62 protein-coding genes, 1 tRNA gene, 3 pseudogenes and 1 riboswitch (1 of these 67 only partly in view) are annotated in these 53,782 nt (G+C 71.9%); of the genes and pseudogenes, 53 read left to right on the top strand and 13 right to left on the bottom strand.

What is annotated here, in order from left to right; genetic code table 11:
* Positions 1-97: 97 nt before the first annotated feature.
* Both ABZZ79_RS28025 and ABZZ79_RS28020 read right to left on the bottom strand, forming a co-directional pair.
* The gene (locus ABZZ79_RS28025; protein WP_356693249.1) at positions 98-1,762 is read right to left on the bottom strand and encodes a SpoIIE family protein phosphatase; all 1,665 of its coding nucleotides are present in this window, start codon (positions 1,760-1,762) and stop codon (positions 98-100) included.
* A gap of 225 nt (positions 1,763-1,987) precedes the next feature.
* A complete protein-coding gene (locus ABZZ79_RS28020) occupies positions 1,988-3,349 on the bottom strand; it encodes an NAD(P)/FAD-dependent oxidoreductase (protein WP_356693247.1) in 1,362 nt (453 codons plus the stop codon).
* Between the two features lie 376 nt (positions 3,350-3,725).
* Here ABZZ79_RS28020 and ABZZ79_RS28015 point away from each other — a divergent pair, with 376 nt between their 5' ends.
* Both ABZZ79_RS28015 and ABZZ79_RS28010 read left to right on the top strand, forming a co-directional pair.
* Positions 3,726-4,457: a helix-turn-helix domain-containing protein gene (locus ABZZ79_RS28015; protein ID WP_356693245.1), complete on the top strand. Its 732-nt coding sequence runs from the start codon at positions 3,726-3,728 to the stop codon at positions 4,455-4,457.
* Between the two features lie 406 nt (positions 4,458-4,863).
* On the top strand, positions 4,864-6,876 hold the full coding sequence (locus ABZZ79_RS28010; protein ID WP_356693243.1) for a sigma-70 family RNA polymerase sigma factor: 2,013 nt from the start codon (positions 4,864-4,866) through the stop codon (positions 6,874-6,876).
* Between the two features lie 441 nt (positions 6,877-7,317).
* Here the strand turns inward: ABZZ79_RS28010 and ABZZ79_RS28005 are convergent, their stop codons facing one another.
* Positions 7,318-9,417, bottom strand: a complete 2,100-nt coding sequence (locus ABZZ79_RS28005) for an asparagine synthase-related protein (RefSeq protein ID WP_356693241.1) — start codon at positions 9,415-9,417, stop codon at positions 7,318-7,320.
* A 680-nt stretch (positions 9,418-10,097) separates the two neighbouring features.
* On the opposite strand from ABZZ79_RS28005, the gene ABZZ79_RS28000 reads away from it, so the two are divergent.
* From ABZZ79_RS28000 to ABZZ79_RS27985, 4 genes and pseudogenes are all read left to right on the top strand, one after another.
* Entirely contained in the window at positions 10,098-11,522 is a 1,425-nt protein-coding gene (locus ABZZ79_RS28000; RefSeq protein WP_356693239.1) for an MFS transporter, read from the top strand.
* A gap of 193 nt (positions 11,523-11,715) precedes the next feature.
* Positions 11,716-12,924 carry an L-2-hydroxyglutarate oxidase gene (gene lhgO / locus ABZZ79_RS27995; protein WP_356693237.1) on the top strand — a complete coding sequence of 403 codons (1,209 nt, stop codon included), beginning with the start codon at positions 11,716-11,718 and terminating at the stop codon, positions 12,922-12,924.
* 318 nt (positions 12,925-13,242) lie between these two features.
* Positions 13,243-14,016: pseudogene (trmB, locus tag ABZZ79_RS27990) on the top strand (tRNA (guanosine(46)-N7)-methyltransferase TrmB); the annotation flags it as partial.
* A gap of 230 nt (positions 14,017-14,246) precedes the next feature.
* Positions 14,247-15,572, top strand: a complete 1,326-nt coding sequence (locus ABZZ79_RS27985) for a PrsW family intramembrane metalloprotease (RefSeq protein ID WP_356693235.1) — start codon at positions 14,247-14,249, stop codon at positions 15,570-15,572.
* A gap of 109 nt (positions 15,573-15,681) precedes the next feature.
* Here the strand turns inward: ABZZ79_RS27985 and ABZZ79_RS27980 are convergent, their stop codons facing one another.
* The 3 genes from ABZZ79_RS27980 to ABZZ79_RS27970 all read right to left on the bottom strand — a co-directional run bounded on the left by ABZZ79_RS27980 (position 15,682) and on the right by ABZZ79_RS27970 (position 18,684).
* Entirely contained in the window at positions 15,682-16,728 is a 1,047-nt protein-coding gene (locus tag ABZZ79_RS27980; protein WP_356693233.1) for a M23 family metallopeptidase, read from the bottom strand.
* An 11-nt stretch (positions 16,729-16,739) separates the two neighbouring features.
* Positions 16,740-16,895: riboswitch (cyclic di-AMP (ydaO/yuaA leader) on the bottom strand.
* Positions 16,896-17,345: 450 nt separating this feature from the next.
* Positions 17,346-17,419 (bottom strand) — tRNA-Met (locus ABZZ79_RS27975).
* Positions 17,420-17,553: 134 nt separating this feature from the next.
* Complete coding sequence (locus tag ABZZ79_RS27970) at positions 17,554-18,684, bottom strand: dihydrofolate reductase family protein (RefSeq protein ID WP_356693231.1); 1,131 nt, start codon at positions 18,682-18,684, stop codon at positions 17,554-17,556.
* A gap of 63 nt (positions 18,685-18,747) precedes the next feature.
* Between ABZZ79_RS27970 and ABZZ79_RS27965 the strand changes: the two genes are divergently transcribed.
* From ABZZ79_RS27965 to ABZZ79_RS27955, 3 genes are all read left to right on the top strand, one after another.
* Positions 18,748-19,254, top strand: coding sequence for a MarR family transcriptional regulator (locus ABZZ79_RS27965; RefSeq protein WP_356693229.1), 507 nt, complete (start codon positions 18,748-18,750; stop codon positions 19,252-19,254).
* 449 nt (positions 19,255-19,703) lie between these two features.
* Positions 19,704-20,345, top strand: a complete 642-nt coding sequence (gene ribA / locus ABZZ79_RS27960; protein WP_356693227.1) for a GTP cyclohydrolase II — start codon at positions 19,704-19,706, stop codon at positions 20,343-20,345.
* A gap of 114 nt (positions 20,346-20,459) precedes the next feature.
* A complete protein-coding gene (locus ABZZ79_RS27955) occupies positions 20,460-21,116 on the top strand; it encodes a methyltransferase domain-containing protein (protein WP_356693225.1) in 657 nt (218 codons plus the stop codon).
* Positions 21,117-21,147: 31 nt separating this feature from the next.
* Here ABZZ79_RS27955 and ABZZ79_RS27950 read toward each other — a convergent pair whose 3' ends face one another.
* Positions 21,148-21,432, bottom strand: coding sequence for a hypothetical protein (locus tag ABZZ79_RS27950; protein ID WP_356693223.1), 285 nt, complete (start codon positions 21,430-21,432; stop codon positions 21,148-21,150).
* Between the two features lie 237 nt (positions 21,433-21,669).
* Here ABZZ79_RS27950 and ABZZ79_RS27945 point away from each other — a divergent pair, with 237 nt between their 5' ends.
* Positions 21,670-22,152, top strand: a complete 483-nt coding sequence (locus ABZZ79_RS27945) for a DUF5994 family protein (protein WP_356693221.1) — start codon at positions 21,670-21,672, stop codon at positions 22,150-22,152.
* Between the two features lie 81 nt (positions 22,153-22,233).
* Here the strand turns inward: ABZZ79_RS27945 and ABZZ79_RS27940 are convergent, their stop codons facing one another.
* The 3 genes from ABZZ79_RS27940 to ABZZ79_RS27930 form a co-directional block, all read right to left on the bottom strand.
* Positions 22,234-23,427 (bottom strand): PP2C family protein-serine/threonine phosphatase, encoded by a 1,194-nt coding sequence (locus tag ABZZ79_RS27940; protein ID WP_356693219.1) that lies wholly within the window; start codon positions 23,425-23,427, stop codon positions 22,234-22,236.
* A gap of 78 nt (positions 23,428-23,505) precedes the next feature.
* Positions 23,506-24,006 (bottom strand): DUF5994 family protein, encoded by a 501-nt coding sequence (locus tag ABZZ79_RS27935; RefSeq protein ID WP_356693217.1) that lies wholly within the window; start codon positions 24,004-24,006, stop codon positions 23,506-23,508.
* 105 nt (positions 24,007-24,111) lie between these two features.
* Entirely contained in the window at positions 24,112-25,119 is a 1,008-nt protein-coding gene (locus tag ABZZ79_RS27930) for an STAS domain-containing protein (RefSeq protein ID WP_356693215.1), read from the bottom strand.
* Between the two features lie 637 nt (positions 25,120-25,756).
* Between ABZZ79_RS27930 and ABZZ79_RS27925 the strand changes: the two genes are divergently transcribed.
* The 3 genes and pseudogenes from ABZZ79_RS27925 to ABZZ79_RS27915 all read left to right on the top strand — a co-directional run.
* Positions 25,757-25,972 carry a matrixin family metalloprotease gene (locus ABZZ79_RS27925; protein WP_356693213.1) on the top strand — a complete coding sequence of 72 codons (216 nt, stop codon included), beginning with the start codon at positions 25,757-25,759 and terminating at the stop codon, positions 25,970-25,972.
* A 9-nt stretch (positions 25,973-25,981) separates the two neighbouring features.
* Positions 25,982-26,383, top strand: coding sequence for a DUF6281 family protein (locus ABZZ79_RS27920; RefSeq protein WP_356693211.1), 402 nt, complete (start codon positions 25,982-25,984; stop codon positions 26,381-26,383).
* A 209-nt stretch (positions 26,384-26,592) separates the two neighbouring features.
* Positions 26,593-27,254: pseudogene (locus tag ABZZ79_RS27915) on the top strand (aminoacyl--tRNA ligase-related protein); the annotation flags it as partial.
* 494 nt (positions 27,255-27,748) lie between these two features.
* On the opposite strand, the gene ABZZ79_RS27910 reads toward ABZZ79_RS27915, so the two are convergent.
* The 3 genes from ABZZ79_RS27910 to ABZZ79_RS27900 all read right to left on the bottom strand — a co-directional run bounded on the left by ABZZ79_RS27910 (position 27,749) and on the right by ABZZ79_RS27900 (position 30,224).
* Positions 27,749-29,386: a tyrosine-type recombinase/integrase gene (locus ABZZ79_RS27910; protein WP_356693209.1), complete on the bottom strand. Its 1,638-nt coding sequence runs from the start codon at positions 29,384-29,386 to the stop codon at positions 27,749-27,751.
* A 6-nt stretch (positions 29,387-29,392) separates the two neighbouring features.
* The gene (locus ABZZ79_RS27905) at positions 29,393-29,626 is read right to left on the bottom strand and encodes a hypothetical protein (protein ID WP_356693207.1); all 234 of its coding nucleotides are present in this window, start codon (positions 29,624-29,626) and stop codon (positions 29,393-29,395) included.
* Positions 29,627-29,792: 166 nt separating this feature from the next.
* The gene (locus tag ABZZ79_RS27900) at positions 29,793-30,224 is read right to left on the bottom strand and encodes a helix-turn-helix transcriptional regulator (protein ID WP_356693205.1); all 432 of its coding nucleotides are present in this window, start codon (positions 30,222-30,224) and stop codon (positions 29,793-29,795) included.
* A gap of 278 nt (positions 30,225-30,502) precedes the next feature.
* Here ABZZ79_RS27900 and ABZZ79_RS27895 point away from each other — a divergent pair, with 278 nt between their 5' ends.
* The 40 genes and pseudogenes from ABZZ79_RS27895 to ABZZ79_RS27700 form a co-directional block, all read left to right on the top strand.
* On the top strand, positions 30,503-30,784 hold the full coding sequence (locus tag ABZZ79_RS27895) for a helix-turn-helix transcriptional regulator (RefSeq protein WP_356693203.1): 282 nt from the start codon (positions 30,503-30,505) through the stop codon (positions 30,782-30,784).
* Complete coding sequence (locus tag ABZZ79_RS27890) at positions 30,781-31,101, top strand: hypothetical protein (protein WP_356693201.1); 321 nt, start codon at positions 30,781-30,783, stop codon at positions 31,099-31,101. Before ABZZ79_RS27895 ends, ABZZ79_RS27890 begins: the two co-directional genes overlap by 4 nt.
* A gap of 16 nt (positions 31,102-31,117) precedes the next feature.
* Positions 31,118-31,591 carry a hypothetical protein gene (locus ABZZ79_RS27885; RefSeq protein ID WP_356693199.1) on the top strand — a complete coding sequence of 158 codons (474 nt, stop codon included), beginning with the start codon at positions 31,118-31,120 and terminating at the stop codon, positions 31,589-31,591.
* The gene (locus ABZZ79_RS27880; protein ID WP_356693197.1) at positions 31,588-31,818 is read left to right on the top strand and encodes a hypothetical protein; all 231 of its coding nucleotides are present in this window, start codon (positions 31,588-31,590) and stop codon (positions 31,816-31,818) included. The genes ABZZ79_RS27885 and ABZZ79_RS27880 overlap by 4 nt, the downstream gene beginning before the upstream one ends.
* Entirely contained in the window at positions 31,815-34,688 is a 2,874-nt protein-coding gene (locus ABZZ79_RS27875) for a DUF927 domain-containing protein (RefSeq protein WP_356693195.1), read from the top strand. Before ABZZ79_RS27880 ends, ABZZ79_RS27875 begins: the two co-directional genes overlap by 4 nt.
* A gap of 326 nt (positions 34,689-35,014) precedes the next feature.
* Complete coding sequence (locus ABZZ79_RS27870; RefSeq protein ID WP_356693193.1) at positions 35,015-36,622, top strand: DEAD/DEAH box helicase; 1,608 nt, start codon at positions 35,015-35,017, stop codon at positions 36,620-36,622.
* Between the two features lie 61 nt (positions 36,623-36,683).
* Positions 36,684-36,812: a hypothetical protein gene (locus ABZZ79_RS27865; RefSeq protein WP_356693265.1), complete on the top strand. Its 129-nt coding sequence runs from the start codon at positions 36,684-36,686 to the stop codon at positions 36,810-36,812.
* Between the two features lie 13 nt (positions 36,813-36,825).
* Positions 36,826-37,089, top strand: a complete 264-nt coding sequence (locus ABZZ79_RS27860; protein ID WP_356693191.1) for a hypothetical protein — start codon at positions 36,826-36,828, stop codon at positions 37,087-37,089.
* Positions 37,090-37,139: 50 nt separating this feature from the next.
* Positions 37,140-37,421, top strand: coding sequence for a hypothetical protein (locus tag ABZZ79_RS27855; protein ID WP_356693189.1), 282 nt, complete (start codon positions 37,140-37,142; stop codon positions 37,419-37,421).
* 9 nt (positions 37,422-37,430) lie between these two features.
* Positions 37,431-37,952, top strand: coding sequence for a hypothetical protein (locus tag ABZZ79_RS27850; protein ID WP_356693187.1), 522 nt, complete (start codon positions 37,431-37,433; stop codon positions 37,950-37,952).
* Between the two features lie 73 nt (positions 37,953-38,025).
* Positions 38,026-38,187, top strand: a complete 162-nt coding sequence (locus ABZZ79_RS27845; protein ID WP_356693185.1) for a hypothetical protein — start codon at positions 38,026-38,028, stop codon at positions 38,185-38,187.
* Positions 38,184-38,528: a hypothetical protein gene (locus ABZZ79_RS27840; RefSeq protein ID WP_356693183.1), complete on the top strand. Its 345-nt coding sequence runs from the start codon at positions 38,184-38,186 to the stop codon at positions 38,526-38,528. Before ABZZ79_RS27845 ends, ABZZ79_RS27840 begins: the two co-directional genes overlap by 4 nt.
* The gene (locus ABZZ79_RS27835) at positions 38,525-38,788 is read left to right on the top strand and encodes a hypothetical protein (protein ID WP_356693181.1); all 264 of its coding nucleotides are present in this window, start codon (positions 38,525-38,527) and stop codon (positions 38,786-38,788) included. Before ABZZ79_RS27840 ends, ABZZ79_RS27835 begins: the two co-directional genes overlap by 4 nt.
* Entirely contained in the window at positions 38,785-39,408 is a 624-nt protein-coding gene (locus ABZZ79_RS27830) for a hypothetical protein (protein ID WP_356693179.1), read from the top strand. The genes ABZZ79_RS27835 and ABZZ79_RS27830 overlap by 4 nt, the downstream gene beginning before the upstream one ends.
* A gap of 142 nt (positions 39,409-39,550) precedes the next feature.
* Positions 39,551-39,826, top strand: a complete 276-nt coding sequence (locus ABZZ79_RS27825) for a hypothetical protein (protein ID WP_356693177.1) — start codon at positions 39,551-39,553, stop codon at positions 39,824-39,826.
* On the top strand, positions 39,823-40,245 hold the full coding sequence (locus ABZZ79_RS27820) for a hypothetical protein (RefSeq protein ID WP_356693175.1): 423 nt from the start codon (positions 39,823-39,825) through the stop codon (positions 40,243-40,245). The genes ABZZ79_RS27825 and ABZZ79_RS27820 overlap by 4 nt, the downstream gene beginning before the upstream one ends.
* A complete protein-coding gene (locus tag ABZZ79_RS27815; protein ID WP_356693173.1) occupies positions 40,242-40,553 on the top strand; it encodes a hypothetical protein in 312 nt (103 codons plus the stop codon). The genes ABZZ79_RS27820 and ABZZ79_RS27815 overlap by 4 nt, the downstream gene beginning before the upstream one ends.
* Positions 40,550-41,365: pseudogene (locus ABZZ79_RS27810) on the top strand (hypothetical protein); the annotation flags it as partial. The gene ABZZ79_RS27815 and the pseudogene ABZZ79_RS27810, both read left to right, overlap by 4 nt.
* A gap of 207 nt (positions 41,366-41,572) precedes the next feature.
* Complete coding sequence (locus ABZZ79_RS27805; protein ID WP_356693261.1) at positions 41,573-41,731, top strand: helix-turn-helix domain-containing protein; 159 nt, start codon at positions 41,573-41,575, stop codon at positions 41,729-41,731.
* 91 nt (positions 41,732-41,822) lie between these two features.
* Positions 41,823-42,488 carry a hypothetical protein gene (locus ABZZ79_RS27800; protein ID WP_356693171.1) on the top strand — a complete coding sequence of 222 codons (666 nt, stop codon included), beginning with the start codon at positions 41,823-41,825 and terminating at the stop codon, positions 42,486-42,488.
* Positions 42,489-42,502: 14 nt separating this feature from the next.
* Complete coding sequence (locus tag ABZZ79_RS27795; RefSeq protein ID WP_356693169.1) at positions 42,503-43,009, top strand: hypothetical protein; 507 nt, start codon at positions 42,503-42,505, stop codon at positions 43,007-43,009.
* Positions 43,009-43,704, top strand: coding sequence for a hypothetical protein (locus tag ABZZ79_RS27790; RefSeq protein WP_356693167.1), 696 nt, complete (start codon positions 43,009-43,011; stop codon positions 43,702-43,704). The genes ABZZ79_RS27795 and ABZZ79_RS27790 overlap by 1 nt, the downstream gene beginning before the upstream one ends.
* Positions 43,705-43,783: 79 nt before the next feature.
* Positions 43,784-44,035: a hypothetical protein gene (locus ABZZ79_RS27785; protein WP_356693165.1), complete on the top strand. Its 252-nt coding sequence runs from the start codon at positions 43,784-43,786 to the stop codon at positions 44,033-44,035.
* An 87-nt stretch (positions 44,036-44,122) separates the two neighbouring features.
* Positions 44,123-44,284: a hypothetical protein gene (locus ABZZ79_RS27780; protein WP_356693163.1), complete on the top strand. Its 162-nt coding sequence runs from the start codon at positions 44,123-44,125 to the stop codon at positions 44,282-44,284.
* Positions 44,285-44,353: 69 nt separating this feature from the next.
* On the top strand, positions 44,354-44,554 hold the full coding sequence (locus ABZZ79_RS27775; protein WP_356693161.1) for a hypothetical protein: 201 nt from the start codon (positions 44,354-44,356) through the stop codon (positions 44,552-44,554).
* Between the two features lie 196 nt (positions 44,555-44,750).
* Positions 44,751-45,128, top strand: a complete 378-nt coding sequence (locus tag ABZZ79_RS27770) for a hypothetical protein (RefSeq protein ID WP_356693159.1) — start codon at positions 44,751-44,753, stop codon at positions 45,126-45,128.
* Positions 45,129-45,237: 109 nt separating this feature from the next.
* Positions 45,238-45,531, top strand: coding sequence for an HNH endonuclease (locus ABZZ79_RS27765; protein ID WP_356693157.1), 294 nt, complete (start codon positions 45,238-45,240; stop codon positions 45,529-45,531).
* An 11-nt stretch (positions 45,532-45,542) separates the two neighbouring features.
* A complete protein-coding gene (locus ABZZ79_RS27760; protein ID WP_356693155.1) occupies positions 45,543-45,884 on the top strand; it encodes a hypothetical protein in 342 nt (113 codons plus the stop codon).
* 1 nt (position 45,885) lies between these two features.
* Positions 45,886-46,194 (top strand): hypothetical protein, encoded by a 309-nt coding sequence (locus tag ABZZ79_RS27755; protein WP_356693153.1) that lies wholly within the window; start codon positions 45,886-45,888, stop codon positions 46,192-46,194.
* 112 nt (positions 46,195-46,306) lie between these two features.
* On the top strand, positions 46,307-46,582 hold the full coding sequence (locus ABZZ79_RS27750; protein ID WP_356693151.1) for a hypothetical protein: 276 nt from the start codon (positions 46,307-46,309) through the stop codon (positions 46,580-46,582).
* Positions 46,545-48,104, top strand: a complete 1,560-nt coding sequence (locus ABZZ79_RS27745) for a terminase family protein (protein ID WP_356693149.1) — start codon at positions 46,545-46,547, stop codon at positions 48,102-48,104. Before ABZZ79_RS27750 ends, ABZZ79_RS27745 begins: the two co-directional genes overlap by 38 nt.
* A gap of 13 nt (positions 48,105-48,117) precedes the next feature.
* A complete protein-coding gene (locus ABZZ79_RS27740) occupies positions 48,118-48,297 on the top strand; it encodes a hypothetical protein (RefSeq protein ID WP_356693147.1) in 180 nt (59 codons plus the stop codon).
* Complete coding sequence (locus tag ABZZ79_RS27735) at positions 48,294-49,469, top strand: phage portal protein (RefSeq protein ID WP_356693145.1); 1,176 nt, start codon at positions 48,294-48,296, stop codon at positions 49,467-49,469. The genes ABZZ79_RS27740 and ABZZ79_RS27735 overlap by 4 nt, the downstream gene beginning before the upstream one ends.
* Entirely contained in the window at positions 49,466-50,272 is an 807-nt protein-coding gene (locus ABZZ79_RS27730; RefSeq protein WP_356693143.1) for an HK97 family phage prohead protease, read from the top strand. The genes ABZZ79_RS27735 and ABZZ79_RS27730 overlap by 4 nt, the downstream gene beginning before the upstream one ends.
* Before the next feature lie 138 nt (positions 50,273-50,410).
* Positions 50,411-51,838, top strand: coding sequence for a hypothetical protein (locus ABZZ79_RS27725; RefSeq protein ID WP_356693141.1), 1,428 nt, complete (start codon positions 50,411-50,413; stop codon positions 51,836-51,838).
* 60 nt (positions 51,839-51,898) lie between these two features.
* On the top strand, positions 51,899-52,252 hold the full coding sequence (locus tag ABZZ79_RS27720; protein WP_356693139.1) for a hypothetical protein: 354 nt from the start codon (positions 51,899-51,901) through the stop codon (positions 52,250-52,252).
* Positions 52,253-52,267: 15 nt separating this feature from the next.
* On the top strand, positions 52,268-52,549 hold the full coding sequence (locus tag ABZZ79_RS27715) for a hypothetical protein (RefSeq protein WP_356693137.1): 282 nt from the start codon (positions 52,268-52,270) through the stop codon (positions 52,547-52,549).
* A gap of 6 nt (positions 52,550-52,555) precedes the next feature.
* Positions 52,556-53,143 carry a phage gp6-like head-tail connector protein gene (locus tag ABZZ79_RS27710; protein WP_356693135.1) on the top strand — a complete coding sequence of 196 codons (588 nt, stop codon included), beginning with the start codon at positions 52,556-52,558 and terminating at the stop codon, positions 53,141-53,143.
* Between the two features lie 10 nt (positions 53,144-53,153).
* Positions 53,154-53,597, top strand: coding sequence for a hypothetical protein (locus tag ABZZ79_RS27705; protein ID WP_356693133.1), 444 nt, complete (start codon positions 53,154-53,156; stop codon positions 53,595-53,597).
* A gap of 3 nt (positions 53,598-53,600) precedes the next feature.
* Positions 53,601-53,782, top strand: the 5' portion of a protein-coding gene (locus ABZZ79_RS27700; protein ID WP_356693131.1) for a hypothetical protein. It continues 40 nt past the right edge of the window; only the first 182 of its 222 coding nucleotides appear in the window; the start codon lies at positions 53,601-53,603; the stop codon falls past the right edge of the window.

Genomic DNA, 53,782 nt, shown 5'->3' with positions numbered 1-53,782 from the left:
ACTGCGTCCCTGTGCGGCTCCGCCGCGCGGGGCGGTCGGAGACGAACAGTCGGCGGCCGACCGAGGACAGTGACCCTGTCCTTGGCCGGCCGCCGCGTCATGTCTTGGGCAGCGCGAACTCGCACCACACGGCCTTGCCCCCGCCGGGTGTGCGGCGGCAGCCCCAGTTGGAGGCGATCGTGGCCACGATCGCGATGCCCCGGCCGGACTCGTCGCCCGGTTCGGCGCGGCGTCGTCTGGGCAGATGATCGTCCCCGTCGGTGACCTCGACGATGAGACGGCGGTCGGTGCGGCGCAGCCGCAGGCGCATGGGCGGCGTCCCGTGCTGGAGGCTGTTGGCGACGAGCTCGCTCGCGGCGAGGACCCCGAGGTCGTGCAGTTCGGTCGGGAACCGCCAGCTGGTCAGCACGCCGGAGGCGAACGCGCGGGCGCGCGGGGCGGCCTCGATGCCGCCGAGGAGTTCGAGGGCGGCGTTGCGGAAGAGTTCGCCCTCGCTGCCGGCGTGGGCGGGCTGCTGAAGAACGAGGACGGCCACGTCGTCGTCGTGGTCGGCGGCGACGCCGGCGGAGCGCAGCAGACGGTCGCAGATGACCTGGGGGCTGCCGGTGGCGCCGGCGAGGGCGCGTTCCAGGGAGGCGATGCCTTCGTCGAGGTCCGCGTCGCGGCGTTCGACGAGGCCGTCGGTGTAGAGGACGGCGGTGGAGCCGGGGCCGAGGGGGATGGAGCCGGAGGAGTGCATCCAGCCGCCGGTGCCGAGCGGGGGGCCGGTGGGTTCGTCGGCGCGCTGGACGGTGCCGTTCTCGTCGCGGACGAGGATGGGCAGGTGGCCTGCCGAGGCGTACACCAGCCGTCCCTCGTTCGGGTCGTGGATGGCGTAGACGCAGGTGGCGATCTGGTTGGCGTCGATCTCGGTGGCGAGGCCGTCGAGGAGCTGGAGCACCTCGTGCGGGGGCAGGTCGAGACGGGCGTAGGCGCGGACGGCGGTGCGCAGCTGGCCCATGACGGCGGCTGCGCGCACGCCGCGGCCCATGACGTCGCCGATGACGAGGGCGGTGCGGCCGCCGCCGAGGGTGATGACGTCGTACCAGTCGCCGCCGACGGCGGCCTCGGTGCCGCCGGGCTGGTAGGTGGCGGCGATGCGCAGGTCGTCGGGCTGTTCGAGTTCCTGGGGGAGCAGGGAGCGCTGGAGGGTGACGGCGGTCTCGCGCTGGCGGCGTTCGCTGGCGCGCAGGCGTTCGGCGGCTTCGGCGTGGTCGGTGACGTCGGTGGCGAACACGAGAACTCCGGGGTCACCGCCGTCGGCGCCGCCTTCGGTGACGGGGGTGCAGGTGAACGTGTAGGAGCGGCCGTCGCAGGCCTTGCGGGACTTGACCGTGCGGGGCTTTCCGCTGCGCAGGACCTGGTCGAGCAGGGGCAGCAGACCGAGCTCCACGAGTTCGGGCAGGCAGCGGGCGGCGGTGTCGCCGGGCGGGCGGGCGCCGAAGGCGGCGGTGTAGGCGTCGTTGACGTAGGCGAGGCGGTGGTCGGCGCCGTGGACGAGGGCGACGAGGGCGGGGACGCGGGCGAGGACCTCGCGGACGGGGAGTTCGTCGACGGCGGGCACGCCGGCCGGCACGTCGGTGAGTCGTTCGGCGCGGGCCGCGGGCACGCAGCCCTCGCCGCGGGCCTCTCCTCGGCGCTCGGGAGTGACCGCGGTGTCGGTCCGCGCTGCGGCGCGGCGCTGCGTTCCGGGGAGCCGGGCGCTCCAGCGCGTGAAGTTCACGAATCCTTGCCTCGTGTTAGTCGTCGTCGGCCGGCTCCGGACCCGGCCGGGGCCCCTGGGGGCGGGCGGTGGGTTCGTCCCCGGGAAATGCGGCACTTGGGAAGCCTCGTGGGATGGCAGGGCGGGTGGTGGCCCCGTTCTGACGCGTGGACCAGTCTGGCAGTGTGGCGGACCGGGCCGACATCCGTCAGACGCCTGGCCGATTTACTGAGTTCCTGGTTCGGGTCAGGACGACCCCTTCGGGTCCCCAGAAGGCTTTCCACCGGCCGCGAGTTCGAACTCCGCTCGGGGATGTTCGAGTGAGCCGAGGGAGACGATCTCCCGTTTGAACAGGCCGGCGAGGGTCCATTCGGCCAGCACGCGTGCCTTGCGGTTGACGGTGGGCACGCGGCTGAGGTGGTACGTGCGGTGCATGAGCCAGGCGGGATATCCCTTGAGCTTGCGTCCGTAGACCTGGGCGACACCCTTGTGCAGGCCCAGGGAGGCTACGGACCCGGCGTACTTGTGGGCGTACGGCTCCAGGGGTTCGCCGCGCAGGGCGCGGACGAGGTTGTCGCCGAGGGTCCTGGCCTGGCGCAGGGCGTGCTGGGCGTTGGGGGCGCAGTCCCGGCCGTCGTCCGCGGTGGTGTCGGGGACGGCGGCGGCGTCGCCCGCGGCCCACGCGTGCTCGACGCCCTCGACGGTGAGCCGGTCGGTGCAGCGCAGCTTGCCGTGGCCGGTCAGGGGCAGGTCGGTGGCGGCGAGCAGGGGGTGCGGCTTGACGCCGGCGGTCCATACGACCGTACGGGTGGGAAATCGTTGTCCGTCGCTGAGGACGGCCACCCGGTCGGCACAGGATTCCAGGCGGGTTCCGAGGAGGACGTGGATGTTGCGGCGGCGCAGTTCGGCGACGGTGTAGCGGCCGAGGCCGGGGCCGACCTCGGGCAGGATGCGGTCCGAGGCCTCGACGAGGATCCACTTCATGTCCTCGGGCTGGACGTTGTGGTAGTGCCGCGCGGCGTAGCGGGCCATGTCCTCCAGTTCGCCGAGTGCCTCGACGCCTGCGTAGCCGCCGCCGACGAAGACGAAGGTGAGGGCTGCGTCGCGGAGGGCGGGGTCTCGGGTGGAGGAGGCGATGTCCATCTGTTCGATGACGTGGTTGCGCAGGCCGATGGCCTCTTCGACGGTCTTGAACCCGATGCCGTGTTCGGCGAGGCCGGGGATGGGCAGGGTGCGCGCGACGGAGCCGGGGGCCAGGACGAGTTCGTCGTAGGCGAGGTCCTCGGAGCCGGTGCCCTCCTGGCCGGCGAGGGTGGTGAGGGTGGCGGTGCGCAGGGCGTGGTCGATACGGGTGACCTCGCCGACGACGATCCGGCAGCGCGGCAGCACGCGGCGCAGCGGGACGACGACATGGCGCGGGGAGATGGACCCGGCGGCCGCCTCGGGGAGGAACGGCTGGTAGGTCATGTACGGGTCGGGGGTGACGACCGTGATCTCGGCGTCCCCGCGCCTGAGTTCCGCTTTGAGCTTCCGCTGGAGACGCAGGGCCGTGTACATCCCGACGTAGCCGCCGCCGACAACGAGAATGCGCGCACGTTCCTTCACCATCCCATGACGCACCCCGAGCCTTCGTTTGTCCACAGCCTCGACAATTTGTGTGACCGGAGGCCGTCGGTGAGCCGTCTTGGGCGAATTGCCGGAGTCCCGGTCAGGTGTGCAGGTCAGCGAGGTGTTACCCGGGGTCGTAAGCGGGCGCAACCGGGACGTATGCGATGCGTACTCCGATCGGGGGGCGCTCCGTGCGGAACCTCCCCCTTCTGAATTGACTCCCTCTCAACTATGTTCGTATGTCGACGGGGTGTAGGGGGATGCGCTCTTCGGGTCCGCTGCGAGTGGGTCCGGTTCGGCTCTCTTCCGCGCGCTCCGGCATCCAAAATGGCGGGGAGAGTCTCCGGGGGGAGACGTCATTACCGGGGGATTTCGTATGCATATTCAGGATTCTCATTGGGCTTCCGCTTCTGTCGTCGCGCCCGGCGGCGCGGTGAGCAGCGGCCGCGGGGACGGTGCGCGCTCGACGCCCCTGCGGGTGGACGCACAGCGCAACCTCGAGCACGTGCTGCGTGCCGCGCGCGAGGTCTTCGGCGAGCTCGGGTACGGCGCGCCGATGGAGGACGTGGCACGGCGGGCCAGGGTCGGTGTGGGCACGGTGTACCGGCGCTTCCCCAGCAAGGACGTCCTGGTGCGCCGGATAGCCGAGGAGGAGACCTCCCGGCTGACCGACCAGGCGCGCGCGGCGCTGGGTCAGGAGGACGAGCCGTGGTCGGCGCTGTCGCGCTTCCTGCGGACGTCGGTGGCCTCGGGCGCCGGGCGGCTGCTGCCGCCGCAGGTGCTGCGGGTCGGCGTGGCCGAGGAGTCCGACGGGCCCGAGGAGGCGCGGGTCCCGCACCAGCGCAGCCAGCCCGGCTCGGGCGAGCTGCGGCTGGTGCCGGACGACACCGTGGACGACGCGGGTGCGGCGGCGCTGCTGGAGGTGGTGGGCCAGCTCGTGGAGCGGGCCCGCGCGGCCGGTGAACTGCGGCCGGACGTGTCGGTGTCGGACGTGCTGCTGGTGATCGCCACGGCGGCGCCGTCGCTGCCGGATCCGGCGCAGCAGGCCGCGGCCTCGGCGCGACTGCTGGACATCCTGCTGGAGGGGCTGCGCTCGCGGCCGGTATGAGGGGCTGCGCCTGCGGACGGTTTGCGGGTCGGGGGGCTGGGCTTGCGAACGGCGTGCCGGTCGGGGGGCTGCGCTTGCGAACGGCGTGCCGGTCGAGGAGCTGCGCTTGCGACCGGTGTGACGGTCGAGGAGCTGCGCTTGCGGACGGTGTGACCGTCTGCGCCTGCGGGCGGTGTGAGGGTGTGGTGCGAAGTGGAAGGTGCCGGATATCTCCGGCACCTTTTCAACTCCCCCGGGAAGGGCGGCTGTTACCCATCCCTCGAACGGGTGAACTTCGGTGCGCGCTGTCACTCGATCCCCTCGGACGAGTGGACGATCCGGACTCGCGGGTCTCTCGCCGAAATCCGGTGTGGCAGTCTGACCCGGTGGTCGGGACGGGTCGGGCTGGCGTCGGGGGCTTTCCGCGATGAGCGTTAAGGGGCGGGACGAGTCGCTCGGTGAGGGCGACACGGATACCGGCGGCCGCACTCCGCCGCAGGTGCCGAGCCAGGGCCGCCGCCCGAGCGTCCCGTCTGGCGCCGAACCCCCTGAGGGGGGAAACGTCCCGGCAGAGGAAACCGCAGGTGGCGGCCCCGCCGAGGAAACCGTTCCATCCCAGCGCGACTGGCGTGAGGACAGCTGGCGCGAGGACGGCGTCCTGCCGCCCCCCGTGGATCTGCCGCCGTCCGACGCCGAGCTGATCGAGCGGATGCGCTCCGGCGACGACACGGCCTACGAGGAGCTGTACCGCCGCCACTCCGACGCCGTGCGCCGCTACGCCCGCACCTGCTGCCGCGACGCGCACACCGCCGACGACCTCACCGCCGAGGTGTTCGCCCGCGTGCTCCAGGCGGTCCGCGGCGGCTCCGGCCCCGAGCACGCGGTCCGCGCCTATCTGCTCACCAGCGTCCGGCGCGTTGCCGCGAACTGGATGACCTCCTCGAAGCGGGAGCAACTGGTCGACGACTTCGCGCTGTTCGCCGCGCAGGCCTCACGCGCGTCGGAGGTGGCGGACACCGCAGCGTCCATCCGCTCCTTCGGAGCGGGCCACGACCTGGGCGCCGACGTGCTGGCGATGCACGAGGCCGAGCAGTCCATGGCCATGCAGGCCTTCCGCTCGCTGCCCGAACGCTGGCAGGCCGTGCTCTGGCACACCGAGGTCGAGGACGAGTCGCCCAGCGATGTCGCGACGCTGTTCGGACTCGACGCCAACGGCACGCGCGTGCTCGCCAGCCGGGCCCGTGAGGGCCTGAAGCAGGCCTACCTCCAGGCCCACGTCAGCGCCTCCCTCGTCGGCGACGAGGAGTGCGCCCGCTACGCCGACCAGCTCGGCAGCTACGCCCGCCGCAAGCTGCGCACCCGCGCCGAGCGCGGTCTGCGCAGGCACCTGGAGGAGTGCGCCAAGTGCCGGCTCGCCGCCCTCCAGATCGAAGAGGTCGCCGGCGGTATCCCCGCCGTCGTGCCGGTCGCGGTCATCGGCTGGTTCGGTGCCGCCGGGTACGCCAAGGCCGCCGCGCTCATCGTCGGCGGGGCCGGGGCGGGGGCCGCGGGCGTCGCGAGCGCGGCCGCCGCGGCGAGCGGCTCCTCGGGCTCCGGCGCGGGTGGCGCGGCCGCCTCCGAGGGCCTGGGCGCGCCCGTGAAGGCCGGAATCGCGGCCGGTGTGGTCGCCGTGGCGGCCGCCGCCATCGCGATCGCCCTGGTCGGCGGCAGCACGCCCAAGGAGCCGGTGGCCGGGCCGCCCGCCTCCACGCCCGCGGTCGCGCCCGAGCCGCCCGCGCCTCCGCCCGTCCCCACGCCGGCGCCGCCGCAGCCGGTGGCCGCCGCCCCGGCACCCGCGCCCACGCCCACGCCTACGCCGACTCCGACTCCGACCCCCACCACCCCGGAGCCGGTCCCGGCCGAGCCGGCTCCTACTCCCACGCCTACGCCCCCGCCCGCTCCCACGCCGACCCCCGCTCCGACCCCCGCTCCGACCCCCACGCCCACTCCCACGCCGACGCCGCCCCCGGTCGTCTACCGGTGGAGCGAACTGGCGTACGACGTCTCCGGCGACGGTACGAAGCCGGAGATGCGGATCGGGGAGAGCGGTTGGGTGTGGCGGCGCGGCGAGCTGTCGATCGGTGAGCAGGCCTATCCGTACGGCGTGACCGTCCACGGTGAGTCGTCGGTCACCATCGACCTCAATCGTGACTGCACGGCCTACGACGCCGTCGTGGGCGTCGACGACATGACGATGAAGCTCGGCAAGGTCTACTTCGGCGTCTACGGCGACGGCGACCTGCTGTGGCGGTCCGAGCGGGTCAAGGGCGGGGACGCGGCGGTTCCCGTCCATGTCGGCATCAGCGGTTACCGGACGGTCCGGCTGGTCGTCGAACCGCACAGCCACTTCGACTCCCTGGCGCTCGCCGACTGGGCGCAGTCTCGGTTCACCTGCTCCTAGCCGGGGCTTGGGATCCCATGCCTGCGGCGGCCCGCTCGCGTTCGGTGGGGGTTGCTGTAGCGCTGCTTCCGGGTGGGGGTGCGGGGCCGCGCCGGGGGGTGTCCGTCCTCGGTCCGCCGGTCTGGCCTCCTACGGGGCTGAGGGGGTTTGGCGGCGGCCGCTGCGGGCGGACACCCCCCGACACGTCCCCTCCCCGCCGTTTGCGGCTTGCCGACGCCCGCCGTTGTGGGTTCCTTCGTCGCCGTTCGCGGCTTTCCCGCGCCCGCCGTTGTGGGTTCCTTCGTCGTCGTTCGCGGCCTTCCCGCGTCCGCCGTTGTGGGTTCCTTCGTCGTCGTTCGCGGCCTTCCCGCGTCCACGGGCTCCGGTGCATCTCGCCGTTCGCGGCTGCGGGGGGCTTGTGGGCTCTCGTACGGTGTTCAGCTCGCTGTCGGGTCGTGTGGGTCAGGCCCTTCGGGCTGCTGCTCCTGCTCCCAGGGCGCCTCTTTGGGGTCTGATTCCCGCGGGGACCGCACGCGCGCGGGCGGGGGTTCCGGTCCAGCAGGTGCCTCGGCGGGCCAGGAGGCGGGACAGCCAGAGTTCCAGGGAGACGAGTTCGGCCAGGCCGTCCAGGGGGAGGGGTTCGCCGGCTGCTGCGGCGCGTAGGGCCTTGCGGACCACTCGGGCCTCGACCAGGCCGGCCTGGGCCAGCAGCGGGGTGTCGAAGAGGGCGACGAGGCTGTCGGCGGCCACGCGCAGGCCCGTGCGGGCGGCGGCTGCCGTGGGGGCGTGGGAGGGGGCGCCCCAGCCTGGGGGCAGGTCGGGGACACCCGCGCCCTTCAGGACCGTGCTGAGGATGGACGCCCGGGCGCCCGGCTGGACACGGAGGGCCTCGGGGAGTTCGCGGCAGGCGCGGACCACCCGGTTGTCCAGGAAGGGGGCGTGCAGGCGCTGGAAGCGGATCTCGGCTGCCTGTTCCAGGACGCGGATGTCGGCGGCCGTGCGGGCGAGGGCGGCCCGCGCGCGGTAGTCGCCGGGGCGTTGTCCGGGGCCCACTCCGGAACGGTTGGTCGCGGCCTGCAAGCGAATCGATACTTCGGCCAGGGCCTCTCCCGTGAGCCAGCGGGCGGCCGGGCCGGGGCCGGCCCAGGCGAGGGCGGCCAGGGAGGCGTCGGCCGCGCCGCCGGGGTCGTCGAAGCGGCGGTCGAGGAGGCGGGTGGCGAGGTTCTCCACGCCGGTGCGGTAGGAGGTGCGAGCCAACCGGCGTGCGGCAGCGTACACGCGCGCGGGGACCATGACGGAGCCGTCGGCCTTGGCCAGGGCGGCGACCGGGCGGACGAGGTGGCGTCTCTTGCGGTCCATCAGGAGGTCGGCGAGCCGGGCCGGGTGGGCGTCGAGGACCTGGCGGGCGCCGTGGCCGGTGAAGTGGTCGGCGCTGCCCGCCGCCAGCCGGGCGCGGTGGCGGGCGGCCGTCACCAGGCAGGGGCTGGGTTCGTCGGTGAGGGGGCCGTCGAGGTCGGCGTACGGCAGGGTGTCCTCGCCGCCGGTCACCACGACGTGGTGCAGGCGCGGGTTGGCCGCGAGCTCGCCGGCGCGCTCCAGTTCGGCCTCCGTGCCGGCGACGGCGAGGTCGTTGAACGTGACGGCGAGGAGCCGTTCGCCCGCGCCCGTGCCGTGGCCCAGGACCGTGCCGGGCATGCCGGGCAGGCCGGCCGCGAGAAGGGCCAAGGTGCTGGAGGCGGGGCCCCCGGAGAGGTCGGCGCCGATGCCGGGGACCGGCATCCCGCGCGCCGCGCGGCGTTCGGCGGGGCCCATGCCGGGCACCGGGCCGGGGTCGATGCCCGTACCGGGGACGTGGCGGGGCGCGGCCAGGCGGGCGCGTACGGCGTCGACGAGTGCCTCGCGCACGGCGCCCACGGCGCTGTCCGGGTCGGCGGGGGGCGCGGCCACGGCCAGGGAGGCGACGGGCTCGTAGCCGGCCACCTCACGTGCCCCGGTGCGCAGGATCAGCGCGTGGCCCGGGGGAATGCGCCGTACGCCGTCGTAGGGCGTGGAGTCGTAGAGCGCGGCGGGTACGTCGGGGGCGGCGAGCAGGGCGGCGAGGTGGCCGAAGTCGAGGTTGGCCTCGATGAGGTCGGCGAGCGGCAGGGCGGCGGTGGCGTAGGCGGTGCCGCCGGCCCACGGGGTGTGGAAGACCGGGCGGGCGCCCGCGAGATCGCCGCACACGGTGACGCGGCGGCCGACTTGGACCACGGCCGTGTAGCTGCCGGGCCAGGCGGTCAGATGGCGCAGGGCGCCGCCGCGCGCGGTGAACAGGCCCAGCCGCAGTTCCTCGTCGCTGGCGCCGCATGTGCCCAGGACGGCAAGGCGGTTGTGCTCGTCGGCCTTGACGACGCGCACCTCGTCGGAGCGCCAGTCGCCGACCGCCCACAGCGGATCGGGGTCGCCCCACAGGAGTTGGGAGCCGACCGGGTGGAGGGTCTCGCCTTCGTACCCGGTGGCGCCCGCGGAGCCGGGGGCGACGACCCCCGCGGCGGCGCTGCTCCATCCCACCAACCACCGCATCGACGCCTCCACGGCCTGTGGACAATCAGTGCACCGTACGAACGGTGCACCATGCTGCCACGAAGAACGCGTCACAGAGGGTTGGCGGAGCCGCTTGCGCCACGCGGGATGTGACGGTGGTCGCCGGGTCGAGGGCCCGACAGGGCGGCGTGCGTGCGACGCGAATGCGCCCCCGAGTGAGCCCCCGAAACCCCGCGTACGCCCTCAACTCCCGTGGTCGGGGGGCTGATCACGCATCCGGCCGAGGGGCGATTTTCAGCCAAATCCGAACGGTGGCCCGGGTATGAGCCGACGGCCGCACACGCTCCGTACAGGCCCTGCGCCCGGCCCGGCGCGCGCAGCCCGGGAGGCGGAACGCGCCCCCCGGACCGGTCCGCCGCCCGCGGGGATGGAGGCGGCGGTGTCCCCCAGCCCACTGGATCCAGTACAGCGGGCCGACCCACGCGTCAGCCATGGAACCGCTCCCCGAATGGCCGGAGTAGAGCGCACGCACAGGCGCACTGCCACACGTCGGGGGCACGCCGCAACGCACCGTGCCCGAACCGTACTTCAGTACGGGCAACAATCCCGCCAACCGGAACAATGCCCCTTAACGCGTGGGATGCGGCGAACTACGCTGGGTTTACGAATGCCGCATGGTTATGCCAGCGCGGCAGCCGTCTGTGTCGAGGGGTGGCGCAATGTCCAGGGAGCAACGCGGGCCGAACGAGAAACTCGGCGCCGTTCTCGCCCTCGCGGGAATCAGCAACGCAGGACTCGCGCGGCGCGTCAACGACCTCGGCGCACAACGCGGGTTGACACTTCGCTACGACAAGACGTCGGTGGCGCGCTGGGTGTCGAAGGGCATGGTGCCGCAGGGCGCCGCTCCGCACCTGATCGCGGCCGCCATCGGCCAGAAGCTGGGCCGCCCCGTGCCGTTGCACGAGATCGGCCTGGCGGACGCCGACCCCGCGCCCGAGGTCGGCCTCGCCTTCCCGCGGGACGTCGCCCAGGCGGTCAAGTCGGCCACCGAGCTCTACCGTCTCGATCTCGCAGGCCGCCGCGCCGGCTCCGGCGGCATCTGGCAGTCGCTGGCCGGATCGTTCGCCGTGACCGCGTACGCGACGCCCGCGTCACGGTGGCTGATAACCCCGGCCGACAGTTCGGTCGCGCGCGAGGCGAGCCACACGGAAGGCTCGGGCGCACCGCTCAAAGTCGGCCACAGCGATGTGCGGAAGCTGCGGGAGGCCGCCGAGGACGCCCGGCGCTGGGACTCCAAGTACGGCGGCGGCGACTGGCGTTCGTCGATGGTCCCCGAGTGTCTGCGAGTGGAGGCGGCCCCTCTGCTGCTGGGCTCCTACTCCGACGACGTCGGCCGGGCCCTGTTCGGCGCGAGTGCCGAACTCACCCGTCTCGCGGGCTGGATGGCCTTCGACACGGGACAGCAGGAAGCGGCCCAGCGCTACTACATCCAGGCCCTGCGCCTGGCCCGGGCGGCCGCGGACGTCCCCCTCGGGGGCTACGTCCTCGCCTCCATGTCCCTCCAGGCCACCTACCGCGGCTTCGGCGACGAGGGCGTCGACCTCGCCCAGGCCGCCCTGGAACGCAACCGCGGCCTGGCCACCGCCCGCACGATGAGCTTCTTCCGGCTCGTCGAGGCACGCGCCCACGCGCGCGCTGGTGACGCCCAGGCCGCCGGAGCCGCCCTGAAGGCCGCCGAGGGCTGGCTGGAGCGCTCCCGCGACGGCGACAACGACCCCGGCTGGCTCGGCTTCTACTCCTACGACCGCTTCGCCGCGGACGCCGCCGAGTGCTACCGCGACCTCAAGGCACCCCGCCAGGTCCGCCGCTTCACCGAGTACGCCCTGTCCAAGCCGACCGAGGAGTTCGTCCGCTCCCACGGCCTTCGGCTGGTCGTGTCCGCCGTGGCCGAGCTGGAGTCGGGGAACCTCGACGCGGCGTGCGAGCAGGGCGTGCGGGCGGTGGAGGTCGCCGGGCGCATCTCGTCGGCCCGGACCACGGAGTACGTCAAGGATCTCCTGCACCGCCTCGAACCGTACGGGGACGAGCCGCGGGTGGTGGAGCTGCGCGAGAGGGCCCGGCCCCTGCTGATGACTCCGGCGTAGCGGACGGGCGTCCGGCCTCCTTTTCCGCACCGCGTGACCGGGCGGCTACGGCCCGTTCAAGCTGCCCGCGGCGCCCTTGGCGGCGCCGCGGGCCGCCGCACCCCCGCGTTCCCGGACGGACACTGCGGCGGCACTGGGTTTCAAACCGTTGTCAGTGGCGCAGTGCACTATCGAAGCCGGGAGGTGGAGCCAGGTGCGTTCAATCGGGTACGACTGCGATGTGCTCGTGATCGGCGGTGGGATCGTCGGGCTGTCGACCGCGTACGCGATCACGCGGGCCGCGCCCGGCACCCGCGTGACGGTGCTGGAGAAGGAACCGGGTCCGGCTCGGCACCAGACCGGCCGCAACAGCGGAGTGATCCACAGCGGCGTCTACTACCGGCCCGGCTCGCTCAAGGCGCGGTACGCGGTCCGGGGCGCCGCGGAGATGGTCAAGTTCTGCGCCGAGTACGGCATCGACCACGCGGTCACCGGCAAGCTGATCGTCGCCACCGAGCGCTCCGAGCTGCCCCGGCTGCACGCGCTCGTACAGCGCGGCCGGGAGAACGGCATTCCGGTGCGGGAGCTGGGCTCCACCCAGATCACCGAGTACGAGCCGGAGGTGCGCGGCCTCGCGGCCATACACGTCGGCAGCACGGGCGTGTGCGACTTCGTCGGGGTCGCCCGGCAGCTGGCCGAGGCGTCCGGCGCCGAGATCCGCTACAGCGCGCAGGTCGCCCGGGTGGACCGCCGCCCGGACCTCGGGGTGGCCGTCCGGACGTCCCGGGGCGACATCGTCCGGGGCCGGGTCCTGGTGAACTGCGCCGGGCTGCGCTGCGACGAGATCGCCCGGATGACCGGTGACGAGCCCGGCATGCGCATCGTCCCCTTCCGGGGCGAGTACTACGAGCTGGCCCGGCCCGACCTGGTGCGCGGCCTCGTCTACCCGGTGCCCGACCCCGCCTTCCCCTTCCTCGGCGTCCACCTCACGCGCGGGATCGACGGAGGCGTCCACGTCGGGCCCAACGCGGTGCCGGCGCTCGCCCGCGAGGGCTACGGCTGGACGACCGTGCGCCCCCGTGAAGTGGCCACCACCCTCGCCTGGCCCGGTTCCTGGCAGATGGCCCGCCGCCACTGGCGCTACGGCGCGGGTGAGCTGCACCGCTCCCTGTCCCGGTCCGCCTTCACCGAGGCGGTGCGCCGGCTGCTGCCCGTCGTGACACCGCAGGACCTGGTCCCCGCCCCGGCCGGGGTCCGGGCCCAGGCCGTCCTGCGCGACGGCACCCTCGTCGACGACTTCCTGATCAAGGAGGGCGACCGGGCCGTCCATGTCCTCAACGCCCCGTCCCCCGCGGCCACCGCCTCCCTCCCGATCGGCCGGGAGGTGGCCCGCCTGGCGCTGACGGCACTGGCGCGGGCCTGACACATGGCAGGGGCAGCGGGTGGCGGGCCAGGAGGGTGCTCCGGCCCGCGGCCGGGGCCGGGCACCGACAGGCGTGCGCCTCCGCACCCGCGGCCGGACTCCGACGGCCGGCAAAGGTGCCGCCACCCGCGGCAGCGGCGTCGGGCGGGCGGGCGGCCGACAGACGTGCTCGCGCGGGCGCCAGACGCCGAGAGGCGTCCCGGGCCGGGCTCACCACACGGCCTTCGCCCCTCCTGCCGAGCGCGCCACCGCCTTCGCCCCTCCCCGCCCGCCGTGCGGCCGCCCCGCGCATCGCACCGCCGTAGACTCGGCCCCACTGTGTCTGACTCCCCCAACACCCCCGCAGCCGCTCTCCCCCGTGCCAAGGGAGAGCCCCGCTTCCCCCACGGCCCGAAGGCCGACCCCGCCGGGTCGCACTTCGAGCGGCGGATCCGGAGCTTCCAGCCGCGCCGCAGCCGCGTCACCGCCGGCCAGGCGGACGCGCTCCAACGCCTGTGGCCCAAGTGGGGCCTGGACATCGACGGCCACAAGATCCCCGACCTCGGCGAGCTGTTCGGCAACGACCGCCCCGTCGTCCTGGAGATCGGCTTCGGCATGGGAGAGGCCACGGCCCAGATGGCCGCGGCCGACCCGGACACCAACATCCTGGCCGTGGACGTCCACACTCCTGGCCAGGGCAATCTCCTGAACCTCGCCGACCGCACCGGCCTGTCCAACATCCGTGTCGGCAACGGCGACGCGATCATCCTGCTGCGCGAGATGCTGGCCCCCGCCTCCCTCGACGGGCTGCGTGTCTACTTCCCCGACCCCTGGCCGAAGAAGCGGCACCACAAGCGCCGCCTGATCCAGCCGGAGTTCCTCACGCTCGCGGCCACCCGCCTCAGGCCCGGCGCCCTCGTGCACTGCGCCACGGACTGGGAGCCGTACGCCGAGCAGATGCTGGACGTCCTGACGGCCCACCCCGACTTCGAGAACACCCAGCTCGACGGCGGCTTCGCGGCACGCCCCGGCCACCGGCCGCTGACCCGTTTCGAGGGCCAGGGACTGGACAAGGGACATGTCGTGAACGACCTGCTGTTCCGCCGCGTGCGGTCCGTCGAGACCACTGCGACCACTGCGACCACTGCGACCGTTCAGACCGCTGCGACCGCTGCGACCACTCAGACCGCCGAGCCCGTCGAGACCGTCGAGCCCGTCGGCGGAGCCCCCGTCACCCACCAGGCCCCCACCGCCCACGAAGCCCCCACCCCCCACGAACCCTCCGGCGCCTGAGCCCCTTACGCACCTGCGGGGCGCGCCCCTGTCTCGTTAGGGTCGATGTCGTGGCCATCTGTCCCCCGTACCCGACGCCCCCCGCACAGGACCCGCTCGGCCGTGGCACGCGGCGGCACCCGCACTGGTGGCAACGCACCTGGGTGCGCTACACGGCGCTGACGGGCCTGCTCGCGCTCTCCGGCCTGGTGATCCTGGCGCTGGTGCGCGAGCAGACCGGCACGGACGGCTTCCTGGTGGGACTGGGTCTCGCGGTGCTGCCCGTGCCGCTGCTCATAGCCGCGTTCCGCTGGCTGGACCGGGTGGCGCCGGGCCCCTGGCGGAACCTGGTCTTCTGCTTCGCCTGGGGCGCCTGCGCGGCGGCGCTGATAGCCATCGTCGCCAACAGCTTCGCCACGAGATGGATAGCCACCGCGACGGCCGACCCGACCGGCGCGGACACTCTCGGCGCCACACTCGTGGCACCGGTCGTCGAGGAGTCCGCGAAGGCCGCCGCGCTCCTGCTGGTCTTCCTGTTCCGCCGGGGCGACTTCACCGGCATCGTCGACGGAGTCGTCATAGCCGGTGTCACCGCGACCGGATTCGCGTTCACCGAGAACATCCTCTACCTGGGCAACGCCTTCGGCACCGACCAGCTCACCGGCGTCTCCGGCATCGCCTCGGTGACGGCCGCGACCTTCTTCGTCCGGGTGATCATGTCCCCGTTCGCGCACCCGCTCTTCACGGTCCTGACCGGTATCGGTTTCGGTATCGCCGCGCTGTCCGGCGAGCGCCAGCGGCTGCGCCGCGTCCTGCTGCCGCTGGCGGGCCTGCTGACGGCGATGGGCACGCACGCGCTGTGGAACGGCTCGGCGACGTTCGGCCGGTACGGCTTCTTCGCGGTGTACGGGGCGTTCATGGTCCCCGCGTTCGGCCTGCTGACCTGGCTGGTGATCTGGACCCGGCAGCGCGAACTGCGCACGGTGCGCGAGGAACTGCCCGCGTATGTGGCGGCGGGCTGGCTGACGCCCGGGGAGCCGTACGCGCTCGGCTCGATGCGGGCCCGCCGGCTGGCCCGCGAGTACGCCGGCCACCACCTCGGCAGACCGGCGAAGCGCCAGGTGGCGCAGTACGAGGCGTACGCGACCTCGCTCGCGTTCCTGCGGCACCGGGGCCGCAGGGGCCGTGCGGGCGCGGACTTCGTCGCACGGGAACGCGCCTTGCTGCACGAGCTGTGGGTCCGGCGCGGGGCGGCTCGCCCGGCACTCCAGTACGCGGCGAGAACGACGGCGCCCGTACCGACGTACTACGGGGCCTACGGGTCTTTCGGGCACTACGGGTACGGCGTCCAGGGACTCCCCGGCGGCCGTCCCGTCCACAACCCGTACCGCACATGAGGAACCGGCAGCCCTGACGTCGGGGGGTTGTCGTCAGGACCGCCGGTGATTCAGAAAGTCCTCGGGACGCGTGCGCGCCGGGGCGCACGGCCGGGAACATCCCGGGTCGTCAGGGGGTGAGGCCCTTGCTCTGCAGCCAGGCCATCGGGTCGACGCCGCTGTCGGCGCCGCCGGTGTGCACCTCCAGGTGCAGGTGCGGCCCGGTGACGTTGCCGGTGGCACCCACGCGTCCGATCACGTCGCCGGTGTTGACCTTCTGGCCGACGCTGACGTTGATCGAGGACTGGTGGCAGTACCAGATCTCGGTGCCGTCCTCGAGGGTGAGGACGGTGCGGTAGCCGTAGGCCCCGCTCCAGCCGGCCTCGGTGACCGTGCCGGTGTGGACGGCCTTGAGGGGCGTACCGGTGGGCGCGGCGAAGTCCAGGCCCGTGTGGTAGCCGGAGGACCACATGGAGCCGGCCTGTCCGAAGACGGAGGTCAGGGTGTACGAGGAGGTCGGCAGCGTGTACTGACGGGCCAGCTCGGCGAGGCGCTCGGCCTCGGCCTTCTTGCGGGCCTCCTCCTCCGCGGCGGCCTTCTCGGCGGCGGCCTTGGCCTGCGCCTCCTGCTCGGCCTTGGCGGCGGCCGCGGCGGCTTCCTTCTCCGCGGCGGCCTGCGCGGCCTCGGCGGCCTTGGTCTCGGCCTGGTCCTGCTGCTGCTCGGCCTGCGCCATGATGCGGGCGCGCAGGGCTTCCCCGGCGCCGCTGGTGCCCTCGGCGGGGTCGGCCGTGGTGGTGCCGATGGAGCTGAGCGGGGACGTGACCTCCGCGGTCTCCTCGGCGGGCTCCTCCCCGGGCAGGAAGGAACTCACGGAGGGCAGGTCGGGCATCGAGATGGCGACCGGCGGCTTGCCGGACTGGGCGCTGGCCATGCCGCCGGCGCCCACGGCGGCTATGACGCCGACGCCGAGGACGGTGGAGCTGCGGGCGAGTCCGCCGCCCCGCTGCTTGGAGACACGGTGCCTGCCGCGCACGGGGCGGACGGAGTCCGCGGTGGGGTTCCATTCTTCCCACGGGCCGTCGTCGGTGCGGGGGCCGCCGTAGACGAAGGTATCGGTGTCGGCGGTGCGCTGGCCCGGCACGAACGGGGCTTGCGGGACAGGCGGGTTGGACGCCACGTGGGCGTGCTCCTTTCCTTCCTTCTCGCCTACCGGGTTAGCTGACGGGTTCGGAGCAGGAAGGTCTCCTACGCGCGTATATCTGCCGTTTTCACGGCGGATCACGCTCGATTCACCCCAAGTTGGTGGTTCCCCGGTTCCCTTGCGGGATTCGGCGCGTGCGCACGGAGCCGTCTCTTGTGACGGCTGGGACGACCGCGCTGCGTTATCGGACGTTAATAGAACCGGGTGCCCAATTCCAAGCTGTTCGGCTTGATCATTACACTTTCCAGCCAGGACGTTCGCCCCATGAGCGGCCAAAAACGGGCGACTTGACCGCAACTCAGTACCGTCCCAGTTTTTGACGGTGACTCAGATGTTATGCGGAGGGCGTTCATCCGATCACCGGGTGTGACATCGGTGCCAGCAGGCCGCATGCTTCTTCGCCGCCACTCCCGGCCGCCGTACGGCGAGCAGCGCCATGTCGCCCCCGTCCGGCGAGTCGCGCCATACCGCCCCCCTCCGGCGGGCCGCGCCTCGGGGTCGTAGAACTCGCCCAGCGCGCGGTGCTGCCCGAGGTAAAGGAAAAGACTCAGGGCCGGTGTCCATTCGCATGGACACCGGCCCTGAGTCTTCAGTAGCGGGGACAGGATTTGAACCTGCGACCTCTGGGTTATGAGCCCAGCGAGCTACCGAGCTGCTCCACCCCGCGTCGGTGAAACCAGTGTACGCCATCCGCGGGACCGAAAGCACATCGCTCGACGCCCACCCCCGCCGAGCGGCCTTTTCGGTCCTCCGGGGCGCCGGTCGGGCCCTGCCGCCGTACGGCCGCAAGGCCCTCGGACGTCAGCCGAGCAGATGGAGATTGGGCGCCTTGGCCAGCTCCTCGTACGCGGGGAGCACGACGACGTCGACGCCGTGGGCCGCGAGCAGTCCGCTGCCGTCCGCGGCGGTGACGAAGGTGTCGGGTTCGCGCCAGGCGGTGACCACCCGGCGTACGCCCGCGTCGAGGATGAGCCGGGCGCAGGGGGCGGGCCGGGAGGCGCGGCGGGCGCACGGCTCCAGGCTGGAGTAGACGGTGGCGCCGGGCAGCCGCGGGTCGGCCGGGTCGGTCTTGGCCAGCGCGGCCTCCTCGGCGTGCACCACGGGGTCGCCGCCCTCGCGGGAGTGGCCGCGGGCCAGCTCGGTGCCGTCGGCGGCGACCACGACGGCACCGACGCTGAACGCGGTCTCCGACGGCGGGCACTGCGCCGCCAGCTCGCAAGCGAGCCTCAGCCAGTGCCGGTCGGCGGGCACGGCGAGGTCCGCCGCGCCGGGCTGCGTGGGCTCGTAGCGCATCAGCACCACGTCCTCGATGCGCCGGCTCTCCGCCAGCCGCAGCCGCCCGCCCTGGTACCCGCCCGGCCCGAACAGCCGGGGCGCGTCGGGGTCGCCGACGAACAGGGGCGCGAGGACGAGCTGGAGCTCGTCGGCGAGCTGCTGCTGGAGCAGCTGGGTGTGCACGGTGCCGCCGCCCTCGACCATGAGCCGGCGTACCGCGCGTACGTCGTGCAGATGGGCCAGGACGTCCCGCCAGTCGAGCCGGTCGCCGAGGGCGACGACGTCGGCGGCGAGACCGGCCCGTGCGGCGCGCTCGGCGCCCCGGCCGGTCGTGTAGAGGACCTTCTCGCCGCCGGTGTGCCAGAAGCGGGCCTCGGGGTCGAGGTCGCCGGTGGCGCTGACGCAGACCTTGAGCGGGAACTCCGGCCGTCCGGCGGCGAGGCGCGCGGCCCGCCGCTCGGCGGAGTTGACCAGCAGTCGGGGGTTGTCGGCGCGCAGGGTGCCCGCGCCGACCAGGATCGCGTCGCAGGACGCGCGTACCTCGTCGACGCGGTCGAAGTCGGCCGGTGAGGAGAGCAGCAGTCGGTCCGGGCCGGTGTCGTCGAGGTAGCCGTCGAGGGAGACGGCGGCGGAGAGCAGGACGTACGGGAACGGCATCGGCGCGGTCTCTCTCAGCAGGGCGGACTTGGTTCAAGTTTGAATCAAACTTACACTGGCGGCATGACGACCCGCTGGCTCACCCCCGACGAACAGCGCGCCTGGCGCGCGTACGTCGCCGCGACGCACCTCCTGGAGGACGCGCTGGACCGGCAGCTCCAGCAGGACGCCGGCATGCCACATCTGTACTACTCCATCCTGGCCACTCTCTCCGAGGCCCCGGACCGCCGGCTGCGCATGACGGACCTGGCCGAGGCCCTGAAGATCACCCGCAGCCGGCTGACCTACGCCGTCACCCGCCTGGAGAAGGACGGCCTGGTGGCCCGCGAGGGCTGCCCGTCCGACCGGCGCGGCAGCATGGCCGTCCTGACGGGCGAGGGCATGGCCGTTCTGGAGCGCACGGCGCCGGGCCATGTGGAGACCGTCCGCACCCACCTCTTCGACCTCCTCACGACCGACCAGGTACGCCACCTGGAGGAGATCTGCACCCGGATCAAGGGAGGCCTTGAGCAGGCACCCGCCGAGGAGGTGCCCTGGCTGCGGCGCTCGTGCGGCACGCGGGACGAGTGAGGCGTGCGGGGCGCGTGAGGTGTGCGGGGTGCGTGAGGCACGTGAGGTGTGTGAGACGCGTACAGGACGCGTGAGGCGCGCTCGCAGGCAAGCGAGCCACGTCGGGTGAACGTAGGCGCACCGGACGCGTGAGGCGCAGCGGCGAGCGAGATACGCCGGGCCAGCGAGGTGCACGGGGCGGCTGAGGCGCGCAGGAGCGAGTGAGGCCCGCCGGGCAAGCAACCTGCGCGGGGCAAGTGAGGCCCGCCGGGCAAGCAACCTGCGCGGGGCGAGTGAGGCACGTCGGGCAAGCAACCTGCGCGGGGCGAGTGAGGCACGTCGGGCGAGTGAGGCAGGCGAGTGAGGCGCGTCACAAGCAGGTTGCTTCAACTTTCAAGCAGGAGTAGCTTCACCGCCAGAACCTGTGCTTCAAATCTGAAACACACGGCTGACGCCGGACGGAGACCCAGATGCCCGACACCCCCGCCGCCACCCAGCGCGCCCGCGTCCGCGTCCCGCTGAGCTTCCCCGACGGCTACCGCGTGGACGCCGAACTCGTCACCTTCCACGGTCTGGCCGACGGCGCCGAACACCTCGCGGTCGTCCTCGGCACCCCGGCCCCCGGCACCGCCCCGCTGGTCCGTCTGCACTCCGAGTGCCTCACCGGGGACGTCTTCGGCTCGGCCCGCTGCGACTGCGGTCCGCAGCTGCGCGAGGCGGTGGAGCGCATAGCGGCCCGCGGCGGCGTCCTGCTCTACCTCCGCCAGGAGGGCCGCGGCATCGGCCTCTACAACAAGCTAGACGCCTACGCCCTCCAGGACCAGGGCCTCGACACCTACGAGGCCAACGCCGCCCTCGGCCTGCCGGAGGACGACCGCGACTACACCGCCGCCGCCCAGATGCTCCGCGCCCTGGACGTCACCGAGCTGGACCTGCTCTCCAACAACCCCGACAAGGCAGCCCAGTTGCGCGACCTCGGCATCACGGTCCACGACCGCGTGCCCACCGGCGTCTTCACCACCGCCCACAACGTCCGCTACCTGCGCGCGAAGGTCCTCCAGACCCAGCACACGCTGCCGCTGGCGGAACTGGCGAAGGTGACGGTGGGCTGAGCGGGGAGTCCGAAGCCCAGTGCCCGGAGAAACCACCTGCCCCGGCGCCCGGCGGCCGCCGATACTGGACGGGCCAGAGGAACGCGAACGCCCCTCTCCCGACAGCGAGGTCCCGTGCCGCCCTCCCCCTCGACCCGCCACAGCTACGACACCGTCGCCGGCCGCTACGCCACCGAGATCGCCGGGGAGCTGGACCGCAAGCCCCTCGACCGCGCCCTGCTGAACACCCTGGCGGAGCTGGCCGGAGACGGCCCGGTGCTCGACATCGGCTGCGGCCCCGGCCACATCACGGCCCACCTGGCCGGCCTGGGCGCCCGCGTGAGCGGCCTCGACCTGTCCCCCGGGATGTGCGCGGTGGCCCGCCGCTCGACCGGCCTGCCCTTCGCCGCCGCCGACATGACGGCGCTGCCCGTGCGCTCCGGCTCGCTGGCCGCACTGCTGTGCTGCTACGCCCTCATCCACCTGACCGAACCGCAGCGCGCGGCGGCCTACCGGGAGTTCGCCCGCGTGCTGCGCCCCGGCGGCCACGCCCTGCTGGCCTTCCACACCAGCGACACCGACACGGCCCCCGGCGAGTCACGCCGGGTCACCGACTGGTGGGACCACGAGGTCGACCTCACCTTCCACTTCCTGGACCCCGACGCCGAGACCCGAGCCCTGGCCGAGGCGGGCCTGCCCGTGACCGCCCGGCTGGACCGCGCCCCGCACCCCGGCACGGAACACGCCAGCAACCGGACGTACCTGCTGGCCCAGCGCCCGCCGGCCCCCTGAGACACGACAGCGACGGGCCCCGGACGCCGTGTCACCCGGGCGGTCCGGGGTTGCCCGAGATCTCCTCGTCTTCCATGAACCGGATGCCCTCATGGGTCAGTGAGGCGGTGGCGGGAGTGTTGTGCGACGTCCAGTCGACGGCTATCAGGCCCTCGTCGGCCAGATACGCGCAGGCCGCGGACAGGTCGTCGTCGGGCAGCTGAAGCTCGTCGCGCAGTGCCGTCCCGCTGACCTCGGGGCGGTTGCGCTCCATGGCTCCGTACAGACACCGGAGAATGGCGTTGCGGTAGGTCCTGCGTTCACGGAGTGTCGTCATGGGTGGCGCCCTCGGGCTTGCGGCCGACCCTGCGATCGTTTCGCAGCGTCCGACGTCCGGGTGCCCCGCTGTGCGCCGTCCATGCGGTTCTCCCGGGCCGATACGGGCGTCATCTCTCGCGGCCGGTACCGGCGTCACGGCGATGCCCGGCGAGGCCGGTTCCCGTGATGCCGAGAGGTACCGTGGTGAGGGCGAGGGGCATTCGACCCCCGCATCGGATCCCGGACGGGTGGCCCCATGACCGACTCCGACACACCCCGTGGTTCCCGGAACCTTCCGAGCGGCATGCACAATGCCGTGCGGCCGGGCTGCGCACTGCTCCGGCTGGAGACGACGGCGTCGCGCGAGGGCATCCTCGACGGGGCGTGGTGGCCGCGGTCGCGGGACATCGGTGCCGAGCTGCCCGCGCTGGTGAGCGCCCTGGCCGAGCACCTGGGCCCGGTGACCCGGGTCGGGCTGGACGCCAGGTCCTGGGAGGAGCTGCCGACCCGGATCGTCGTCGACGACCGTGTGGTGCACGTGGATTCCTTCGCCGTGGGCGATGACACGGTTCTGATCACCCGGGGCGACCGGGACCACTTCTCGCTGCTCGTCATCCCTGCGGACTCGCCGTCCGAGGCCGCCCGCGCGGCGATGGCCCAGGCCGTGCTGGCCGACAACGTCAGTCCGGCGGAGCAGATCCTCATCGACACACGAAGCGGGGAGAAACTCTTCGGCTGAAGCGGCCGGAGAAGCGGAGACTCCGGCCGCGGCGCGGCATGCCTCCGCGGCTCGAGCGGGAAGGGGTCCTCCGGGCCGCGGTCAGCCCCGCCATTCCACCAGGAGCAGCGTGGCGTCGTCCGTGGTGCGTCCGCCCCGCGCCCGCTTGAGGGTGTGCGACAGCGAGCGCGCCACCGCCCGCACGCCTCGGCCCGTCCGCTCCAGCCGGTTCACCCAGTCGATCAGCTGGTCCTCCCCGAACTGCTCCTCGCCCGCCGTGTGTTCCTCGATCAGCCCGTCCGTGAAGCAGAGGAGGCGGTCGTCGCGCTCCAGGCCCAGTTCGCCGACCTCCGGCTCCGCGCCGCCCAGCCCGACCGGAAGGGTCGTGGGGGCGTCCAGCCGGCGCATGAAGCGGTGATCGCGAATGAGCATCGGCGCCGGGTGTCCCGCGTTGACCCACTGCACCCGTCCCGTGATCGTGTCGAGCCGCATCATCTGCGCGGTGACGAAGTGGTCCAGGCCGAACTGATGGGCCACCGCGTCATCCATGGCGGCGTAGATCTCCGCCAGACCGGTGCCGAGGCGGCGGGCGTGGCGGTACGCGCCGATGGCCACGGTCGCCATGGTGGCCGCGCCCAGGCCGTGTCCCATCGCGTCGATCATGGCCAGGTGAAGGATGTCGCCGTTGAGCGCGTAGTCGAAGCTGTCCCCCGCGACGTCGTAGGCGGGCTCCAGGATCCCGGCCACGGCGACCCGCGGCATGACCATGGCCAGGGGCGGCAGCAGGGCCCACTGGATCTCGGCGGCGACGCTCATGGGTTCGCCGCGGCGGGTGGAGAAGAACAGGTCCGAATAGCCGTGCTTCGTCACCAGGAGGTCGGCTACCAGCGCGGAGAGCCTGCTCAGCAGCCGTCGGTCGTCGTCGTCGACCCGGTCCAGCGTCACGGCCATGACGCCCACCTGGTCCCCGCCGTCCAGCAGGGGCAGGTGGACCCGTACGCCGTCGTCGCCGGGAATCTCGACGGCCAGCGCGTCGAGGAAGCAGCGGCCTGCGGGGGTGTCGTCGATCACCAGCGGGTCCCCGTCCATCAGGCCTTCCCCGGCCAGGGGTACGAGCAGCAGCTGGCCGTAGTCCTGGAGCAGCACCTGTGGACGGCGGCCGCCCAGCTGTTCCACCACGTCGGCGACCAGCGGACCGATCAGGTGCGGCGGAAGTTCGTGCGCGCGGTCCAGCACCGTCCCCAGCAGCGCTTCCCCGAAGCTCTCGGAGCGGTCCGTGCGCCGTCCCGCCGTCATCCGCCCACCCTCTGTGATCCGCACGGACTCGGGCGGCGCGGTCGCCCGAGGGCCGGGGCTGTCCCTTCCATCACCCCATCATGGGCCGTACCGCTCCCCCGCGCCCTCCGGCCGATGCCCCTCCTCGGCACCCGCCAGCATGCGCCGAGCCGACAGCGCGTTCCACGGATCGGCCGCCGCGGTCAGCAGCCTCTCGGCCGCGGCGGCCGGCTCGCCGGGCGGGATGACCAGCAGCTCCCAGCGCCCCACGGTGCCGCACTCCACGACGACGGTGTGGGCCTCGTCGGCTGCGTAGCTCAGAGCGACCTCGATCAGGTGGTCGGGCGACGACACCGTCCGGGGGGCGTCGGCCCACTGCGCGGCGCCCACCCTGACGTGGGTGACCGTGCCGTGACCGGGGTCCAACGAGCCCACGAGGGCGGGCAACTCCAGTGCCAGGGCGTCGCATCGAGGCCACCACGCTCCGTCCAGCGGACCGTGGCTGGACTCCGGTGTGAGGCGCAGCCGCGACAGCGGCATGGTGTACGTGTGCGCGTCCCCCGAGGGGGTGCTTCCGGCGGGCGTGGCGAGCGCGTCCATCGTGCGGTCCCGTCCCGGGCGGCCTCGGACCACCCTCGTTCGTCACTCGCCGGGAACGGCGCCGCCTTGACGGGGGCGCCCGACATGCTCTCGGTCCGTCCCAGGCTACGCCCGGCCCGACCCTACGGCCCGAGGCGCGGGCAGCGCGGGTTCGCTCTCCCTGGAGAGAGTCAGCACGCAGGGCGCACCCCGCCCCGGCAGCCCGACCATCTCTCCCAGGTTCCGCCAGCCCCATGACTCGTAGGCGGCTTGTCCGGCCCCGTCGGACGGACGCAGCAGGGCGACACCGAGTGCGGCGTGCCGATCGGCCAGCAGACTCTGTTGCAGACGGCGGCCGATGTCGCGGTACTGGGCGTGGTGGCACTCCACCACCTGGGTGAGGAGCAGGAACCGGCCGCCTCCGGTGAGCCGTCCGATGCTCTCCTGCAGCCCTCGCTCGGACCGGCCGCCGGGGCCCACCGGGAATCCGAAGGCGCATCCCACCAGCACCGTCGTCTCGGCGACCAGCAACGCGAAGCCGGGCCGTCGTGCGCTGACGGCGAGCCGCCGCAGGAAGTCGCTCCGTTCCCGGTGCGCCTGTTCGGAGGAGCCCGCGGTGGGTGCCACGGCCAGGTCGGCGATGTCCTCGCTCATCCCCTCCGCCTGTTGGCGCGTCAACCGGCGAAGGCGGATGCCGTCCTTGACGACCGTAGGCACGCCGGCCCGGTCGCCGGGCGCTCGCGGCCCGCCGGCGGGCGAACCCGCAGAGTTCGTGTCCCGCACGCCGCGGAGCAGCAGGGGTCGTACCGGACGGGCCGGGGCCGCGAGCAGCAGGGCCGCGGAGCCGGTATCGACGAGAAGCCGTGCGACCTGTGCGCACGGATGGTGCAGCCGCAGCGCGACATGCGCCCGGCCGGCCCGCCGTGACGCCGTCAGGAAGACGTCGAGGCCCTTGGCGTCACAGGAGCCGACGGTGGTGAGGTCGACGTCGATGACGGTCATGCCGTCGCGCAGGCACTGCTCCAGCGCGGCCCGCAGCAGGGGCGCGCTGGCCGGGCCGATCTCGCCCACGAGCGTGACGAGTGCCCGCTCTCCCCGGTCACGCCGGTGGATGTCCAGCCGCCGCACGGTCATCGCCCGGCCCTTCGGCGGGACGGCGCAATGTCCGCGGAAGGACGCGGAGTTGCCGCGATCACGGCGGACATGATGCCGACCCGTCTCCGCACCGTCCGTCGGGCGGCCCGGGGTTCGTCTCTCGCCGAGGGCGACCCGGCAGAGGGCCGGAGTGCGTGATGTCCCCGGTATCTCCACCGTACGTCTTCGGCGACCCGAACCCGCAGTGCCGGACGGGATCGACCGGGGAGAGCGCACCGCCTGCCGGGCGATTCATGAAGGACATCCCGGGCAGACGGCCCGCTCGTGAGGCACACTGCCGTACCTCACGACCCCCGGGTGTCCGTTGCGGCCGGTTCCACACGCCCCGCCACGGAGGCTCGGTTTTGCCTCTCACGCCCCGCCGCGGATCCACGGACTTCCCGCGCACGGCCTCGCGCACCCAACGGGCGGAAAACGAAGCGGCGTCCGGGCCGGCCGAAGCCGCCCGGACGCCGCGCAGCAGGTGGAGAGGCCGTGCTCCCCGCCTGCCGTCCGTAGGCCCTGTGGGACTCGGACCCACAACCAATGGATCAAAAGTCCTGGCCATGACATGACGGGCGGTTCCGGACCCTGGTTCGGTGTCCGGAACCACCTGGTCAGAGCATGTGCGCCGTGAGTGCCGATCCGGCGCGCGGCGAGTTGTGCCGCACCGTACGGCCTGTACCACCATGTACTCAACACGGGCACGCACGAGGCCGGTCATGTCTTCGGTCTGGGCCACGTGGGCTCCGGGCATTCGAATCTCGCCATGTACACCAACGCGGACCGCTGCGAAGTGAAGAAGAGGACACTCGGTAAGGGCGACGTCATGGGGCTGCGCAGCATCTACTAGGGAGACTCCATGAGCTGGGTCGGACGACATGCGATCGCGGCCGGACTGGCAGTCCTGGCGTTCACCGCGGTCGGATGTGGATCAGAAGGCTCGGAAGGTGCCGACGCGAATGGCGAGAGTTTGTGCGCGAGCGACGTCCTCTACGAAGGCCGCACGTACATAAGGCTCTCGGATGTCGAGGTCAAGGTCGGACCGAAGCTCGGCACCGCCACGAGTCCGCCGTGCCGTGACACCAATGACCAAGCCGCCGAAGTGCCGGAGTCCTCGGAGAACGCCTATGCGGTGAGCGGCATTTCTCCGGACGTGGTCATAGCGATCGGGTCCTCTCCTGAACAGGCGGAGCCCTTCAGGGTCCTCCGCTCCGACAAGAAGATTCCGCCCGAGGTACAGCAGTTGATCGACGGATCATGAGCCGAGGCGTGGAAAAGGGCTTCGCCCGGCCCGCGCCTCCCTGTCACGGTTCCCCCATGAAGCGCGCCAAGCCGTCCTCCACGACGACGCCGGACCCTGTCCCGGCGCGCTGACCGATGAGTTGATGCGAAGCCCCGGGGCGAGTGCCCCGGGGTTTTCGTTGTGCGGCGGCGCTCGTCCCTCTCACCCGGACCGGAGAGGAACCCGCCATGCATGACCACCGCCGCCTCGGCCGCGAGGTAGACCTGTTCGACACCGACCCGCTGATGGGCGCGGGGCTGCCGTACTGGCTGCCCGAGGCCGTCGTACGGCACACCCTGGAGGAGTACGTCCGTGAGGCCAAGCAGGCCGCAGGGTATCGGCATGTGTCCTCGCCCGTGCTCGGCAAACGGGAGCTGTACGAGATCTCGGGGAACTGGGGTCACTACAGCGAGGACATGTTCCCGCCCATGGAGTTGGGCAGCGAAGGGGCGGTCCTGCGGCCCAGCCTCTGTCCGCACCACGCTCTCATCTACCGCTCCCGGTCGCACAGTTGTCGCGAACTGCCACTGAGGATGACCGAGTTGGGCGGCCGTACCGCTCAGAGCTGTCCGGTGTGCTCAAAGGCCTCACCCGCGTACGGGCCATCCAGCTCAACGGCGCGCATATCTTCTGCACCTTGGAGCAGGCCGTGGACGAGGCTCATGCCGCGCTCGACCTCATCCGCCGTGCCTACGCCGACCTCGGCATCCGGGCCGCCTGGTACCGGCTGTCGCTGCCCGGGGAGGGCAACAAGTACGTGGCGGATCCGGACCTGTGGAAGCGGGCCACCGCCCTGCTGGAGGAGGTGCTGGACGGAGTGGAGTACGAGGCCGAGGAGGGTGAGGCCGCCTTGGCTCCTCCCGCCACCTCCGTTCCTGGGCACCGCGCCAGCCGGGCAGACAGCCGTCACGGGCACATCCGCTCACGCATCGCTCACGCACGGGCCCGAAAACGCCACAGCGCCCGACCCGACCGAAGCCGAATCAGGCGCTGCGCAGCAGGTCAGAGGGGTTACCCCCGCCACCCGCACCGTAGGCCCTGTGGGACTCGAACCCACAACCAATGGATTAAAAGTCTGATGAGCACCCATGGCACCTCACCCCGCCATCGTCACCTCACCCCACCACGCCCCAAGGAGTGCTGGTCAGCGGAGGTTCACGTCCGTAGCGGCGACGACCTTCACCCCGGCTCACCCCGGCTCACCCCACCGTCTTGCATGGCGTTCGGGCCAGCACGGGGCCAGCAGTAAGGGCCTCCGACCCGCAGGTCAGAGGCCCTTTAGCTGTCCGCCAATTCTACGCCGACGCCGGGCCGTTGTCAGTGCTGGCCCGTACCGTGAAGGGGTTATCCATCCGCGCTTGCTGGCTGCGACGCGCCCGGCCCCTGCTCCGGTACAGAGCCCTGAGCAGGGGCCGCGTCGCGCGCACGCCGAGTCCGCGGTACTGCGGCCGCCGCCCGCTCCGTCAAGTCCTGCTCGTACTCGGTGAAGAGAGCCATGTACGTGTCCGACGTGAGCGTGATCGTGGAGTGCCGCAGCTTCGTTTTCGCGTCGTGAAGGTCGCCGCCTCCGGCCTTCACGAGCGCAGCCGCGCCGTGCCGGAGGTCGCGCAGATTGATAGGCGGCAGATCAACCGCATCGGCGATTCGCTTGAACTCCTTGGACACCACGTCGGGATGCATCCAGGCTCCATCCTCCGCGGTGAAGACCTTCCCCGTGTCGAGCCAGACGTGCGATTCCTCGCCGCGCTCACGCAGCTCGGCGGCGCGGGCGTTCCAGGCTTCGCGCTCGGCCAGCTGGCGATCGCGGTGCTCTCTGAGCACCTCCACCGTGCCACGGTCGATCATCACGGACGCCATGGACGAATCTGTCTTGGGCACCGACTGGATCGGCGTCCAGCCGTCCACCACGATCTCGGTGAGGACGTCGATCCGCGGCTGCGGAATGTCGAGATGCACGTTCGTCCACTCGGCGCCGACGCCCTCGCCACGGCGGAGGCCGTGATGGGCGATGACGTGGTAGAAGGCGTAGAGCCGGTGGCTCTCGGCGGCATCCAGGAACGCGCCAAGCTGTGCGGGCGTCCACACCATGACGCTGCTGGGAATCTCACGGGTCTCGCGCCAGCGCTGCACGCGCTCATCGGTCCACAGCAGGCCTTTCGGCCGCACGGCCGCGCCGAGTTCGACGTGGGCGGCCGCGTTGAAGGTGATGAGCTGGCGGGCGATCGCCGCGTTGAGCGCGGTGCGCAGAGTGCGCCGGATCGCGTGGCGTGTCGCCGGGCCGTTCGTCTTCCTGAAGGGGGGCAGCTCGGACAGCGCGACGCGTTCAGCCGCCAGGCGCTCGCGTTCCTTGGCCGGCGGTCGTCCCGGCCGAAGCCACTTGGCGCGTGCTTCCTGCTCGCGGCGGGCCAGATTGGCGGCGCGGATTGTGTCGGACTCGTCGGCGATGGCGTCGAACATCTCCTGGACGTGGCCGACGGTCAGCCTGTCGAGGCGTAGGTGGCCGATGCGCGGCGCGAGGTGGACTCGGATGTGTGAGGCGTAGCCGTTGGTCGTGGTGGGACGCGTCTTCTTGTTGGCCATCCAGACGTCGAGCCACTCGCCAACGGTCATCTTGCCGTCGAGCGGCACGCCAACGCCGAGGCGCCGCTGCACCTCGGCTGGGTCGGGGAGGTCTGCGCGGCGGCGCTGGATGTCGACGAGCAGGTCGCCGACACGGCTCTGTTCGTCCGCGTCGTCTCCAGGGAGGTCGAGGATGGCCTGCAGGCGGGAGAGGTCGCCCTGGGCCACCGTGACCTTGTCGTACCCGGTGCGCCGGAAGGTGCGGCGCTTACCGTCAGCGTCTGGCGGGAGTTCCTGACGGACCCCGTAGGCGCCATGGTTCTTGCGCTTCAGCTTGGGGCACTGGGACCCCAGCAGTTTGCCGTCATCGTCTCGGCACTCGCATCGGCGGTAGATGCTCCCTGCGCGGCGTGCTGACGGCATGGTCACTTACTCCTTCCGCTCAGGCGGCTTCTCATTCTCGCTGATCTGCACCAGGCCGACACCGATGATGTGTCGGGCGGCCGCGTTGAGATCTTCCAGCAGCCGGTCAGTCATCTCGCCTGGTCTGATGGCAAAAGCGAGGTCGCCGGACTTCGTCCTGACCGCTACTACGACTTCGCCGTCCGGGATGTCGTCCCTGAACACGAAGTAGGCCCGGGGCGTCCGTTTCCGTGACTCCATGCAGCCTCCCCCATCACCCGGCATGTATCGCACATGCGTTCGATAGAAACCCTAGACCAGCACCTTTGAGGTCTAGGGCGTCCGGACATGATCGCACCATAGGCAACAAATCTCTACGGTGCGCTCTCATTAATGACGGAGAGTCACGCGGAGGGGAACGCTTCGTTCAGCCCTCGTCCGGCGGAACGAGCGTGTCGATCAGGCGCAGCAACCGTTCGCGCTGATCAGCAGGCAGGCGGTCGAGCTTGTGCACATACGCCTTGGCCTCGGTCGAGCCGCTGACCAGAGGATCGACGCCGTGGAACTGCTGGCCAGCCGCGTCCTGGAGCGCCTCCAGCGGTAGGTCGCACGCGGCAGCCAGGGCCATGAGTTCGGGCAGCTCGGGAGGCGTAACAGGCTCCCCGGTCTCCAGGCGGTAGATCCAGCCACGCGTGACTTTCTTGCCGCTCACAGGGTCGATCGCCCTCTTCGCGAAAGCGTCAAGCCCTACGTTCAACTCGGCCCGCCGCCTGCGAATCAGGTCCGCAAACTGGCTCCTGCGTTCAGGAGTACTTGGCCTATCTGCCGCCTGATCGTCATACGCCGCCATGGGGATCATCCTGCCACTCCTGGGAGCTGGTGTGCGGTCTGGTCGTTCAGGTGTACCCGTGAGACTCGCGAGGCATATGCGCTGGTCAGTGAAGGTCGTCGTTCTGCTCATTGGACGGATTGTTCAGCAGACGGGCCGCGTCCGCCAGTACTCGCCCCAGCCATTGACCGAAAAGTGGCACAACCACGCCCCGCGTTCAGCTCGCTAGACAAAGCGTTCAGCCCGTGTGATGCTCTCCCCATCGCCATTCAGAGCGATGAACGATCCGTCATACGAGGTGAACGCCTATGGCCATGCCCACTATGTACGCCGTCGCAAGCGGCGAGCGTCTGAAGGTCCTCATGGAGCGGACCGGTACGGGCGAGTCGATCACCAGCCGAGAGCTGGCACAGGCCGCCGGCGTCGCCCACGGCACGATCGGGGCGCTGATGTCCGAGGCCCAGCGCGCTGTTCCCGAGGACAAGGCCAAGGCGATCGCGGCCGCACTCGGCGTGGACTTGCTCGTTCTCTTCATCCCCCTGGAACGCGCAGGCCGCGCCCTCATCCCGGCGCAGGTGACGGCCGTATGAGCACCAAGGTCGACGCACTCACGCCCGATCAGGTCCTCGACCTGCCCGCCATGCCCGCCGTTCGGCAGGCCTTCGCAGCGATGAACATCAGCGAGGGCACGGGATATGGGCTGATCCGCCAGGACCAGTTCCCCATCGAGGTCATCGAGTTCGGCCGCGCGAAGCGCGTGCGCAAGACCGAACTGCTGGCCTTCCTCGGTCTCTCCCAGTCCGCCGCTGTCGAGGTCCAGTCGGCAGCGGCCACGAGCGACGGCGCCCCCGGGGTCCAGCCGAAGGCGCCGTCCGAGCAGACCACCCCCACCCGCGCAAGCAAGTAGAGAACGGAACCGCTCCATGCCCGACTCTCCCACGATCCCCACAAAGGTGGCGCAGGCGCTGGCCGCGATCGAGGCCGCCAAGCAGGACAGCGAGCCGTGCGTGGCCACCTGCCTCGACACCATCGCGGACCTGATCAAGCGGTCCGGAGACCCGGACGCAGTGTTCGACCGCCTCATGGTCGGCTTCGCCCGCGAGGAACTGAGGGCGCTGGCCTCGGCCCACGGTATTCGCCTGGCCGAGTCCACCGTCGAGGCCGTCGCCTCCGGCCACCTCACCGAGACGCTCGTCATCTGGGAGTGGAACGAACGCGCCCTCGCCGTGATCCCCCGCGGGCAGAGGCCAGCCGACACCCTCGCCCAGCTGCGCGCCGCGATTGCGGAGCGGGACGAAGAGGCGCGCCTGTCCTCGGCGTTCCAGGCCTCGGTGGCGGCGGGCTACGTCGAGGACGTCGAGACGTGGCACGCCCGCACGGGCAAGGCCGCGGGTTGACCGCGCAGACCGCGCGAGCCCGGGACACCCCGGGCCGCGCCCCCGCCAGTCAGCAGATCGCTGGCGCGCTGGTCGTCGACATGCACAACATCCGCGCCCACTACGAGTGCTACCGCCCGGGGTGTCCCAAGCCCCGCGAAGAGCCCATCCGACCGTCTGCCATCAGGGCGTTCACCGACGGCATCAGGGCCCGGCACGTGAGCCAGTACCACGGGGAGACCCCTTGAACGACTCACAGTCCACCGACCTCCGGGCCACCGCCCGCGAGCTGCACGACGCTGGCCTGTGCGTCCTGCCCATCACGGCCGACGGCACCAAGAAGCCCGCCGTGCCCTGGATGGCCTACAAGGTCGAGCGGACCACGCCCGAGCAGCACGACGCCTGGTTCAGCGGCGACCGGCCGCGCGGCATCGCTGTGGTCTACGGGAAGGTCTCCGCCAGCACCGAGCTGCTGGAGTTTGAGGGCCTCGCCATCCGCGAGGGTCTGCTGGACGAGGCCACCGAAATCATGGAGGCCGCCGGTCCCCAGATCGCCGAGGCGTGGCACGCGATCCTGAACGGCTGGGTGACCGAGTCCCCGTCTGGCGGCCGGCACTACCGCGTCCGCGTCGAGGGCGGCGACGTCCCCGGGAACACCAAGCTGGCCAGTCGGCTCGCCCGCGAGGACGAGTACACCGAGGCGGAGCGCCAGCGGCTGCGCGAGCGGCCCAACGCGCGCATCGTCCGGGTGCTCGTCGAGACCCGGGGCGAGGGCGGCTACGGGCTGGTCGAGCCGTCCAGCGGCCCTGTCCACGCCACCGGACGTCCGTACGTCCGGCTGGCGGGCGGACCCGAAAAGATCCCCGTCCTGGACGCGGACACCATGGCCGCGATCCGTGATCACTGCCGGATGCTGGACCAGCTGCCGCAGCCGGAGGCCCCGCGGACCGCACCGCGTCCGGCGCCGCCCCGGCCTGACGGCAGCCTGCGGCCTGGAGACGACTTCGAAGCGCGTGCCGACTGGGCGGACATCCTCCGCGACGTTTTCCGCCCGCTCCACACACGCGGCAGCGAGACGTACTGGGGGTGGGCCGACGGCGTCGGCGGTGTGAAGGCCACGACCGGCCGCGACGAGCACGACCGCCTGTTCGTTTTCGCCACCGGCAGTGAGTTCCAGCCCGAGGTGCCCTACTCGAAGTTCGGTGCCTACGCCATGCTCCATCACGGCGGCGACCACAAGGCCGCCGCCCGGGAGCTGGCCCGCCGGAACTACGGCAGCCGCCGCCTCGCCGCGGTCGGCGCCCCCACGCCGACGCCCGCCACCCCCGAGCGGCCGGACGCCGAGCAGCCGGATGCCGAGGAGACGCTCGCCGAGGACGGCAAGGAAGAGCAACCCTCTCGCGACGGCCAGAACGGGCGGGAAGGGTTCGACTACGCAGCCACGTTCGGCCTGCCTGACACGGTGCGAACGCCCTACGACTACCGGATGACGGGCCGCGGCGTCGAGGTGCTCAGCACCAGCGGCGAGAACTGGAACCGGGTCACGTTCGCCCCCTTGGTCATCACGGCCACGTTCGAGGACCCCGAGGGCGACCAGTACGTGGAGCTGTCGTGGATCGACCGGAGCCTGGGCAGGCCGCGCCGGATCTCCCGCATCGTCAGCCGCGAGACCGCCAAGCGCGGGCGGAAGCTGATCGAGACTCTCGGTTCGGCCGGCCTGCCCGCCGTCGAGGGCGACGCCCGCGCCGTGGAGAAGTGGCTGGCCGAGTTCGAGGCGGCCAATTTCGGACGCATCCCGTCCGAGCAGCTGGCGCGTTGGCTGGGCTGGCAGGACGACGGCACGTTCGTCTCCTCACCCGAGGACGGCATCAAGGTCGATGTCCCGTTCGAGGAGCAGCGCGGCCCGGCCCGAGCGCACGCCAGGAAAGGGGACCTGGACGGCTGGCGGGACGCCGTCGCCCAGCTGGCTGGCTTCCCGGTGCCGCGCGTGGCCGTGGCGGCTGCGCTCGCCGCTCCGCTGTTGAAGCCGCTCGGGCTGAACAGCTTCACGCTGGACATCTCCAGCCGCTCCACGAAGGGCAAGACGACCGCGCTGCAGGTCGCGCTCAGCGTGTGGGCCGACCCGTCCGAGCACGCCTCGGCGATGTCCAACTGGCGCACCACGCTGTACGCGATCGAGAAGCGGCTCCACCTGGTGCGCGGGATCGTCACCGTCTTCGACGAGACGATGGCCGTCACGGACGACACCCTCATTGACGAGGTGCTCTACCAGCTCCCGATGAACCACGGGAAGGCCCGCAGCGGCGGCGCGTTCGGCAACATGCTGCCCTGGGAGACCATTCTGCTGTCGTCCGGCGAGCGGCCGGCCCTGTCCTTCACGACCAGCCAGGGCGCGGCGGCCCGCATCCTCGGTACGACGATTGCCCCCTTCGGCGACAACGGCGGCGCCGTCGCGGCCGCGGCCCGCGAGGGCGTGCTGGCCCACCACGGACACGCCGGCCCCGAGTTCATCCAGTACGTCCTCAGCCGTCTCGCCCTGCCGAACGGGCGGGAGAAGCTCAGGGAGCGCCACCGCGCGTTCGTGGACGAGTTCCGGGGCGCCAGCGACATGACCAACCGGCGCGCGCCGATGGTCGCCGTCCTGGCCCTCGCCGAGACGCTCGCGTGCCGCATCAGGCTGCTGCCCTACGAACCGCTCAGCAACGACGTGTGGCGCGGCCTGTTCACCGCCCACAACCCCACCGACAACCGGCCTGAGATGGCGCTGGACGTCCTGCGGGAGTACGTCGCCGGCCACGCCCACGAGCTGTTCACCCCGACCCGAGCAGCCATGAACGAGAAGCCGCCCTACTCCGGGTGGCTGGGCGTGCTGTCCACCAACAAGGAGGGCGTCGCCGAGGTGGCGCTGCTGCCTGAGCGCGTCCGGAAGATCCTCGCCGAGGCCGACTACCAGTTGGACGCCGTTGTCGGCAGCTGGATCGATGCTGGCTACCTGAAGACGTTGAAGAGCCAGCGGCCCCCGCACCTGGTGCCGCGCCGCTTCAACGGCGCCCGCGCCAAGTGCCTCGCGTTCACCCCGGAAGGCATGCCCTTCGGCGACCAGGACGAGGCCGCGTGATGCCCGCCGAGCGGGTGGTACGCACGAGGTGCGTACCACCGCAGGCCATCCGTTCCCGCAGGTCAGGAGCGTCTGAGGCGCCCAATTCGGGGTGGTACGCGGTCGCCCGGAAAAGACACCCCTCGGGCGTGGGCGCGCGTGCGTGTGTGCGTGCGGGCGTGCGCACACATCGACCCCTGTCTGTTTCTGCGTACCTGCGTACCACTGTCTCTAGAGAGAGACATAACAGCAGGTCAACGGCGCTTTTGCCCCGGTACGCAGCCGGTACGCAGCCGGTACGCAGCGCGTACCGCTCTCTCCTCCCTCCACTCGAATCGAGGTGCCCTGTGTCCTTCAACCCCCGCCCCTATCAGCTCGAAGCCATCGAGGCCCTGCGTCAGGGCTGGGCCGACGGCGCGAACCGCCTGGCGGTCGTACTGCCCACCGGCGCGGGCAAAACCGTGGTGTTCAGTCACCTGGCCCACCAGATGCTCGACAGCCTCGGCGGCCGCCGCGCCCTCGTCATCGCCCACCGAGAGGAGCTGATCGAGCAGGCGGCTTCCAAGCTCTTGGCGGTCGACCCCATGCTGCGTGTCGGCATCGTCAAGGCCCAGCGCGACGACCACCACGACGCCGACGTCATCGTCGCCAGCGTCCAGACCCTGGCCGTGGCGAAGCGCCGCGAGGCCATCCGGGACATCGGCCTGATCATCGTCGACGAATGCCACCACGCCGCCGCTCGGACCTACATGGAGGTGCTCGCGCACTTCGGTGCCTGGGACGGCGTCCCGACGGCCGGCTTCACCGCGACCATGACCCGCACCGATGGCGGCCTGGCCGAGGTCTGGCAGGACGTCGTCTTCCGCCTCGACATCCTCGACATGATCGGCGACGGCTATCTGTGCGACGTCCGCGGCAAGAGCATCAAGGTCGACACCCTCGACCTCAACAAGGTGAAGACCAGGGGCGGCGACCTGGTCGAGGGCCAGCTGGGCAAGGCGCTGGAGGACTCCGGCGCCCTGGACGCCATCGCGAAGGCGTACCTGGACCACGCCGCTGACCGGGCCGGCGTCGTCTTCACACCGACCGTAGCGACCGCGCAGCAAGCCGCCGCCGCCCTGGAGGCCGTCGGCATCAAGGCCGCCCCGGTGTGGGGCGACATGGGCCGCGACGAGCGGCGCGCCACGCTGGCCCGGTACGAGGTGGGCGACGTCCAGGTGCTCACCAACTGCATGGTGCTCACCGAGGGTTTCGACGCCCCGCACACGTCGTGCATTGTCGTCGCCCGCCCAACCAAGTCCCCCGGCCTGTACGTCCAGATGGTCGGCCGGGGCCTCCGCCCGGCGCCGGGCAAGCGGGACGCGCTGCTGCTCGACGTAATGGGCGCTGCGTCTCGCCACAAGCTGGCCTCGATGGTCGACCTGACCGAGCGGGAGATCGGCGAGGCCGAGCCCGGTAAGAGCCTCCGCCAGGTTGCCGGGGAACACGCCGCAGCCCAGGACCGGCGCCACCTCGCCGCACGCGTCGAGGCCGAGGAGATCAACCTGTTCGGTTCCTCGGCCATTCGGTGGCTGCGCACCGAGTCTGGGACCTGGTTCATCCGGCTGACGTCGGCCCAGTTCCTGTTCCTCGTCAGGGACCCAGGGACCCGGTTGTACCGCATGCGCCGCTGGACTGAAGCGGACGGCGCCCACGGCCCGAAGGACGACGTGGCCCGGCCGCTGCCCGAGGCGCTGGCGTGGCTGGAGCAGCAGGCCCGTGTCCTGGCGCCGCACGCGTTTGTGGCGCGGGAGGCCGGGTGGAGGTCCGGCCAGCCCACCGTCAAGCAGCTGGGCCTCTGCCGCCGCATCGGGATCCAGGTTCCGCGCGGCAGCACCGCGGGCGATGTCGCCGACGTCATCGACCAGGACCGCGTCGGACGCGTCCTCGGTCAGCTCATCGTTCCCGCCGCTTGACGGTCCGGGCCTGTCGCTATCAGGCCCGGACCTCCACCCATCACACCACGGAGGAGACCTCATGCCCGAGACCCGACTCACCTGCCTCAGCCCCGAAGCCGTCGAGGCTGCCCGCGCCGAGATCGCCTACGCCCGATCGCTGGGCAAGCCCGTCGAGTTCACGCACCCCGCCGTCGACCCCGCCGCCTGAAAGGCCACCACACATGGCCACCACGTGGAAGCCCCGAGACAGCCGCGGCCACTACCTGCGCAGCAGCGACGTCCACACCACCCGCGGCCCCGAGGACTGGGACGACACCTGCCGCCACGAACAGCCCGAAGCGCAGCGCTGCTCCCAGTGCGGCCGGGCTGGCACCCGCGGCTTTCAGACGCTCGCCAACGCCGAGCACCGCATCAGCTTCACCGTCTGCGCGAACAAGAACGCCTGCCGGAAGCGCTGGCCCAAGCCCGCCCGCGACGCCGCCTGACATCGCCCCCACCGGCACACCACCCCACCCGACCAGCAAAGGAACAACCCGTGACCGACCGCCGACTGCACCTCGTCATCGACCAGCCCGAGCCCGGCGACTGGCACGGCCGCCTCGACGTCGGAGAAGCCCTCGAATCGGCTGGCTGGACCACCGACCCGACCTCTGGCCTGCTGCGCCACCCGTCCGGCGCGGTCTGGACCGTGATCAACGACTGTGACGACTCCGGCATGGACTGCCCGAACGGGACTGTCATCGAGTTCCCGGGCTCCACCCCGACCGTCGTCATTGTTGCCGCCTGCCTCGCGGCAGCCGCCACCCCTTCCGCCTGAAGGAGCATCGTGACCACCACCCCGCACACCCAGCAGCAGCTCGACGAGATCCTCACCACCGGACTCGCCTGGCTGTACGACACCGTCCAGCCCGACAACGCACACGCGAGCCACCACGGCATCGTGCTCCACCATCCTGAGGCGAACCGCTGGTACGGCTTCTGCCCGGCCGGCGCCCGCAACCTGCCCGTCGTCTCCGTGGACGTCACCAAGGTCGAGTACAAGCTCGACAACGCCGGCGACTCCATCCCGGCCAACCCGCTGGAGCCCGGCGAACTGCGGGCGCTCGCCGACGAGCTGCGCCGCCGCGGCCTCGACGTCGACAACACCTGGAACGGCCACCCCGGCAAGACCGGGAGCGTCGGCATCGTCCGGCCCGCGCATCCGACGCTGATCGCCGCCGTCGACCGCTACCGCCGCGGCTGCACCGAACACCCGCAGCGGTCCGTGTTCTGCGACTGCGAGGCGTGGCGGGCGGAGAGCGCCCGGATCATCCACCCGCCGCGCCGCCCCGCCGTGTCTGTCTCGTGATCGTGGACGGCTCGGGCGCGCTGGTATCGCGCCCGAGCCTCCCGCAAGCCAACCACACCCACCGGAGGAACCCGTGACCCGCCGCTCCCGCTGCCCTCGCGGCCACTTCCTGCCCGCCGCCGACGAGTGCCGGTGCCAGCGCCCCATGCCCAGCCCCGACCTCTACGGCCAGCGCGCCGACCGCCTCCAACTCCGCGACATGGAGACCATCGCCGTCACTGCGAGGTACCTATGACCCCCTCAGCCCGCGCCCTGTGGTGGCTATACCTGGCCGCCGCCTTCCTCACCACCCGATGCGCCGCCATCAGCGCCGAGCACGGCGCTCTCTGGTACGCCGCCGGCCTCTACGCCACCGGCCTGCTTCTGCTTGTCGCTCTCACCCGCGAGTACCTGGCAGCCGACGACCGCCGCGCAGCTGCTCGACGCGCCGAGCGAGCAGCCCGGCTCCGGGCCCTCCAGGACGAGCGGGTGCTGAGCTGGCAGGCCTTGGAGCGGTCCTGCTGCCTGCGCGGCTGGGAGTCACGCGGCGCCGCCCATGACCCGTGCAGTTGCACCCGGAAGGACGAGAACGCATGACCCAGCGCTACACCGCCGACAGCATCACCGACGACGCCCTGGACCAGCTGTACGACAACGCGACCCGAGGCTGGCGCCGCGGGGACGAGTGGAAGGCCCGAGCGCTCAAGGCCGAGGCCGCCATCGCTCGGCTGACCGCCTGGGCCGACGAGCTGGACGAATACAGCCAGGTGGTCCTCAAGGACCAGACGGCCCAGCACCCCGTCGCAGCCCAGATCCGGCACCACCTGACTCAGCCCCAGGAGACCAGCACACCGTGAACGTCTGCGAGATCTGTGGCGAGGAGTCCGGCGGCCGCTACCTGTGCGAGCGGCACGCCGGGCGCCTCGCCGAGCAGCTCGGCGAACTGCCCGTGCTGTACGCCGAGGTGGCCGAATGCCTGGTGCCTCGCCAGTCCGGGTGGGGCGAGATCGTCGCCACGCGCGGCGCCGCCGGCCCACGGTCCCCGATCGACGAGGACGTCCTCGACACGGTGAACTCCGCGCGGGCCGCCGAGGTCGTGCACCTGTGGCGCGTGGACGTGCAGCAGGTGCGTTGGCCCCAGCACGGAGCGCCCGCCCCGGCCGGGCTCGGCGCGGACTGCCGGTGGCTGCGCATGGAGCTGGACTGGGTCGTGCAGCACTACCCGGGCACCGGCGACCTGGCCCGCGAGGTCTGGGCCCTCGGGCAGCAAGCCCGTTCGATCGTCGGCGATCCAGCGCCGCGGCCCCAACGGCTCGGCCTGTGCGTCGCGGTGACGGACGACCAGGGCACCGTGTGCGGGGCCGTGATCTCCCGTCTCCCGGACCAGACGCTGCTCACGTGCCGCTGGTGCCGGACCGCCTACGGGCCCGAGGCGTACCTGACGCTGCACGCGTTCCAGCCGCAGCGCACCACATGATGTTCAGTAGCCTGGACAAAGCGTTCAGGCTATGAAACGCTGCTGAAGTAAGAGAAGGGCCGGGCAGCAGCTCGGGGCTGCAACCCCGGCGCGCGCACCGCCCGACCCTTCGACCGAACACCTGACGTAACCAGGAGTCGGCATGACCGATCATGTCCCGGGCCAGAACGCGCCCGCAAGTTCCGCGCCCCGCAGGCTCGTCGCCGCGGGCTTCGCCCGCCGCCTGGCGGGCCGCACCCTCACGGCGCGTGTCACGGAGGCCGGTGTCACCGGCCGCCTGGGCAAGAGCGAGCGCCTCGCCGAGTTGCACCGCGCCTGCCGCGAGGACTACACCAGCAGCGCCGGCCGTCGCGCCCAGAACCACCGAGACGACGTCTTCCTCATCGCCGTGGCCTCCGAGGCGGTGGCCGCACGATGAGCGACCAGCCCACCAGCCAGACCCCCGACCCGCTGCGCGGCCTGCTCGACGCCGCCCGCCAGGCCCTCACCCTCCCCTCCGACGCGCCCGGCTACGACCGGCGCCTCCTCGACCGGGCCGCCCTCGTGCGCACCGTCCTCGACGCCGTCCTCGGCGAGACCCCCGAGGAGATCGCCTGGAACACCGGCTATCTGCAACGCAAGCTCGTCCTTGAGGAGCAGAACGCTGCCGAGCGCGAGAGGCAGCAGTGCCGCCGCTGCCACCACCCCTTCGACCCGGCCGACACCCGGTTCGACGGCCGCGCCCGCCACCAGGACACGCCCTGGTGCCGCCACTGCATCGACAACTGCCACGAGGGCAGCGCCGAACACCTCTGCGCCATCTGCGAGCCCTCCCGCTACGGCGGTGAGGACAAGTGACCACACCCAGCCTTCCCGAGCCCGTCCGCGACCTGCTCGCGGCCGTCCTCGAAGCGATCGCCCTCCCGCGCCCCGCCACCCACGACGGCAACGAGGTCCACGACCGACTGCTCTCCGCCCGCGTCATCCACACGAGGATCGCCCTCCGCGCCGCCCTCGACAGCGGACCCGACCTCGGCCCCGCCTGGATCGCGGCCTACCTGCGCGAGCGGCTCGCCGAGCACCCCATCACTGGATACGTCACCGTCGACCAGGAGCACGACGCCCTCGACGCAGGCAAGACCTGGTCCGAGGGGGAGGGCCGATGAGCACCAGGACGCTCACCGAGTGGGCACAGGCACACCCCCTGCCCGCCACCGTCGTGGCCGCCCTCGCCCTGGCCGCGGTCGTGGCGCTCGCGCTCGCCGGCCGCCGGGCCGCGCGACGCACCCCGGCCGCCGTCCTGGTCGCCGCGCTCGCCGCGCTCGCCTGCACCGCCTACAGCGGTGACACGTCGTGGCGGTTCGCCGAGCACAGCCTCGGCATGGTCTCCACCGAAGAACGCGCGGCGATGTTCGCCGCCGCCGAGCTGGCCCTGTTCGCCTGCGCCCTGATGGCCCGGCAGAACCTGCGCACCCAGGGAGCGCCAGGCACGCCCGGCGTCCTGGTGTGGGTCATCACCGGTGTACAGGTCATCCCCGCCTACGCCGAGTCCGGCATCGTGGGCGGCACGGTCCGCGCCGTCGTCGGCCCGGTCCTCGCAGCGCTGCTCTGGCACCTCGCCATGGGCATCGAGCTGCGGCACACCAAGCCCGGCACCGGCTCAGGCAGCCTGCCCGCCCTGCTGGCCCGCGAGGCCCGCGAGCGGCTGCTGTCCCGCCTCGGCCTGGCCACCCGCGACCGCACCGCCGAGCAGATCACCCGCGACCGGTGGACCGTCAAGGCTGTCGCCCTGGCCGCCAGGCTCGCCGACATGCCCGACGGCGCCCGCGGCCGCACCCGCGTCGCCCGACGCCTGTCCGTGGCCGTGGGCAAGGCGCAGGCCGGCGCTTGCGAAGAGCAGCGCACGAAGCTGCTGGAGCTGCTCGCCGCCCGTCGTCACGCGGCCTCGCTGGCGACGATCGCTCTCCCGTCGCCGTGGCAGGACGCCCCCCGGGACGCCCAGGACACCGAGGACGCGCACGCGTCCCGCCACGTCCCGCCCTTTCCGGTCCCCGTCCCGCCGGACGCCGGGCTGCTCCCGGTCATCGCCCGCCCGGCACCGCAGGAGCCGACCGAGCAGGACGCCCAGGACGCATCCGAGGACACCGAGGACGCACAGGACGGGACCCCGCCCGAGCCGCCCCTGATGACGTCCGCAGACGTCGCCCGGCACTACGGCATCGAGCAGTCCACCGTCCGCTCCTGGGTGGCCGCAGGACGCATCCCCGTCCACGGCAAGGACGCCCGAGGACGCAACCTCTTCCACCCGAACGACCTGGCTGACTACGCGGGCGTGCCGGTCTGAAGGCAGAGCCGTCCGCCCCGCCCCGGCGGTGAGCGGCCACGCTGCCGCTCACCGCCACCCGCCTCCCTCACCAGGCGAAAGGTGCCAGCCGATGGCACAGCCGTCGCTCGGCGGTGACGAGCTCCGCGCCCGCGCCTACCTCCGCGCCCTCCGCGCCCGCCCCCTTGGACACCAGGACACCGACATGACCGAGTCGACCCACACCCCGCTCCCGCGCCCCAGGACGGGCCGCCTGCCTGACTGGCGGCGCCCCAAGCCGACGACGCTCCCCGCCCCGGACGACAGCCACAGCAGCCCCGCGGCGAACTGGTGGGATGCGCTGTACGGCGACGACGACGCCGAGACGGCGAAGGCTCCCGCCCCCGACACGGAGGACCCCGAGCCCGAGCCGACCGGCGGCGGCTGGTGGACGCCGCAGCCCGGCTACTACCCGCAGCCCTACGTACCCGCGTTCATCACCGAAGCGCCGTCCAGGGTCCCGCTCAGCCCCAAGACGAGGTCCGCCCTCTACAACGCGTCCGCCGCGGGTGCCGGGTGGGCCCTCGGCCTCTACGACCAGGCCGCCACCGCGCTGGCCGACTGCGGCAGCAACTACAGCATCGGCGGCGCCCTCGTCCTCGGCGTGGGCGGCTGCCTGCTCATCGCCCACGCATGGGACCGCCGCACCCGCCACTGGTGGCCCGGCCTCGCCTGGGCCGCCCGCATCCCCCTCGCCACCACCATTCTCGCGCTCGCCCTCTGGGCGCCCGCAGCCTGACCAGGAGACTCACCGTGATCGAGCAGTACCTCGCCGCCGCATCGGCCATCAGCATCGAAGGCGGCCGCATCGCCGGATCTGTCGGCGCCGGCGGCATCGCCACCGCGCTCACCGTGGCGTTGGTCGCCGGAATCCGCGAGCCCAAGGGCGCCGCGGCCGGACCGGGCGGCTCCGGCGGCGGCAAGAAGAGCAAGATCCGCAAGAAGCTCACGAGCGACCAGGCCCAGTGGACCGGCGTCACCGCGGGCACCCTCTACATGGCCGCCGGGTCCATCTGGACCGTCGGCGAGAACGTGTCCGACGCATTCGCCACGGTCTTCACCGGCGGCGGCTTCGGAGAGGCCGGCACCGGTGCCGTGTCCCTGATCCTCGCGGCCATCATGTACTTCCGGGAGCTGACCCCCGGCAAGGCCGCGTTCACAGGAATCGTCTCCGCCGGAGTGTGGGCGCAGGCGGGCGGCATCTGGGGCCTGCCCCAGGCGCTGATCCTGACCGGCGCGGGCGCGATCGGCATCCTCTGATGAAGATCATCAAGGATGTGGAGGCGGGGGAGTCCGGCACTCCCCCGCTCCACCACCGCCTCGCCGCCGAACTGCGGCCGATCCTGGCCGTCCACGGAGCCGGGGCCGCCCTGCGGACCGGCTCACTGATCCTCGCGCGCCGAGGCTGGAACCTCCTCGGCACCCACCTCGACGGCCGGGAACGCGCCGGCGTCCTCCTCTTCGGCGGCTACGCAACCGTCCACACCGCCAGCCAGCACCCGGACATCACCCAGTTCGCCGTACCCGCCTCGCTCGTCGCCTGGTCCGTCCTCGCCTGGTGCGTCGCCCCGCCCGCCACCCGCACGAAGACCGAACCCGGCACCGACCCGGACGCCGCCGCCGAGCCCCGCGAGGAACTCACCCCCGACACGCTCGCCGAGGCCGTCCGCAGGGTCGCCGGGGACCGGCAGGGAGCACACCTCGCCGACCTCCTGGCCGAGCCCGAACTGGAGGGCTGGGAGCAGCCCGACCTGAAAGCCGCAATCACCCGCCTCGGGGTCCCCGTCCAGGAGTTCAAACTCCGCCTCGCCGGCCGCCAGCGCGTGCGGGACGGGGTGCGCCTGCGCGACCTCCCCCCGACGCCCGCCCCGCCCGCCGCCCCCGCAGCTCCGTCCGCCGGCCCGCCGGCCCCCGCTCCCCGACCCGATCCAGCCCCCACCACGGGGCCCGGGTAGGGCGGTAGAAACCGCAGGTCAGCGCACCTTCCTACCGACCGCCTACCTACCGCCTACCCACCCCTGAGAGGCCCCTGAGATGCCCCACGTCTACCGCTGCCGGCAATGCCGTGCGGCCAGCCCGCCAGCCACCCGCAGAGCCGCCGAGGCCTACCGGCAGGAGCACCGCGACATCGAGCACGGCGGGCTCATCCCCGCCGGCGAGGACATCGTCCGGGTGCCCGGCAGCACCCCCGACCCGGACAGCCGACACGTGAGCACCAGCGCGGTCCTCGGCGGCCTGGCGCTCCTGGCGCTCGCCTCCGCGATCGCACGAGCCCTCGGCCGCTGAACCACCACCAGACCCCGGGGCAGGCCGCATCCGCCAAGACACCGACCCGCCCCGGTCCCATCCCGATCACGAGACGAGGACCCCATCATGGCCTTCCGCCGATCCATCCCCCAAGAAGAGCTGCGCGCCAACCTGACCGCCGAGCAGCTCGCCGAGCACGCCACCACCTACCAGCCGTCCCGCGGCGGCCACTTCAAGAAGCCGGAGAAGCCCGTACCCGGCACACCGCAGGCCAGCAACAAGGACTGACCGCCGCCCAGCTGCAGCCGAGGCCCCGCCGCGCCCCCAGCGCGGCGGGGCCCACCGCATCATGGACGCATGGAGTCGCAGATCATCCGGCCCGGCCAGCTCACCGCCCACCAGGCCGCCCAGCAACTCGGCATCACCCTCGGCGGCGTTCGCCAGCTCGTCTACCGCGGCAAGCTCAAGCGCACCGGCGGCACCCCCCGCCAGCCCTGGTACGCCATCAGCGACGTCACCGCCCTACGAGACGAACGCCCGCCACACAGGGGCGCTTGACCGCAGGTCAGACCCTGTGTGACGATCTCCGAGTACAGCTGTGCCCGAAATCGGGCGCCACAGACGCTCACGAAGCCCCGGCCACCACCCCGGCCGGGGCTTCGTCGTGCCACGTCACAACATGGACACACCACGCGCGCCGCTCCCGCGCGCGTCGCATGATGCCCCCTCAGAACCCATACGTCCTGGGGAGACCATGAAGACCCGCGCCACCCTCTGCGCCACCCTGCTCGCCTTCGCCGCCCTCACCGGCTGTAGCAGCGGCAGCGACGACAAGCCCGACGCGCCCGCCTACGAGATCACGGCGCAAGACGACAGCGGGAACAGCCGCGACGTAGAGGTCACCGTCGACAGCGCCAAAGACCTCAAGGCGGTGTTCGACGCTGTGACCACGGACCTCACTGATGAGGCTGGCTACCACGTCTACATCAACTGTTCGACCGGCGGCACAGCCAAGATGGACAACCGGCTGGCCAACGGCCGCCTTGCCCGGGGCACGATGGGCGAGGCCACCACGGGCCTGAAGGACGGCGAGAGTGAGTTCGAGGCCGTCGAGGGGCACACCTGCCCCTGAACAGCTACGCGGGGCCTGGCGTCACGCCGGAGGCACAGGGAGCCGGTAGGCGGGTGACTACGAACCAGGGAGCGGGAGTCAGGTACCCCGCACAGCACAGGGGGCGAGCGTGGCCACCGACCGCAGCGAGCTGACGTCCTACCAATGGCGCCAGCTCCGCGCCCGCACCCTCGCCGCCTCCGACGTCTGCATCGTCTGCGGCCACGGCGCCGCCGACACCGCCGACCACCTCGTGCCCGTCAGCAAGGGCGGCCCACGGCTCGACCCCGACAACGTCGCCCCCATCCACGGCGTACACGGCTGCCCCGTCTGCCTCCGCAAGTGCAACAGCGAGAAGGGCGACAGGCCCCTCGCCGACGTCGCCCAACTCGTCACCACCGTCGATTGGTTCGCCGGACCGTAGAGAGGGACGCCATGCCCGACGCCAAGGTGTGCGAGACCTATACGCCACCCAGCACCTCCGAGGACTCGGGCTATTGCGCTCGATGCGGCATGCACGACTGGCGGCACGCGCGCCAGGCACCAGGCGACGTCCGATGGGTCCTGGACCATCGGCTGCACGTCTTCGCCCAGACCGAGTCAAGGCCGGGCCCGGTCAACGCCGAGGGCGAGCAGTGGCTGGAGTGCCGCCCCACAGGCAAGGCCGTGATCGTCTGCCAGTGCGGCTACACCAGCGGGCTCATCAACCGCGCGGAAGCCAGGGCCACCGTGCAAGGACTGGCCGCCGAGCACGGACCGACACCTTGGGGAAGATGACGTGGCCCGGCCGATCGAGACCGCCTACGGTCCCCTGCCCGCTGTGGCCGGCTGGCTCCGTGCCAACGGCGTCGACCTGTGCGACGTGCCGATCGACGCGGACATCGTCATCGAGCCGATGACCCTCGACGGCGCCCGCTGCATCCGGTACACCCACCTCGTCCGGGAGGACGGCCGCATCCGCTACGACCCGCTGCGCGGCGGGCCCGAGGTCACGCTGGGATTCGCGCCCCTGAGCGTCGAGCCGCCCGAGAACGTGCACGTCAGGGACCTGTCGAAAGATCAATCCGATCCGCCCGGATCGGTCTGATCCTGAAATCCCGCCGGGATTTTTAGGAAAGATCATCTTCTCAACCCCGCGCCCAGCTTTTATTTTTCTCCCCCCGGGCCAGTGACGCCGGATGATCATGGAAGGGGGCGTCATGGGCCCCGTCGAGGAAGCCGTGCGCAGCGACGTCGAGCAGCTCGGCGACCTGGTCGGTGTCGAGCCCTCGCTGTCCGAGCTGGCGTTCACACTGGCCCGCCGGATCGACTCTGCGGCGACCGGCCAGTGCGAGACGTGCGGGGAGCCCGTCGCCCAGGACGACAAGCTGCTGCCCCAGTTGACCCGCGAGCTACGGCAGACGCTCGCCCAGCTGCTGGAGGGGCGGGCCGCTGACGATGACGACGACCTCGGAGACCTGGGCTCCCCCGACTGAGTTCGCCGAGGATCTGTTCGAGCGGTACGGGCTGACGTGCCCGCCGCGCTGGGGGACGCCGCGGCACCCGGACCGGCCGTCGCTCGGACCGAAGCTGTGGAAGGTCATGGCCAAGCTCGGTGCCCCGCCGATGCCGTGGCAGAAGTACGTCAGCGATGTGGCCCTGGAGTTGGACCCGGAGACGGGCCTGTTCGCGCACCGCGAGGTGGGCCTGTCCGTCTCGCGGCAGCAGGGCAAGACCGAGCTGACGCTGGGCGCGCAGGTTCACCGGGCGATGGCGTGGAAGCGGCAGAACATCGTCTACGCCGCGCAGACCCGGGGCATGGCGCGGCAGCGCTGGGAGGACGAGTTCTGGGAGAAGATCTCTGGCTCGGACCTGGCCAAGTACGCCCGCATCCGGAAGAGCAACGGCAACGAGGCGATCCTCTTTCCGGGCAAGCGCTCACGGATGGGCATCACGGCGAACACGGAGAAGGCCGGCCATGGGCCGCCCCTCGACCTCGGGTTCATCGACGAGGCGTTCGCGCACGAGGACGACCGTCTGGAGCAGGCGTTCTCCCCGGCGATGCTGACCCGGGCCATGGCCCAGCTGTGGTGGGCATCGGCTGGCGGCACGACGAAGAGCGTGTGGCTGAACAAGAAGCGCGACAAGGGACGCGAGTTGATCGAGGCCCTGTTCGCCGCGCTCGCCGAGGACGCGTCGGCTCCCCGGCCGCGGACGGCGTACTTCGAGTGGTTCGCCCCGGAGGACATGGACCGGGCGGACCCGGCGACGTGGCGGGCGACGCTGCCCGCGCTCGGGCACACGGTGACCGAGGAGATCATCGCTGCCGAGCTGGAGAAGATGGACCCGGCCGAGTTCGACCGGGCCTACCTCAACCGCACCCGCAAGCCGACGCCTCCCACGGATCCGAACGTGCCGAAGGGGAAGTGGCCCGGCCTGGTCGACGCGGGCAGCAAGCCGGTGGCGGACAGCGTGGCACTCGCGATCGACGTGTCGCAGGACCGGAAGCGGGCGGCGATCAGCGCGGCCTCGCTGCGGCCGGACGGACGGGTGCACGTCGAGGTCGTGGCGCACCGGCCCGGCACCGACTGGGTGGTCCCTGCCGTGGCGAGGCTCCACGGCCTGTGGAAGCCGGTGGCCGTGGCGGTCGCCGCCGGGTCGCCCGCCGCGTCCCTCATCGACGACCTGGTGGCTGCGGGCATCGACGTGCCCAAGGACAAGGACCAGCCGGAGCGCGGCGATCTGGCGGTGATGCGGTCCGGGGACGTGACCGAGGCGTGCGGGCAGATGGCCGACGCCATGAACCAGGGCACGGTCGCGCACATCGACCAGGTGCCGCTGACGGCCGCGGTGAACGGGGCGCGCACGCGACGCCAGGGAGACGCGTGGACGCTGGACCGGACGAACAGCCTGGTGGACATCAGCCCGCTGTGCGCGGCCGTGTTCGCGCGCTGGGCGCTGGTGATCCGGGGGCCGCACGTGCTTGAGGACTACGACCCGCTCGATTCGATCTACTGAAGGAGGGGGCGCCGTGCGCGAGCGTGTGACGACAGCTCTCGACGCCGTCGGCCTGCTGCTCGTCGCGGCCGGCGCGGGCGCCGGGGTGTACCGGTGGCTGGGGTGGGCGGCGCTCGCCGTGAGCGGCGCCGTGGTGCTCGCCGGTTCCCTGCTCGCTGCGGGGACCGGCCGGCGGAAGGGCGGCAGCACGTGAGCCTGTTCCGCCGCCGCGACCAGGCGGGCGCCACCGCAGAGCAGCTGATCCCGCCGCGGCCCAGCACGGGGGGCGGGGCCGCGGCCGTCACGAACGACACGGCGCTGCGGCACTCCGCGGTGTGGGCGTGTCTGCGCCTGCGCGCGAACCTCATCTCGACGATGCCGGTGGACCTGTACCGGAAGGTGGACGGGATCCAGGTCGAGGTGCCCAAGCCCGCGGTCCTCGTCACGCCGGGCGGCGAAGAGGTCGAGATGCCGGAGTGGATGTACTCCAGCCAGTTCGACCTCGACCGGTCCGGGAACTCCGTCGGACTCATCACCGCGCTCGACGGGCTCGGCCTCCCGGCCCGGATCGAGCTGGTGCCGATCGGCGACGTCTCGGTGCGGATGCGCAAGGGCAAGAAGACGTACCGGATCGCGGGCACCACCTACGAGCCTCACGAGGTGTGGCACGAGAAGCAGTACACCGTCCCGGGCCTGCCCGTCGGGCTGTCGCCGGTGGCCTACGCCGCCTGGTCCATCTCGGAGTACCTGAGCATCCAGCAGTTCGCCATGGACTGGTTCCGCAACGGCGCCATCCCCTCGGCGCACCTGAAGAACACGGCGAAGACCCTGAACCCGGAGCAGGCCGACGGCGCGAAGCAGCGCTTCAAGGCGGCCGTCATGAACCGGGATCTGTTCGTCACCGGCAATGACTGGGACTACGAGATGATCCAGGCCGAGCAGGCGGGCGCCGACTGGATCGCCGCGAAGAACTTCGGCATCGGTGACGTCGCCCGGTTCTTCGACTGCCCGTCCGATCTGATCGACGCGGCGGTGTCCGGCAGTTCGGTGACCTACGCCAACATGACGCAGCGGAACTTGCAGTTCCTGGTCATGTCGCTGGGCCCGGCCGTGACCCGCCGGGAGAACGCGCTCAGCCGTCTCTCCTCGCGGCCGCGGTTCGTGAAGCTCAACAGGAACGCGCTGCTGGCGATGGACCCGCAGGCGCAGGCGAGCGTCCTGAAGACCCGTATCGACTCGCGGACGCTGACGCCGTCCGAGGCCCGCGCCTTCTACGACCAGCCGCCGCTGACGAATGAGCAGATGTCCGAGTTCGACCGGCTGTTCGGCAAGGGCACGGCACCGGCGCCCACTACCGCGACCCCGCAAGGAGGCACCCCCTCATGACCGACAAGGCGACCCTGCGGCAGCAGGCTGCCCAGGCCCGCGCCGGCGCGGCGGGCTCGACGGCGATGGCCGTCCCACGCGACCGGCCCGAGACACCCGAGCTGCGGTTCACCTCACAGCTGCGGGCGAAGAAGGTCGTCCGCGACGACATGGAGTGGTACCAGGTCGAGGGCTACGCCAGCGCCTTCGAACAGGGCTACGAGATGTACGACTTCTACGGCCCGTACACCGAGATCGTGTCCCTGGGCGCGGCGGACGCGACACTCGCGGCGGACCCCGAGGTGGTGTTCCGCTTCAACCACGCGGGCACGCCCATGGCGGGCACCCGGAACGGCAGGCTCACGCTGTGGGCGGACGACCAGGGCCTCGGGCAGCGCGCTCTCCTGAACCCCAAGCGGTCCGACGTGCAGCTGCTCGTCCAGGCCGTTGAGGACGGCGACGTGCGCGAGCAGTCCTTCATGTTCCGCATCACCTCGGGCCAGTGGTCCCCCGACTACACCGAGTACCGCATCAACAGCTTCGACCTGGAGCGCGGCGACGTCGGGCCCGTCACCTACGGCGCCAACCCGCACACCTCGATCGCCGCCCGCTCCGGGGAGTTCCTCGACCTCATCCCCAACCTCCCGCCGCTGCTGGCCCGCGAGGCCTACGCCCGCCTGTCCCAGCGCTCCGACCTCACCGCCCCCGCCGCCGCGCCCGTGCCGCAGAAGCCGGCGCCCGCGCGCGCCGCGGCCCCGGCCGGCACCGGCCGGTCCATCTCCATGCTCCGCACCCAGCTGCTCGTCGACCGCGACGAGGACTGAGCACACCAGACACAGCGCGCTGTCCGGCAGACGACCCGGACCGCCAGCCCTGTGCCGCCCGGCAGATGACCCGGGTGGGCCGTGGCCCCCGCTGTTGCTGCACCCACCACGCCCCGTCTGTACGGAGGGAAACACCCCATGCCCGGAACCATCGACGACCTGATCGCCTCAATCGAGGTCGAGCTGGAGGCCGCCCAGAAGCGGCTGAAGAAGTGCGGCGCCGAGGTCCAGCTGATCCTGGACAAGGCGCAGCAGGAAGGCCGCTCCAACCTCACCGCCGAGGAAGACGCACGCGTTGCCGAGCTGTTCGCCGCGCGCGACCAGGCCCGCAACGACATCGCCGGCATCGAGAACAAGCTGGCCACCACGAACAAGCTGAAGGTCGAGGAGCAGGAGCGGGAGGCCAAGCAGAAGGAGCAGCGCGCCACCCCGGCCGCGCAGCGCAAGCCCGCCTACGACCAGGTCGCCCGCGTGGGCCGCGAGGAGCGGACCTACCGCAAGGACGAGGACCCGCTGGGCAAGCGGTTCCTGATGGACGTCTCCCGCCAGTTCCTCTACCAGGACGTCGAAGCGTCCCACCGTCTCGCCCAGCACATGCAGGAGGAGCGCGTCGAGCGCGCCGAGTACCTCCAGCGTGCGGTCGGCACGAGCGCGTTCGCGGGCCTGACGGTCCCGCAGTACCTGACCGACATGTACGCCCCTGCCACGGCGAACCTGCGGCCGTTCGCGGACATGTGCAACTCGCACCCACTGCCGGAGTCGGGGATGTCGGTCAACATCTCCCGCATCACCACGCCGTCCAGCGCCGCCCTCCAGGCGTCGGAGAACTCGAACGTCTCCGAGACCGACATGGACGACACCCTGCTGACCATCCCGGTGCAGACCGCGGCGGGCCAGCAGACCGTGTCCCGGCAGGCCATCGACCGCGGTACCGGCATCGAGGACGTCACGATGCAGGACCTGATCAACCGGGTCAACACCAACCTCGACTCGACCCTGATCAACCAGGCCACCACCGGCCTGTCTGCGATCGCACAGGCCACCGCCTACACCGACGCCTCCCCGACCGGCGCCGAGCTGTACCCGAAGATCCTGGGCGCGGCGGCCGGGGTGGAGGCCAACCTGCTGGCGATGGGCCGCCCGTCCCACGCGGTCATGCACTCGCGCCGCTGGTACTGGCTGTCCAGCCAGATGCAGTCGGTCTGGCCGATGATCAACTGGACGAACCTGCCCGTTCAGGCCGCGGGCCAGGCCAACCCGAACAGCTCCTACGCCTCCGGCCCGCGCGGTGTCCTGCCGTGCGGCCTGGAGGTCATCGTCGACAACAACATCCCCACCGGGCTCGGCGCCGGTACGAACGAGGACGAGCTGTACGTCGTCCCGCAGTCGGAGTGCCACCTGTGGGAGGACGGCAACGCGCCGCTGTTCATCCGCGCCGAGCAGGCCAAGGCCGCCAGCCTCGGCGTCCTGCTGGTCGCCTACTCGTACTTCGCCTACACCTTCGGCCGGTACACCAACGGCATGCAGAAGGTCGGCGGTACGGGCATGGTCCAGCCCACGTTCTGACCCTGTCGCCGGGCCCGGCAGCCGGGCCCGGCCATCACGCGTACAGGAAGGGGACAGACCGTGGGACTCAGGAACGTACAGGCTGACGTCGCGCTGCCGTCCGCGGCACGGGCGGCCGGCACCTTCTCCAGCGGACCGATCACGGCGGCGGGCGGCGCCGCCGACGTGCTGCTGTCCGTGCACTGCACTGCGGCGACAGGCGGCACGCCCACGCTCGACGCCTCGCTGGAGGAGTCCGCCGACGGCAGCAGCTGGACGGCCGTGCCCGGCAGTTCCGTCACGCAGCTGACGGCCGCAGGGAACCGGCTCGCCTACGCCGCGATCACCAAGAACTACGTCCGCGTCACGTCCACCGTCGCGGGCACCACGCCCAGCGTCACGTACCGGGCGGCTGTCTGGATCCGCCCCGAGTAGAGGATAGGGAACGCCATGCCCCGAGACGAGAACATGATCGCCGCGCTGAAGCGGGAGCGCGCCATCTACGTGAACGCCGGCGACGAGGACCGGGTGCGCCAGGTCGACGAGTCCCTCAAGCATTACGGCTACGGGCCGGACTCCAGCAGCGGCGAGCAGGACGGACCGCAGGACCGCACCACGCCGCCGCAGCAGACCGCCGACCAGGGCAGGACCCCGGCGAAGAAGACGGCCGCGAAGAAGACGGCCGCTCCGCCTGCCCCGGGGGAGCCCGGTCCCACCCCGCCGGCAGCGTGATGCCAGGTGGCCCACGAGTACGGCACCCTGGACGCGCTCCGCAAGCGCGTCGGCGCGGAGGCCGCCGACAGCAGCCGGGACGACGAGCTGGCGGCGGCACTGGAAGCCGCGTCGCGGGGGATCGACCGTGCGACCGGACGCCGGTTCTGGCTCGACGACGCGCCCGTTGCCAGGGTGTACCGCCCCGCTGGCCGGGTCGTGTGCGAACCCGACGGCGACCTGCTGCTCGTCGACGACGTCGGCAACATCGACGTCCTCACGGTGGAGATGGGGAGGGGCTCCACCTGGACGGCGGTCACCGACTACGAGACACAGCCCGACAACGCGCTCGCTGACGGTAAGCCGATCACCGGCTTGCTGCGGATGGGCGGGTGGGGCAACGCCCGGGTCCGCGTCCTCACGCGGTGGGGCTGGCCGGCGGAACCGGGCGACATCACCGAGGCCTCGCTGATCCAGGCCACCCGCCTGTACAAGCGCAAGGACAGCCCGGAAGGGATCATCGGTTCGGCCGAGTGGGGCGTGCGCAACCTCAGCCGCCGTGACCCGGACGTGTGGAACCTCATCGAGCCGTTCATCCTTCCTGGCTTCGGATAGGAGGTGCCCGATGCAGCCCTCACTCATCCGTGAGGCCATCGCGACCGCGGCCCGCGCGGTCGTCCTGCCCGCAGGCATCAACAAGCTGACGACGAGCGGCTACGTGCCGGACTCCGTCCTGGCCCCGCACTTCTTCGTCGGCGAGTACGAGCAGGTCTACGACAGGGCCATGGCCCGCGGCCTGGACGAACTCACCTTCACCTGCCGCCTGCTGGTCTCCCGGACCGACGACCGCTCGGCCCAGAAGGTCCTCGACGACATGCTCGCCGGATCCGGCCCGGCCTCGCTCAAGGCGGCCATCGAGGTGGCCCGCGGCGCGCCCGGCGACTACGCCCTGGGCGGTCTGGCGCACGACCTGCACGTAATGCGGGTGCAGGGCTACCGCTGGTACGAGCACGCCGGCTCCACCTACGTCGGCGCCGAACTGATGATCAAAGTGATCGGAGAGGGGTAGCTCATGCGTATCCGCATGCTGGTCGACATGCCCGAGGGCGCCACCCGCAACGGCGAGCCCTGGCCCGCCAAGGGCGAGCCCGTCGACCTGCCGACCGCGGAGGCCGCACACCTGGTCGCCTCGGGCGTGGCCGAGGACGCCACCGTCGAGGACGTCGATCAGGCGCCCGCTGAACCGCGCGGCCG

The organism is Streptomyces sp. NPDC006458, assembly GCF_040612135.1.
Classification (GTDB): domain Bacteria; phylum Actinomycetota; class Actinomycetes; order Streptomycetales; family Streptomycetaceae; genus Streptomyces.
The sequence above is the reverse complement of the archived record's forward strand: the minus strand, read 5'-3'. Positions and strand labels throughout refer to the sequence as shown.

What these genes read in the sequence shown, in the direction of transcription:
- ABZZ79_RS28020 (WP_356693247.1), bottom strand. Translation starts at nt 3,349, where the DNA reads ATGGTGAAGGAACGTGCGCGCATTCTCGTTGTCGGCGGCGGCTACGTC.
- ABZZ79_RS28015 (WP_356693245.1), top strand. Translation starts at nt 3,726, where the DNA reads ATGCATATTCAGGATTCTCATTGGGCTTCCGCTTCTGTCGTCGCGCCC.
- ABZZ79_RS28010 (WP_356693243.1), top strand. Translation starts at nt 4,864, where the DNA reads ATGAGCGTTAAGGGGCGGGACGAGTCGCTCGGTGAGGGCGACACGGAT.
- ABZZ79_RS28005 (WP_356693241.1), bottom strand. Translation starts at nt 9,417, where the DNA reads ATGCGGTGGTTGGTGGGATGGAGCAGCGCCGCCGCGGGGGTCGTCGCC.
- ABZZ79_RS28000 (WP_356693239.1), top strand. Translation starts at nt 10,098, where the DNA reads ATGTCCAGGGAGCAACGCGGGCCGAACGAGAAACTCGGCGCCGTTCTC.
- ABZZ79_RS27970 (WP_356693231.1), bottom strand. Translation starts at nt 18,684, where the DNA reads ATGCCGTTCCCGTACGTCCTGCTCTCCGCCGCCGTCTCCCTCGACGGC.
- ABZZ79_RS27965 (WP_356693229.1), top strand. Translation starts at nt 18,748, where the DNA reads ATGACGACCCGCTGGCTCACCCCCGACGAACAGCGCGCCTGGCGCGCG.
- ribA (WP_356693227.1), top strand. Translation starts at nt 19,704, where the DNA reads ATGCCCGACACCCCCGCCGCCACCCAGCGCGCCCGCGTCCGCGTCCCG.
- ABZZ79_RS27950 (WP_356693223.1), bottom strand. Translation starts at nt 21,432, where the DNA reads ATGACGACACTCCGTGAACGCAGGACCTACCGCAACGCCATTCTCCGG.
- ABZZ79_RS27945 (WP_356693221.1), top strand. Translation starts at nt 21,670, where the DNA reads ATGACCGACTCCGACACACCCCGTGGTTCCCGGAACCTTCCGAGCGGC.
- ABZZ79_RS27940 (WP_356693219.1), bottom strand. Translation starts at nt 23,427, where the DNA reads ATGACGGCGGGACGGCGCACGGACCGCTCCGAGAGCTTCGGGGAAGCG.
- ABZZ79_RS27935 (WP_356693217.1), bottom strand. Translation starts at nt 24,006, where the DNA reads ATGGACGCGCTCGCCACGCCCGCCGGAAGCACCCCCTCGGGGGACGCG.
- ABZZ79_RS27930 (WP_356693215.1), bottom strand. Translation starts at nt 25,119, where the DNA reads ATGACCGTGCGGCGGCTGGACATCCACCGGCGTGACCGGGGAGAGCGG.
- ABZZ79_RS27920 (WP_356693211.1), top strand. Translation starts at nt 25,982, where the DNA reads ATGAGCTGGGTCGGACGACATGCGATCGCGGCCGGACTGGCAGTCCTG.
- ABZZ79_RS27910 (WP_356693209.1), bottom strand. Translation starts at nt 29,386, where the DNA reads ATGCCGTCAGCACGCCGCGCAGGGAGCATCTACCGCCGATGCGAGTGC.
- ABZZ79_RS27905 (WP_356693207.1), bottom strand. Translation starts at nt 29,626, where the DNA reads ATGGAGTCACGGAAACGGACGCCCCGGGCCTACTTCGTGTTCAGGGAC.
- ABZZ79_RS27900 (WP_356693205.1), bottom strand. Translation starts at nt 30,224, where the DNA reads ATGATCCCCATGGCGGCGTATGACGATCAGGCGGCAGATAGGCCAAGT.
- ABZZ79_RS27895 (WP_356693203.1), top strand. Translation starts at nt 30,503, where the DNA reads ATGGCCATGCCCACTATGTACGCCGTCGCAAGCGGCGAGCGTCTGAAG.
- ABZZ79_RS27890 (WP_356693201.1), top strand. Translation starts at nt 30,781, where the DNA reads ATGAGCACCAAGGTCGACGCACTCACGCCCGATCAGGTCCTCGACCTG.
- ABZZ79_RS27885 (WP_356693199.1), top strand. Translation starts at nt 31,118, where the DNA reads ATGCCCGACTCTCCCACGATCCCCACAAAGGTGGCGCAGGCGCTGGCC.
- ABZZ79_RS27865 (WP_356693265.1), top strand. Translation starts at nt 36,684, where the DNA reads ATGCCCGAGACCCGACTCACCTGCCTCAGCCCCGAAGCCGTCGAGGCT.
- ABZZ79_RS27860 (WP_356693191.1), top strand. Translation starts at nt 36,826, where the DNA reads ATGGCCACCACGTGGAAGCCCCGAGACAGCCGCGGCCACTACCTGCGC.
- ABZZ79_RS27840 (WP_356693183.1), top strand. Translation starts at nt 38,184, where the DNA reads ATGACCCCCTCAGCCCGCGCCCTGTGGTGGCTATACCTGGCCGCCGCC.
- ABZZ79_RS27835 (WP_356693181.1), top strand. Translation starts at nt 38,525, where the DNA reads ATGACCCAGCGCTACACCGCCGACAGCATCACCGACGACGCCCTGGAC.
- ABZZ79_RS27825 (WP_356693177.1), top strand. Translation starts at nt 39,551, where the DNA reads ATGACCGATCATGTCCCGGGCCAGAACGCGCCCGCAAGTTCCGCGCCC.
- ABZZ79_RS27820 (WP_356693175.1), top strand. Translation starts at nt 39,823, where the DNA reads ATGAGCGACCAGCCCACCAGCCAGACCCCCGACCCGCTGCGCGGCCTG.
- ABZZ79_RS27805 (WP_356693261.1), top strand. Translation starts at nt 41,573, where the DNA reads ATGACGTCCGCAGACGTCGCCCGGCACTACGGCATCGAGCAGTCCACC.
- ABZZ79_RS27800 (WP_356693171.1), top strand. Translation starts at nt 41,823, where the DNA reads ATGGCACAGCCGTCGCTCGGCGGTGACGAGCTCCGCGCCCGCGCCTAC.
- ABZZ79_RS27790 (WP_356693167.1), top strand. Translation starts at nt 43,009, where the DNA reads ATGAAGATCATCAAGGATGTGGAGGCGGGGGAGTCCGGCACTCCCCCG.
- ABZZ79_RS27785 (WP_356693165.1), top strand. Translation starts at nt 43,784, where the DNA reads ATGCCCCACGTCTACCGCTGCCGGCAATGCCGTGCGGCCAGCCCGCCA.
- ABZZ79_RS27780 (WP_356693163.1), top strand. Translation starts at nt 44,123, where the DNA reads ATGGCCTTCCGCCGATCCATCCCCCAAGAAGAGCTGCGCGCCAACCTG.
- ABZZ79_RS27775 (WP_356693161.1), top strand. Translation starts at nt 44,354, where the DNA reads ATGGAGTCGCAGATCATCCGGCCCGGCCAGCTCACCGCCCACCAGGCC.
- ABZZ79_RS27770 (WP_356693159.1), top strand. Translation starts at nt 44,751, where the DNA reads ATGAAGACCCGCGCCACCCTCTGCGCCACCCTGCTCGCCTTCGCCGCC.
- ABZZ79_RS27760 (WP_356693155.1), top strand. Translation starts at nt 45,543, where the DNA reads ATGCCCGACGCCAAGGTGTGCGAGACCTATACGCCACCCAGCACCTCC.
- ABZZ79_RS27750 (WP_356693151.1), top strand. Translation starts at nt 46,307, where the DNA reads ATGGGCCCCGTCGAGGAAGCCGTGCGCAGCGACGTCGAGCAGCTCGGC.
- ABZZ79_RS27745 (WP_356693149.1), top strand. Translation starts at nt 46,545, where the DNA reads ATGACGACGACCTCGGAGACCTGGGCTCCCCCGACTGAGTTCGCCGAG.
- ABZZ79_RS27730 (WP_356693143.1), top strand. Translation starts at nt 49,466, where the DNA reads ATGACCGACAAGGCGACCCTGCGGCAGCAGGCTGCCCAGGCCCGCGCC.
- ABZZ79_RS27725 (WP_356693141.1), top strand. Translation starts at nt 50,411, where the DNA reads ATGCCCGGAACCATCGACGACCTGATCGCCTCAATCGAGGTCGAGCTG.
- ABZZ79_RS27715 (WP_356693137.1), top strand. Translation starts at nt 52,268, where the DNA reads ATGCCCCGAGACGAGAACATGATCGCCGCGCTGAAGCGGGAGCGCGCC.
- ABZZ79_RS27705 (WP_356693133.1), top strand. Translation starts at nt 53,154, where the DNA reads ATGCAGCCCTCACTCATCCGTGAGGCCATCGCGACCGCGGCCCGCGCG.